The 53,123-nt window shown below is 49.0% G+C and carries 50 protein-coding genes; 13 read left to right on the top strand and 37 right to left on the bottom strand.

What is annotated here, in order from left to right; all coding sequences use genetic code 11:
- Positions 1-535: 535 nt before the first annotated feature.
- Genes cysQ through cysG form a run of 6 tightly spaced genes read right to left on the bottom strand, consistent with a single transcriptional unit; the run spans position 536 to position 7,461 of the window.
- Positions 536-1,279, bottom strand: coding sequence for a 3'(2'),5'-bisphosphate nucleotidase CysQ (gene cysQ, locus C942_RS22505; RefSeq protein WP_036801551.1), 744 nt, complete (start codon positions 1,277-1,279; stop codon positions 536-538).
- Positions 1,280-1,291: 12 nt separating this feature from the next.
- The gene (cysC, locus tag C942_RS22510) at positions 1,292-1,915 is read right to left on the bottom strand and encodes an adenylyl-sulfate kinase (protein ID WP_007470754.1); all 624 of its coding nucleotides are present in this window, start codon (positions 1,913-1,915) and stop codon (positions 1,292-1,294) included.
- 27 nt (positions 1,916-1,942) lie between these two features.
- Positions 1,943-3,682 carry an SLC13 family permease gene (locus C942_RS22515; RefSeq protein ID WP_036801562.1) on the bottom strand — a complete coding sequence of 580 codons (1,740 nt, stop codon included), beginning with the start codon at positions 3,680-3,682 and terminating at the stop codon, positions 1,943-1,945.
- Between the two features lie 4 nt (positions 3,683-3,686).
- Positions 3,687-5,117, bottom strand: a complete 1,431-nt coding sequence (gene cysN, locus C942_RS22520; RefSeq protein WP_007470758.1) for a sulfate adenylyltransferase subunit CysN — start codon at positions 5,115-5,117, stop codon at positions 3,687-3,689.
- 11 nt (positions 5,118-5,128) lie between these two features.
- On the bottom strand, positions 5,129-6,037 hold the full coding sequence (gene cysD / locus C942_RS22525) for a sulfate adenylyltransferase subunit CysD (RefSeq protein ID WP_007470760.1): 909 nt from the start codon (positions 6,035-6,037) through the stop codon (positions 5,129-5,131).
- A gap of 14 nt (positions 6,038-6,051) precedes the next feature.
- A complete protein-coding gene (gene cysG / locus C942_RS22530) occupies positions 6,052-7,461 on the bottom strand; it encodes a siroheme synthase CysG (protein WP_007470762.1) in 1,410 nt (469 codons plus the stop codon).
- 410 nt (positions 7,462-7,871) lie between these two features.
- On the opposite strand from cysG, the gene C942_RS22535 reads away from it, so the two are divergent.
- The 4 genes from C942_RS22535 to C942_RS22550 all read left to right on the top strand — a co-directional run bounded on the left by C942_RS22535 (position 7,872) and on the right by C942_RS22550 (position 11,984).
- Positions 7,872-9,833, top strand: coding sequence for a bifunctional 2',3'-cyclic-nucleotide 2'-phosphodiesterase/3'-nucleotidase (locus C942_RS22535; protein ID WP_007470763.1), 1,962 nt, complete (start codon positions 7,872-7,874; stop codon positions 9,831-9,833).
- Positions 9,834-9,941: 108 nt separating this feature from the next.
- A complete protein-coding gene (locus C942_RS22540; protein ID WP_007470764.1) occupies positions 9,942-10,508 on the top strand; it encodes a Crp/Fnr family transcriptional regulator in 567 nt (188 codons plus the stop codon).
- An 89-nt stretch (positions 10,509-10,597) separates the two neighbouring features.
- Positions 10,598-11,062 (top strand): GNAT family N-acetyltransferase, encoded by a 465-nt coding sequence (locus tag C942_RS22545; RefSeq protein ID WP_007470765.1) that lies wholly within the window; start codon positions 10,598-10,600, stop codon positions 11,060-11,062.
- On the top strand, positions 11,055-11,984 hold the full coding sequence (locus tag C942_RS22550) for a DMT family transporter (RefSeq protein WP_007470766.1): 930 nt from the start codon (positions 11,055-11,057) through the stop codon (positions 11,982-11,984). The genes C942_RS22545 and C942_RS22550 overlap by 8 nt, the downstream gene beginning before the upstream one ends.
- Before the next feature lie 10 nt (positions 11,985-11,994).
- Here C942_RS22550 and C942_RS22555 read toward each other — a convergent pair whose 3' ends face one another.
- On the bottom strand, positions 11,995-12,666 hold the full coding sequence (locus C942_RS22555) for a LysM-like peptidoglycan-binding domain-containing protein (protein ID WP_007470774.1): 672 nt from the start codon (positions 12,664-12,666) through the stop codon (positions 11,995-11,997).
- Positions 12,667-12,791: 125 nt separating this feature from the next.
- On the opposite strand from C942_RS22555, the gene C942_RS22560 reads away from it, so the two are divergent.
- On the top strand, positions 12,792-13,412 hold the full coding sequence (locus C942_RS22560; protein ID WP_007470777.1) for an FKBP-type peptidyl-prolyl cis-trans isomerase: 621 nt from the start codon (positions 12,792-12,794) through the stop codon (positions 13,410-13,412).
- Between the two features lie 175 nt (positions 13,413-13,587).
- Positions 13,588-14,088 (top strand): DUF2780 domain-containing protein, encoded by a 501-nt coding sequence (locus C942_RS22565; protein WP_007470780.1) that lies wholly within the window; start codon positions 13,588-13,590, stop codon positions 14,086-14,088.
- Positions 14,089-14,233: 145 nt separating this feature from the next.
- On the opposite strand, the gene C942_RS22570 is transcribed toward C942_RS22565, so the two are convergent.
- The 8 genes from C942_RS22570 to cyaB all read right to left on the bottom strand — a co-directional run bounded on the left by C942_RS22570 (position 14,234) and on the right by cyaB (position 22,385).
- Positions 14,234-14,995, bottom strand: coding sequence for a phosphoadenylyl-sulfate reductase (locus tag C942_RS22570; RefSeq protein WP_036801554.1), 762 nt, complete (start codon positions 14,993-14,995; stop codon positions 14,234-14,236).
- A complete protein-coding gene (gene cysI, locus C942_RS22575; protein ID WP_007470782.1) occupies positions 14,988-16,679 on the bottom strand; it encodes an assimilatory sulfite reductase (NADPH) hemoprotein subunit in 1,692 nt (563 codons plus the stop codon). Before cysI ends, C942_RS22570 begins: the two co-directional genes overlap by 8 nt.
- Positions 16,679-18,490 carry an assimilatory sulfite reductase (NADPH) flavoprotein subunit gene (locus tag C942_RS22580; protein WP_007470784.1) on the bottom strand — a complete coding sequence of 604 codons (1,812 nt, stop codon included), beginning with the start codon at positions 18,488-18,490 and terminating at the stop codon, positions 16,679-16,681. Before C942_RS22580 ends, cysI begins: the two co-directional genes overlap by 1 nt.
- A 171-nt stretch (positions 18,491-18,661) precedes the next feature.
- The gene (locus tag C942_RS22585) at positions 18,662-18,895 is read right to left on the bottom strand and encodes a hypothetical protein (protein ID WP_007470785.1); all 234 of its coding nucleotides are present in this window, start codon (positions 18,893-18,895) and stop codon (positions 18,662-18,664) included.
- A gap of 117 nt (positions 18,896-19,012) precedes the next feature.
- Entirely contained in the window at positions 19,013-19,651 is a 639-nt protein-coding gene (locus C942_RS22590; protein WP_007470786.1) for a TIGR04219 family outer membrane beta-barrel protein, read from the bottom strand.
- 203 nt (positions 19,652-19,854) lie between these two features.
- On the bottom strand, positions 19,855-20,091 hold the full coding sequence (gene pspG / locus C942_RS22595; RefSeq protein WP_007470787.1) for an envelope stress response protein PspG: 237 nt from the start codon (positions 20,089-20,091) through the stop codon (positions 19,855-19,857).
- A 206-nt stretch (positions 20,092-20,297) separates the two neighbouring features.
- On the bottom strand, positions 20,298-21,338 hold the full coding sequence (gene dusA / locus C942_RS22600) for a tRNA dihydrouridine(20/20a) synthase DusA (protein WP_007470788.1): 1,041 nt from the start codon (positions 21,336-21,338) through the stop codon (positions 20,298-20,300).
- Positions 21,339-21,842: 504 nt separating this feature from the next.
- Positions 21,843-22,385, bottom strand: a complete 543-nt coding sequence (gene cyaB / locus C942_RS22605) for a class IV adenylate cyclase (RefSeq protein ID WP_007470790.1) — start codon at positions 22,383-22,385, stop codon at positions 21,843-21,845.
- Positions 22,386-22,999: 614 nt separating this feature from the next.
- Between cyaB and zur the strand changes: the two genes are divergently transcribed.
- The 3 genes from zur to C942_RS22620 all read left to right on the top strand — a co-directional run bounded on the left by zur (position 23,000) and on the right by C942_RS22620 (position 24,422).
- Positions 23,000-23,449, top strand: coding sequence for a zinc uptake transcriptional repressor Zur (gene zur / locus C942_RS22610; RefSeq protein WP_007470791.1), 450 nt, complete (start codon positions 23,000-23,002; stop codon positions 23,447-23,449).
- A gap of 33 nt (positions 23,450-23,482) precedes the next feature.
- Entirely contained in the window at positions 23,483-23,947 is a 465-nt protein-coding gene (locus tag C942_RS22615; RefSeq protein WP_007470793.1) for a chemotaxis protein CheX, read from the top strand.
- Between the two features lie 265 nt (positions 23,948-24,212).
- Positions 24,213-24,422, top strand: a complete 210-nt coding sequence (locus C942_RS22620; RefSeq protein ID WP_007470794.1) for a cold-shock protein — start codon at positions 24,213-24,215, stop codon at positions 24,420-24,422.
- A gap of 74 nt (positions 24,423-24,496) precedes the next feature.
- On the opposite strand, the gene pgi is transcribed toward C942_RS22620, so the two are convergent.
- Positions 24,497-26,149 (bottom strand): glucose-6-phosphate isomerase, encoded by a 1,653-nt coding sequence (gene pgi / locus C942_RS22625; RefSeq protein WP_007470796.1) that lies wholly within the window; start codon positions 26,147-26,149, stop codon positions 24,497-24,499.
- 280 nt (positions 26,150-26,429) lie between these two features.
- Between pgi and C942_RS22630 the strand changes: the two genes are divergently transcribed.
- Positions 26,430-26,849, top strand: a complete 420-nt coding sequence (locus tag C942_RS22630) for a secondary thiamine-phosphate synthase enzyme YjbQ (RefSeq protein ID WP_007470797.1) — start codon at positions 26,430-26,432, stop codon at positions 26,847-26,849.
- Between the two features lie 122 nt (positions 26,850-26,971).
- Here the strand turns inward: C942_RS22630 and alr are convergent, their stop codons facing one another.
- Positions 26,972-28,051, bottom strand: coding sequence for an alanine racemase (gene alr, locus C942_RS22635; RefSeq protein ID WP_007470799.1), 1,080 nt, complete (start codon positions 28,049-28,051; stop codon positions 26,972-26,974).
- Positions 28,052-28,122: 71 nt separating this feature from the next.
- The gene (locus C942_RS22640) at positions 28,123-29,520 is read right to left on the bottom strand and encodes a replicative DNA helicase (protein ID WP_036801556.1); all 1,398 of its coding nucleotides are present in this window, start codon (positions 29,518-29,520) and stop codon (positions 28,123-28,125) included.
- A 266-nt stretch (positions 29,521-29,786) separates the two neighbouring features.
- On the opposite strand from C942_RS22640, the gene C942_RS22645 reads away from it, so the two are divergent.
- On the top strand, positions 29,787-30,539 hold the full coding sequence (locus C942_RS22645) for a DUF481 domain-containing protein (RefSeq protein WP_007470804.1): 753 nt from the start codon (positions 29,787-29,789) through the stop codon (positions 30,537-30,539).
- 86 nt (positions 30,540-30,625) lie between these two features.
- Here the strand turns inward: C942_RS22645 and rplI are convergent, their stop codons facing one another.
- From rplI to nsrR, 7 genes are all read right to left on the bottom strand, one after another.
- Complete coding sequence (rplI, locus tag C942_RS22650; protein ID WP_007470806.1) at positions 30,626-31,078, bottom strand: 50S ribosomal protein L9; 453 nt, start codon at positions 31,076-31,078, stop codon at positions 30,626-30,628.
- A 37-nt stretch (positions 31,079-31,115) separates the two neighbouring features.
- Positions 31,116-31,343, bottom strand: coding sequence for a 30S ribosomal protein S18 (gene rpsR, locus C942_RS22655; protein ID WP_002539422.1), 228 nt, complete (start codon positions 31,341-31,343; stop codon positions 31,116-31,118).
- 16 nt (positions 31,344-31,359) lie between these two features.
- The gene (gene priB / locus C942_RS22660) at positions 31,360-31,662 is read right to left on the bottom strand and encodes a primosomal replication protein N (RefSeq protein ID WP_007470813.1); all 303 of its coding nucleotides are present in this window, start codon (positions 31,660-31,662) and stop codon (positions 31,360-31,362) included.
- A gap of 6 nt (positions 31,663-31,668) precedes the next feature.
- Entirely contained in the window at positions 31,669-32,058 is a 390-nt protein-coding gene (rpsF, locus tag C942_RS22665) for a 30S ribosomal protein S6 (protein ID WP_007470815.1), read from the bottom strand.
- Between the two features lie 301 nt (positions 32,059-32,359).
- Positions 32,360-33,094, bottom strand: a complete 735-nt coding sequence (rlmB, locus tag C942_RS22670; protein WP_007470817.1) for a 23S rRNA (guanosine(2251)-2'-O)-methyltransferase RlmB — start codon at positions 33,092-33,094, stop codon at positions 32,360-32,362.
- Between the two features lie 3 nt (positions 33,095-33,097).
- Positions 33,098-35,650 carry a ribonuclease R gene (gene rnr / locus C942_RS22675; protein WP_007470818.1) on the bottom strand — a complete coding sequence of 851 codons (2,553 nt, stop codon included), beginning with the start codon at positions 35,648-35,650 and terminating at the stop codon, positions 33,098-33,100.
- 121 nt (positions 35,651-35,771) lie between these two features.
- Positions 35,772-36,206: a nitric oxide-sensing transcriptional repressor NsrR gene (nsrR, locus tag C942_RS22680; protein ID WP_007470820.1), complete on the bottom strand. Its 435-nt coding sequence runs from the start codon at positions 36,204-36,206 to the stop codon at positions 35,772-35,774.
- A 104-nt stretch (positions 36,207-36,310) separates the two neighbouring features.
- On the opposite strand from nsrR, the gene hmpA reads away from it, so the two are divergent.
- Positions 36,311-37,495 carry an NO-inducible flavohemoprotein gene (gene hmpA / locus C942_RS22685; RefSeq protein ID WP_007470822.1) on the top strand — a complete coding sequence of 395 codons (1,185 nt, stop codon included), beginning with the start codon at positions 36,311-36,313 and terminating at the stop codon, positions 37,493-37,495.
- A 107-nt stretch (positions 37,496-37,602) separates the two neighbouring features.
- On the opposite strand, the gene motX is transcribed toward hmpA, so the two are convergent.
- The 12 genes from motX to C942_RS22745 form a co-directional block, all read right to left on the bottom strand.
- A complete protein-coding gene (gene motX / locus C942_RS22690) occupies positions 37,603-38,229 on the bottom strand; it encodes a flagellar protein MotX (protein ID WP_007470823.1) in 627 nt (208 codons plus the stop codon).
- A gap of 236 nt (positions 38,230-38,465) precedes the next feature.
- Complete coding sequence (locus C942_RS22695; RefSeq protein ID WP_007470825.1) at positions 38,466-39,782, bottom strand: adenylosuccinate synthase; 1,317 nt, start codon at positions 39,780-39,782, stop codon at positions 38,466-38,468.
- 122 nt (positions 39,783-39,904) lie between these two features.
- The gene (locus tag C942_RS22700) at positions 39,905-40,099 is read right to left on the bottom strand and encodes a DUF2065 domain-containing protein (RefSeq protein WP_007470829.1); all 195 of its coding nucleotides are present in this window, start codon (positions 40,097-40,099) and stop codon (positions 39,905-39,907) included.
- A 110-nt stretch (positions 40,100-40,209) separates the two neighbouring features.
- A complete protein-coding gene (gene hflC / locus C942_RS22705; protein ID WP_007470831.1) occupies positions 40,210-41,211 on the bottom strand; it encodes a protease modulator HflC in 1,002 nt (333 codons plus the stop codon).
- A gap of 2 nt (positions 41,212-41,213) precedes the next feature.
- The gene (hflK, locus tag C942_RS22710; protein ID WP_007470833.1) at positions 41,214-42,371 is read right to left on the bottom strand and encodes an FtsH protease activity modulator HflK; all 1,158 of its coding nucleotides are present in this window, start codon (positions 42,369-42,371) and stop codon (positions 41,214-41,216) included.
- Between the two features lie 57 nt (positions 42,372-42,428).
- Entirely contained in the window at positions 42,429-43,718 is a 1,290-nt protein-coding gene (gene hflX, locus C942_RS22715) for a ribosome rescue GTPase HflX (RefSeq protein WP_007470835.1), read from the bottom strand.
- A 26-nt stretch (positions 43,719-43,744) separates the two neighbouring features.
- A complete protein-coding gene (gene hfq, locus C942_RS22720) occupies positions 43,745-44,014 on the bottom strand; it encodes an RNA chaperone Hfq (RefSeq protein ID WP_007470837.1) in 270 nt (89 codons plus the stop codon).
- An 86-nt stretch (positions 44,015-44,100) separates the two neighbouring features.
- The gene (gene miaA / locus C942_RS22725) at positions 44,101-45,036 is read right to left on the bottom strand and encodes a tRNA (adenosine(37)-N6)-dimethylallyltransferase MiaA (protein ID WP_007470839.1); all 936 of its coding nucleotides are present in this window, start codon (positions 45,034-45,036) and stop codon (positions 44,101-44,103) included.
- A complete protein-coding gene (mutL, locus tag C942_RS22730; RefSeq protein ID WP_007470841.1) occupies positions 45,033-47,210 on the bottom strand; it encodes a DNA mismatch repair endonuclease MutL in 2,178 nt (725 codons plus the stop codon). The genes miaA and mutL overlap by 4 nt, the downstream gene beginning before the upstream one ends.
- An 18-nt stretch (positions 47,211-47,228) precedes the next feature.
- Complete coding sequence (locus C942_RS22735; RefSeq protein WP_083882396.1) at positions 47,229-48,923, bottom strand: LysM peptidoglycan-binding domain-containing protein; 1,695 nt, start codon at positions 48,921-48,923, stop codon at positions 47,229-47,231.
- Positions 48,924-48,928: 5 nt separating this feature from the next.
- On the bottom strand, positions 48,929-49,393 hold the full coding sequence (gene tsaE / locus C942_RS22740; protein ID WP_007470845.1) for a tRNA (adenosine(37)-N6)-threonylcarbamoyltransferase complex ATPase subunit type 1 TsaE: 465 nt from the start codon (positions 49,391-49,393) through the stop codon (positions 48,929-48,931).
- Between the two features lie 8 nt (positions 49,394-49,401).
- Positions 49,402-50,889 (bottom strand): bifunctional ADP-dependent NAD(P)H-hydrate dehydratase/NAD(P)H-hydrate epimerase, encoded by a 1,488-nt coding sequence (locus tag C942_RS22745; RefSeq protein ID WP_007470847.1) that lies wholly within the window; start codon positions 50,887-50,889, stop codon positions 49,402-49,404.
- Positions 50,890-51,121: 232 nt separating this feature from the next.
- Here C942_RS22745 and queG point away from each other — a divergent pair, with 232 nt between their 5' ends.
- Complete coding sequence (gene queG / locus C942_RS22750; protein ID WP_007470849.1) at positions 51,122-52,255, top strand: tRNA epoxyqueuosine(34) reductase QueG; 1,134 nt, start codon at positions 51,122-51,124, stop codon at positions 52,253-52,255.
- The last annotated feature ends 868 nt before the right edge of the window (positions 52,256-53,123 follow it).

Genomic DNA, 53,123 nt, shown 5'->3' on the forward strand with positions numbered 1-53,123 from the left:
AATTGTTAAAGAACGTTGACTCAACAACTCAGTGTTGGTCAGGGCTGCGTATGTTACGCCCCTTTTCTTTCAAGTCAAGAAGTTTTTTTGAAACTCTCAAAACCGCTTCTGACCTAGCTTCAGCTGAGCAAAATATCAACTTTCAATACTTTCGAGCTCTCAACTAAAGAGGCTGGCCATTTTATTTACTTTAAAAAGCACGTCAAGCCCTTTTTAAAACATATTTTGTTACCAACCTTACAACCAACAAGTTATCCACAACTTACAAATAGCTTACTAAGTACTGGGTTAACCTGTCGATGGAGCGGCATTATAGGGAGAAGGAAAGATAAGACAATCGTTTTTTTTGATTTTTTAACTGATCGATGGCAATTCAGACCAAACCCCTTAAAAACGACAACAAATAAAGCAATTCACACACATGAATTAGCACTTCATATTTATCGCCACAGAAGGTAAGTGTAGTCAAAAAACAAAAAAGCGGATAACCGATAGGGTGATTTGACAAAAAAGGCAGCCTATAGCTGCCTGCTCTTTATGCCACTTCCACGATAAAGTGGGGATTCAGAAGATCCTCCCGGTGATAATTCAATTCATCACCGTTGAACTGATGCACTTTCGCTCCGGCACTTTCTACAATACATTGGCCAGCAGCAGTATCCCACATCATGGTCGGTCCCAAGCGCGGGTAATACTGAGCCCGCCCTTCTGCAACCATACAGAATTTCAGAGATGAACCGACCTCTATCATTTTATGCTCACCCAAGTTTGACAGGTAATCCGCCATATCCGGACTCGGATGAGAACGACTTCCAACGACTATCGGTACTGTAGATAGTCTTGCTTTTATTTGTTCTCGTCCAGCTTTGGTCTGAAGCCAAGCTTTATCACTATCGCCCAGCCATGTTTTTTCCAGTGCAGGAGCATGAACAACCGCCAAGACCGGTTTGCCATTTTCAATTAAGGCGATATTGACGGTGAACTCTCCATTTTTCCGGAGGAACTCTTTGGTGCCATCTAACGGATCCACCAGCCAGAACGTACTCCATTCCTGTCTTTCCGACCATGGGGTATGTGCCGACTCTTCTGTCAGAAGAGGTATTTCAGGAGTAAGCCTAGTAAGCTGCTCAACAATAATGGTATTGGCTGCAAGATCAGCCTCGGTTACCGGACTACTATCCGCTTTCTCTTCAACCTGAATGTTGCCATGATAGCGCTCCATGATCGCAGCTCCTGCTTCAAGCGCTATGTCATAAATTGATTCGAGTAAGTTACTCAACCGTAGCTCCTTTTATTCGCGGATAATCTGACGCTCTTTTAAAGATGCTATACACAGGTCAACCAACTCTGTCACAGACACCTCTCCGGCCGATAGGTGAATCTCCGGTTCTTGAGGTGACTGATATTCAGAATCAATCCCTGTGAATTGCTTAATTTCACCCGCCCGGGCTTTCTTATACAAGCCTTTCGGATCACGCTTCTCACATTCAGTCAGGGGAGTATCAACAAAAACCTCAAGAAACTCCCCTTCAGGCAATAGCTCTCTGACCAACTGCCGCTCCTGACGATATGGCGAAATAAAAGCGCTCAGTACTATCAGGCCAGCATCAGCCATTAACTTAGCAACTTCGCCAATTCGGCGGATATTCTCCCTGCGATCTTCCGTTGAAAACCCCAGATCCCGACATAGCCCGTGCCTGACATTATCACCATCGAGTAAATAAGTGTGATAACCCAGTTCCGCCAAACGAAACTCCAGCGCTCCCGCCACTGTGGACTTACCAGCGCCACTCAAGCCGGTAAACCACATAACACAGGGCTTCTGTTGTTTTTGTCCGGCACGAAAATCTTTATCGATATGATGGCGGTGCCAGACTACATTCTCATCTTTATGTGGCTGTACTGCGGCTGTCATAATTAGCTCCGTAATAAAGGTGTTCTTTTATATAGAAGGGAAAAAGGGGAACAGTTGCGGGATCAAAACCAGCACAACAACTGAATACACAACAGAAACAGGCAAGCCCACACGAAGATAATCCCTTAGCTTGTAGTTCCCGACGCTATAAACCAAAAGGTTCGTCTGATACCCATAAGGCGAAATAAAGCTCGCACTGGCTCCAAATAAAATAGCCATGATAAATGGCATAGGATCTGCGCCGTAACTGAGCGCAAGGCTATAGGCAATAGGAAAAGCGAGCGCAGCCGCTGCATTGTTTGTTACCAACTCAGTCAACACCAGGGTAAGAAGGTAAATGGCAATCAAAGCACCATATATCCCCCAGCTTTCAAACGATGCCATCAGCATATTGCCCATCCGCTCGGACAGACCACTGGATATCATCAACTGAGCCAGTGACAAAGCTGAACCAACAATCACTATGATGTCGACAGGAAACCGGCGCCGGATTTCAGCGAAAGAAATGATCCCAGTAGCCAACAGTACCAGCAGGTATGCGGCAAGCCCGTTGATGATCGGAAAAATATCAAGTAAAGCGGCAGCAATAACGCCCATAAACCCCGCCAGGACGGCAAAGCTCTTACTGCTGTCAAGCCGGGCACTGGAATCCAGACCATTGACCAACACAAACTCACGATTGAGCCGCTGTTTCTTCTCCCTGAAAGTTTTCCCCGGCACCACCACCAAGGTATCGCCGGCATGCAGCTCTATATTGCCAAGACCACCAGCCAAGCGCTCGTGTCCTCGCCGAATGGCAACCACAACCGCATCGAACCGCTCACGAAAACGGGCGCTTTTTAATGTCTTACCGCGGATCCCTGCGGAATGGCTCACTATCAGCTCCAGCATAGACTGGCCGTTCATATGATGCTGACCAAATAAATGCAGCCCGTTAATTTCTTGTAGCGTTGCCACACTGCCGATATCCCCACAAAACAGCAAAGTATCTCCGGCCAGCAAACGGGTATCCGGGCAAACAGGGGCTAATGCCTTGCCGTCTCGGATCACCTCTGCCAAAAAAAGTCGGCGCAAGGCGCGCAGTCCGTTTTCTGCTACGGTTTTACCAGCCAGTGGTGAACCGCCTTCTATTTTTGCTTCCAAAAAGTAAGGCAGATCGTCCTGGGAATGATCGTCATATACAGGCAATAGATAACTCAGCGGGATCAGGATCAGCAAGCCGAACACCAAAACAGCCAGACCAATGGTTGTCGGGGCAAAGAAATCCAGTCCCGGCAATCCGGCATCTTCAACAAAGCTATTGATGATAAGGTTGGTTGATGTACCGATCAGAGTCAGCGTGCCACCAAGAATTGCGGTATAGGAAAGCGGGATCAGCAAGCGGGACGGGGCATGACGCTGATTACGCTTAATCGCCCCAATCAATGACACCACCACCGCCGTATTATTAGTAAAAGAAGATAAAAATGCCGTCGACAATCCAAGCTTGGCAACCACTGTCGACTGGCCGCCTTGTGAAATCTGGCGGCCAACCCAACTGATCAGGCGGGTTTTCTCCAAGGCAACGGAAACAAGGATCAGCAATACCAGAGTTAACAGTGATGAGTTGGTAAAGTTACCGGCCAGAGTCGGCAACGCAATCATCCCGGTCTGAAAACCGACAAACGCCGCCCCGGCAAACAGATATGCCGGCTTGATCCGCGTTGTCAGCAGACAGGTCACAATCACCATTAACATGGCAAGAACTATTCCTTGTTCCCAGTTCATTGCCTTATCCCAGTAACTTACTGATGTCTTTTGCATCCCAGTGCGGGAAGTGCTTTCGTATCAGCGCATTGAGTTCAATTTCAAACGCACTGTGGTTACCATCAAGAGCCGTTTTTTTACCTGTCAGTGCTTCGCGAACCATTCCTGCGCCCACGGTCACATTGCTCAGGCGATCAATCAGAATGAAACCTCCGGTATCGGTGCAATCCTTGTAAGCATCCACGGCTACCGGCTCATTAAGGACAACTTCACACAAACCAATACCATTAAGCGGCAGAATGTCAGTTTTGAAGGTTTCCAGGTTATTGATATCTACCTGATGACGAATTACCTCAACAGACCCAATGGTCTTCTTACCGGCAACTTTAATGTCATACTGACGTCCGGCCTCAAGCGGGGCTTCCGCCATCCAGACAATATCGGCCAGCAAACGGCTGCTCAGCGGCACCTCATCATCTTTCGCCACCAGCGTATCACCACGACTGATATCAATTTCGTCCTGCAAGGTTAATGTCACCGCTTGTCCCGGGAAGGCTTCTTTCAGATCACCGTCAAAAGTCACGATACGTGCTACGGTTGAACTTTTACCTGAAGGTAGAACTTTGACAGCATCTCCAACGCTGACACTGCCGGATGCGACGGTGCCGGCAAAGCCTCGGAAATCCAGATTGGGTCGGTTGACATACTGAACCGGGAAACGGAACAAGCCGCTGCCTTTCTCCTGACCGATTTCAACCGACTCCAGAATGTCCAGTAACGGCTCGCCTTCATACCAAGGCGTATGCTGACTGCGCTCAACTACATTGTCGCCATCCAGGGCCGACAACGGCACCAACTGGATCTCCAGCTCAGCATTCAACTTATCGGCAAAGGCTAAATACTCATCCCGGATCGCCTCAAAGCGAGACTGGTCGAAACCGACTAGGTCCATCTTATTGACGGCCACCACAAAGTGACGGATCCCCAGCAGACTAGCGATGTAAGAATGGCGACGAGTCTGATCCAATACACCTTTACGGGCATCAATCAGAATCACCGCCACATCACAGGTTGATGCACCGGTTGCCATATTTCGGGTGTACTGTTCATGGCCAGGAGTATCAGCAATGATGAATTTGCGTTTTTTGGTAGAGAAATAACGATAAGCGACATCAATAGTGATCCCCTGCTCGCGCTCAGCCTGAAGGCCATCTACCAAAAGTGCCAAATCCGGCTTGTCGCCCGTAGTCCCTACCTTCTGACTATCAGAATGGATAGCAGCCAGCTGATCTTCGTAAATCTGTTGGGAATCATGGAGCAGGCGGCCAATCAAAGTACTTTTGCCATCATCCACCGACCCGCAGGTCAGAAATCTAAGTAGGGATTTGTTCTGATGCTGCTCCAGGTAGGCTTCAATACCCAGCTCCGCCACTTGTTGTTCAATTGCGCTGTTCATTCATCCTCTCCTTAGAAATAACCCTGGCGTTTTTTCAGCTCCATCGACCCGGATTGATCATGGTCTATCGCCCTGCCCTGACGCTCGCTTGATGTTGCCACCAGCATCTCTTCAATAATGCCGGGCAGCGTATCGGCCTGAGATTCAATCGCTCCGGTCAGCGGATAACATCCCAAGGTGCGGAACCGCACACTCTTGTGCTCGATTTTTTCCCCCGGCTGCAACTCCATACGATCGTCATCAACCATGATCAACATGCCATCACGATTGACGACCGGACGTACCTCGGACAAATAAAGCGGAACGATTTCAATCCCTTCCAGGTAGATGTACTGCCAGATGTCCAGCTCGGTCCAGTTAGAAAGCGGAAACACGCGAATGCTTTCACCTTTATTGATCTGGCCGTTGTAGGTTTTCCACAGCTCCGGGCGCTGGTTCTTCGGATCCCAGGTATGGTTCTTGTCACGGAAAGAATAAACACGCTCTTTGGCTCGCGACTTCTCTTCATCACGGCGGGCTCCACCGAAAGCAGCATCAAAGCCGTATTTATTCAGCGCCTGCTTCAGAGACTGGGTTTTCATGATATCGGTATGCTTTGATGAGCCATGTGTGAACGGGTTAATCCCCATCGCCAGCCCTTCCTGGTTTTTGTGCACCAGCAAATCAAAGCCATACTTTTTCGCCGTACGGTCGCGAAACTCAATCATTTCACGGAACTTCCAGTCGGTATCAACATGGAGCAGCGGGAACGGAATTTTGCCCGGGTAGAATGCCTTTCTGGCCAGATGCAGCATCACTGACGAATCTTTGCCGATGGAGTACATCATTACCGGATTATCAAACTCGGCAGCCACTTCACGGATAATATGAATACTCTCCGCTTCCAACTGCTTGAGGTGGGTTAAACGCTTGGGATCCATCTCTCTCTCCATAACTATGCCAGCTTCACAACCGCTGTGTGTTGTGACTGCTGCTCCTGCTTTCCGAACCAATGTAATTTTTCTGATAGATTCACAACCTCACCCACCACAATCAGGGCCGGAGATGCTGCATGTTGAGCTAACTGAGCCAGCTCATGGAGCTGACCTTTCAAAACGTTTTGTGTCTGCTGAGTACCGCGCTCAATGATCGCAACAGGTGTCTCGGGAGCCCGACCATGGGAAATCAACTGCTGCCCGATATAACCGGATTTCATCAGCCCCATATAAATCACCAAAGTTTGCTTACCGCGAGCTAACGTCGACCAGTCAAGCTGGTCGCCATCCGGTTTCTGATGACCGGTAATGAACATCGCCGTCTGGGCATAATCACGATGGGTCAGCGGGATTCCCGCATAAGCAGTGGCTCCGGCCGCAGCAGTAATTCCCGGTACCACTTGAAAAGGGATACCGGCATCAAATAACACTTCCAGTTCCTCACCGCCCCGGCCAAATACAAACGGATCACCGCCTTTAAGGCGAACTACTCGCTTACCCTGTCGTGCGTATTCCACCAGCAAGCGGTTCGTTTCTTCCTGCGGCACACTATGAAATCCGGCTTTCTTTCCGACACACACTTGTTCAGCATCGCGGCGAACCAATTCCATCACCTCATCAGAAACCAGGTAGTCGTACAGCACCACATCGGCCTGCTGCATCAACTGCAACGCCCGCAAAGTCAACAGCCCGGCATCCCCCGGCCCGGCTCCAATCAGGGCCACCTGTCCTTGCGGTTCACTCTTAAGGGACAAAGACTGCAATTCGTGTTCTGCTTCCTGCTCTCGTCCGGCTGCAACCAAATCGGAAAAGCGTCCGTTAAAAGCCTGCTCCCAGAAATGGCGGCGCCCCGAAAGTGTCATGACGGTTTTAGCCAGCCGAGCCCGGAAGCGTCCGGCAATCTCAGCCATTCGTCCGAGGTGCTGCGGCAAAGTAGCTTCAAGCTTCTCGCGTATTAGGCGAGCAAGAACCGGCGCTCGGCCGGAAGAGGAAATAGCAACGATGATCGGCGAGCGATCGACAACAGAAGGGACAATGAAACTGCAACGCTGGGTATCATCAACGACATTAACCATCACCTGACGCTGATTAGCCGACTGATAAACCAGCGCATTAACCGCCTTGCGGTCGGTCGCAGCAATCGCCAGGAAGATACCATCGAGATCAGACGGAGAAAATTCATCAGCAAAGTGAGTCACTTCTCCGCTCTGTACAGCACGCCGGAAATCAGCATTTAGCTCAGGCGCAATCACCCGAACATCTGCTCCCGCCTTTAACAGCATACGGGTTTTTCGCCATGCGACTTCACCGCCGCCGACAACGAGGCAAGGCCGACGTTTCAAGTCTGCAAAAATTGGCAAGTAATCCATTCCAGCGCCCTCAGCTCCTATAACTAAAAGCACTATAGTCGGGCTTGGATATTACCTGAAATTCTATAATTTCATTTTTTATTCCAAAAAGTTTGGAACAGGCATAATTCCGGTGAATACCGACAGATAAAAAGGAGGGAGAAGAGAATTAACCTAAAATTAGCAGTAATTACAGGAAAGTACCGCTTTAATTCATATTTCAGTCAGGCGAATTCAGCCTATGTTATGCCTTTTTTGTATTAGTTCTGCATGATGAATTCGGTGAAACCATAAGCATAGCGAGATGTCATCGACCTTTTTACGCAAAAAATGCGATTCCGAACACAATAAGGTAAATAGCTCACGAAACAACGACATCTTTTTTGATACCTTTAGCACGCTTTTTTCTGTTCTATATCCTGGAGATAACCATGAAACTATCAGCCAAGCCGCTGTCGATTGCAGTTCTTGGTGGCATGCTGGCTATGGCCGGCCCAGCCACAGCAGAAACAATCAAACTGCGAATCCTGGAAACAACCGATATCCATACCAATGTGATGGATTACGACTACTACAAGGATAAGCCAACCCTGAAAACAGGTCTGGTTCGTACGGCCACGCTGGTAAAAAAAGCTCAGGCAGAAGTTATCAACAGCATCCTGGTTGATAACGGTGACTTACTCCAGGGCAGTCCAATGGGCGACTACATGGCCGCGAAGGGGATTAAAAAAGGCGAGGTTCACCCGGTTTATAAAGCCATGAACCAGCTGGACTATGAAGTCGGTAATATCGGTAACCACGAATTTAACTATGGCCTTGAGTTCCTACATAATTCGCTGGCCGGCGCGAAGTTCCCGTATGTAAATGCCAACGTTTATGATCTGAAAACCGGCAAAAACCTGTTCACGCCTTACATCATCAAAACCCATAAGTTCAAAGACACTGATGGTGTCGAGCACGACGTCAAAGTCGGCTACATCGGTTTTGTTCCGCCTCAGATCATGATCTGGGATAAGAAGAACCTTGAAGGCAAGGTAGAAGCAAAAGATATCAAACAAACCGCGGAGAAATTTGTCCCTCAAATGAAAGCGGAAGGGGCTGATATCATCATCGCAATCCCTCACTCAGGCGTAACGGCAGATCCGTACAAAGTACTGGCGGAAAACTCCGTATTCTACCTCACAGAAGTTGAAGGTATTGATGCCATCACTTTCGGCCACTCCCACGCAGTATTCCCGAGCAAAACCTTTGCGAACCTGCCAAAAACAGACATAGAAAAAGGCACCATCAACGGTGTGCCAGCTGTTATGCCTGGTCGCTGGGGTGATCACGTGGGTGTTATCGATTTGGTTCTGGAAAAAGCCGGTGACGACTGGACTGTAGCTGACGCTCAGACTGAAGCCCGTCCTATCTACGACAAATTCAAGAAAGAAGCCTTAGTCGAAGCTGACACTAAGATGGTCGCTGCACTGAAAACAGACCATGAAGCAACCCGCGACTTTGTTAACCAGCCTATCGGTAAAGCCAGTGACGTGATGTACAGCTACCTAGCACTGGTACAGGATGATCCGACAGTTCAAATTGTCAGCCTGGCTCAGAAAGATTATGTCGAGCGCTTTATCCAGGGTGACCCGGATCTGGACGGCACTCCGGTTCTGTCTGCTGCTGCGCCGTTCAAAGCCGGTGGCCGTGGTAACGATCCAGCCAACTTCACCGAAGTTGAGTCCGGTCAGCTGACATTCCGTAATGCAGCCGACCTTTACCTGTACCCGAACACTTTGGTTGCACTGAAAGTAACAGGTAAAGAAGTGAAAGAATGGCTCGAATGCTCTGCCGGTCAGTTCAACCAGATTGATCTGAACAGCACAGCACAACAGGGCCTGATCAACTGGGAAGGCTTCCGCACCTATAACTTCGATGTCATTGACGGCGTTCACTACACAATCGACGTTTCCCAACCGGCCCGTTATGACGGTGACTGTAAGCTAATCAACGACAAAGCAGAGCGAGTTAAAGAGCTGACCTTCAACGGCAAACCTGTTGATCCGGCACAGCCGTTTATCATTGCTACCAACAACTACCGAGCTTACAGCGGTAAATTTGCCGGTACCGGTGAAGCCTTTGTTGCCTTCTCATCACCGGATGAAAACCGTACCGTTGTGGCGGATTACATCAGCCGCATCAGTAAAGAAAAAGGTCAGGTTGTACCAAGTGCTGACAACAACTGGCGTTTTGCTCCACTTAAGAGCGACAAGAAGCTGAATGTGACTTTCGAAACTTCACCAGGCAGCAAGGCTGCGAAGTTTATTAAAGACAAAGGTCAGTACCCAATGGAACAAGTGGCAACAGATAAGGTTGGCTTTGCGGTTTACCGTATCGACCTGCAAAAGTAACCTCTCACCTTTCATCACATTAACAATATAACCACACAATACCGCAGCCTTGGCTGCGGTATTTTTTTGCTATGATGGCGAAATATCCCAACATTGATGATCACCGAGATGAAAGAATCCCTGCACCAATTTCTCAGCCAGCTGGGCGCATCAACAGAAACCGTTGAGCAGGCCGTATCCCAGGCCGAACTGATGGAACTCCCGACCCGCCACGTTCTGCTTAATCAGGGAGAGCCTCCGGCTTACTGCTACTTTCTGCTAGAAGGACTTTGCCACGCCTGCTACCTCACAGCCGAGGGAAAACAGTTCAGTAAGGAATTCTACTGGGATCAGGATGTTATTATCGGCTTTGAAAGCCTGATCAGCGAACAGGCTTCGCCTTACCTGCTGGAAACCCTTTCCGCCAGCCGCCTGCTGGCTCTGCCGTTTAACCTGCTGAAGCAATGGCGGGAAGAAGGCAATCCACTTTACGTCCGCCTGATGGAGCGCCAGTTAATCTTTAAAGAGCAAAAAGAAAGGTTCATGCTGATGCACTCACCGGAAGAACGCTACCAACTGTTCACTGCCAACTTTCCAGAACTTAAAACCCGAATAGCGGATTACCAGATAGCCTCTTATTTAGGGATCACGCCTATCAGCCTCAGCCGGATCAAAAAACGTCTGGAAGAAGAGTAATTATCCGGGGAAATTAACAATGGTTAATGTCAGGGAAAATGACGACAGTTAATCTGCGTTCAATAACTGTTTCAGCCAAGGAGAATACAATGCAGTGGCAATGCCTGCCTTTTGAAGAACTGACGACCCACCAGCTCTATGATTTGATGAAACTCAGGGTTGATGTCTTTGTTGTTGAACAAAACTGCCCTTACCCTGAGCTGGACGATAATGACCGCCGGGCTGGCACTCATCACCTGCTGGGCTACAACAATGATCAGCTTGTGGCCTACCTGAGACTGCTGCCACCGGGCACCACCTATACCAACGTCAGTATCGGGCGGGTCCTTACCGCAGAATCCACACGGGGAACCGGTGCTGGCCATGAACTACTGCGCCTTGGACTAGAACATGCTGAGCGATTATGGCCGGATCACACCATAGACATCGGTGCCCAGTCACACCTCCAGCACTATTACACCCGTTATGGCTTTGAAGCTATCTCAGAGGAGTACCTGGAAGACGGTATTCCCCATGTCGATATGAGGCTGAGCAAAGGGATAGTCTGTGGCTAAGCTCTCGCCTGTCGCCGTCGGTGTCCTTTTCCTGCTGCTGGGCAACCTGTCATCATCACTGTCTGATGTCGCCGTAAAACTGCTCGAAGGCGGGATCAGTGCCTTTCAGTATATGTTCATCCGCCAGTTACTGAGCGTGGTTATCATCCTGCCATTCTGGCTGAAACTGACGCTAGCACAGCGGGCCATCGGCAACACGTCAATCACAATAATACGAGCTCATTTAGTGCTGGCAGGGAGCGGACTGGTCATGGTCGCCCTGACTTGGCTGCCACTGGCGACAGCCAATGCCCTGTTTTATGCCGCACCACTATTGATGTTGCCACTATCGGCATGGTTGCTAAAAGAAAAGCCGGAGCGAACCAAAGTGCTGGCAACCCTGACCGGCTTTTTCGGTGTCCTTGTTGTCCTACGTCCGGAACATTTTCACTGGGCGGCTGTTGCTGCCCTTGGCTGTGCCCTGACTCTAGCCCTTTACAACGTGCTGGTCAGGAAATTACCAGCTCAGCAACCAGTCATCACCACATTGTTCTGGACCGGCGTGTTCTCTCTGCCAATTGCCGCCGCACTAGCAGTTATTTACTGGCAACCGATAACCGTCGATGAAATCATGTTAATTGCCGCCAGCGCCGTGTTTACCCTCGGCTATCATGGCAGCAGTGTCGTCGCTTACCGCCAGGCCGAAACCTGTAAGCTGGGATTAGTGGAATATTCAGGACTGGTATTCGTCACCATCATCGGGATCATCGGGTTTAATGAAGTGCCAGATCTGTTAACCACGATAGGTATTCTGCTGATTATCCTGCCAATGATGCCTTTAGGCAAATTGCGCAGAAATCACCGACCAAACACATCAGTTCCGGCTTCGGCTGACAAACTGACAGACGAAAAAAGGCCGCAAAGCGGCCTTTTCTTATTATAAATATCGGCTTTTATTTGCCTCGGGCAAAACTGCCATCTGAACGGCGGAAGAACAGCACAGGATCACCGCTGCGACTTTCAATCTGCAGCGCATCCAACGAACCATCTGCGGTTTGTTTATAGCGAAGCCACTGACCAGCCTTAATCCGACTTAGCGGTTTGTCTTTTCCCTCAATCGCAGCTACTGCGTAAAGATCGGACAGCGGCAGAGATTTATCGCGGAAGATGTTGGCAAGAGTTTCACCCTGCTTCACCTGATACTGCTGCCACTGCAACTCAACCGACTCCCGGGAAGCTGGAGATACTGGCTGAGGCTCCGGTGATACGGGCTCAGTTCTGGCAACCGGGCGTTTCGGTGATAGCGGCTCAGCACGCTCACCAACTGGAATTTTCGTCGGCTCATTTTCACCGAGGTTAAGCGAAATCTCGCGGCGCTGCGGCTCTCCGCTACTGACCGGTTCTGGAGCTTCACTAACAGGAAGCAGCAGCAAAACAGCGACAACAGGCACCAGTACAGCCAAAGCCCGGCGATGCAGCTTGGGCAAGGCTTGCCACCTTGCTTTCAACGGAGCCAGCCTGGCTTGAAGTTTTTCTTTATAAACATCAAGATTCGCCTTGTTAAGGGAAAGATCAGGAAGCTTAAATTCACTTTTTTTCTTTGAACGGCGTTTGGCCTGTCCCATATACAACACTCCAGAGCATTCTTGCTCACGCTATCAAACGACATCTTGTCACAAAAGTTTACCCATAAGGGTCTAAACTGTTATCCTGCCCACTTAAATTCACTCTAAATTAAAGAGATGACATCATGTCTGACGTTAAACTAGATACAGTTGAAACTAAAGCAAGCTACGGCATCGGCCTGCAAATGGGCCAGCAGCTGGCACAAAGCGGCCTTGAAGGCCTAAACGTTGCTGCGATTGCTAAAGGCATTGCAACTTCACTAACTGGTGAAATGCCAGAAATCGAAGTTGACGAAATCAACAATGCACTACGTGAAATCCACGTTCGCGCAGAAGAAGCTCGTAAAGAGCAGGCTAAGCTTGCAGCAGCTGAAGGCGAAGCATTCCTAAAAGATAACGCACTACGCCCTGAAGTTACAGTAACTGAATCTGGTCTTCAGTACGAAGTTCTTGTTGAAGGTAACGGTGAAATCCCTACTTCAGACAAGCAAGTACGCGTTCACTACCACGGTGAGCTAACAGACGGTACTGTATTCGACAGCTCTGTATCTCGCGGTCAGCCAGCTGAATTCCCTGTAACTGGCGTTATCGCTGGTTGGGTTGAAGCTCTGCAAATGATGCCTGTTGGCTCTAAGTGGAAGCTTTACATTCCTCAAAACCTGGCTTACGGCGAGCGTGGCGCAGGTGCTGCTATTCCTCCATACGCAGCGCTAGTATTCGAAGTTGAACTACTAGACATCCTGTAAGACATCTCAGTCACACAGTATGAACAAAACGGTGCTTTTCCAGCACCGTTTTTTTATCGTACCAGACAAGCGAACCAACTACCTTTCTTGTCAATCTTGTCAATTATTTTCAATTTAATTTGGTACTTAGCCCGCATTCCCCACTACGCTTATAACGTTAACCAAGGAGGATGCAATGACCCCACAGCAGACCATCACTCATCACTTACTTATCTTCGCAGCCCTGCTTAGCTGCCTGATTTTCTCAACCACCAGCTCCGCATTCAGTCTGTCAGATTTATTTGGCGGAGGTGATGACGAAAAAGCCGAAGCCACGACAACGGCAAGTAATCCGCTAACCGAAGCACTCAGCAACCAGCTAGGCGTCACGCCAGAACAGGCAGCTGGCGGTGCCGGCGCCCTATTATCACTGGCATCAAGCCAGCTCAACGGCGACCAGGCAACAGAGCTCAGCAAAATGATCCCGGGAGCCGATGCCCTCAGCGCCGCTATTCCACCGGGCATGAGCGCCCTGCTGACCAATATGGATACCATTAATCAGGTATTTTCAGCTCTGGGGATGGATGCCAGCATGGTTAGCCATTTTATTCCGGTAGTCATGCAGTTCCTGGGGAATCAGGGCGCCAGCTCCGGGCTGATGGACTCACTCGGTGCGATCTGGAATCCGGTAAGCTAGAAAACAGCGGCAGAAGCATAGCGGAAATTCTCCAGCATGCTGTCAGAAGAAGGTAAATTATTGAATAAAAAAAGCCTGAGCAATTAAGGCTGCTCAGGCTTTTGCATCAACCAAGTCTTAGTACAGTACATCACAATAACAAGGTTCAAATCCCGGAACCGTCGTATTCGCCGTCATCCTCATGCAGGCCACATTCTCGCTTAAGACCGAAGAAACGAGTTTCCTCTTCTTTCATACCCGGCTCCCACTTACGAGTCGTATGGGTATCTCCGACTGACAGGTACCCCTGTTCCCACAACGGGTGATACGGCAGATCGTGCTTTGTCAGATACTGATGGATATCTTTGTTATTCCAGTCAATCAACGGCAGGAATTTAAACAGCCCATTCTGAATCGCCAATACCGGCAAGGTCGCCCGCGAATCCGATTGCTCCCGGCGCAGGCCGGAGAACCAAGTTCCGGTATTCAGCTCATCCAAAGCACGTCGCATCGGCTCGACCTTGTTGAGCCGATTGTACTGTTTGAGTCCGTCAACGCCCTGCTCCCACAGCCTGCCAAACCGCGCTTCCTGCCAGGCTGGCGTCTGCTCTGCACTGTACACATGCAGATTCAGCGACAGACGCTCAGTCAGCTCATCGATAAAACGATAAGTCTCCGGGAAAAGGTAACCGGTATCGGTCAGGATCACCGGAATGTCTGGCTTTTCCCGGGTGATCATATGCAGCATCACCGCCGACTGAATGCCAAAGCTTGATGCCAGGGCAAACTCACCATCCAGATTTTCCAGCGCCCAGCGGACCCGATCCTGGGCCGATAATGTTTCCAGTTCAGCATTAATTTCCGCTAGCCGGAGAATTTGTTCAACTTTGCTTTGCTGGCGTAATTCAGCCAATGCGATATCAGGCATAGAAATCCCTCTTAGAAACTAAAACCGGCTCGATGATCCCTGCGCGGATGGTAAAGTCGCCAAAGTCTTCCCCTTCATTCCGCTCTGCCGCCCAGCGGCCGACTAAAGCATCAATCTCTTCCATAATCTGAGCCACAGTAATGTTTTCACGGTACATCTTCGGGATCCGGGTACCGTTTCGGTTACCGCCCAAATGCAGGTTATAACGCCCAGGAGCCTTGCCTACCAGGCCTATCTCTGCCAGCATCGCCCGGCCACAGCCGTTCGGACAGCCAGTAACCCGTAAAATGATATTTTCATCTTTTGCCAGCCCGTGTTTTGCTAACAGCTCTTCAATGTCGGTAACAAAACCAGGCAGGAAACGCTCGGCTTCCGCCATTGCCAGCGGACACGTCGGCAACGAAACACAAGCCATTGAATTTTTGCGCTGCTCACTGACACCATCGTCGATCAGCCCGTGATCACGAGCGATCTTTTCAATCGCCTTTTTGTTTCTGGCAGCCACACCAGCCACAATCAGGTTCTGGTTGGCTGTCATTCGAAAATCACCTTTATGAACTTTGGCGATTTCAGCAACACCGGTTTTAAGTGGCTTATCGGGATAATCCAGCAAGCGACCATTTTCGATGAACAGTGCCAGATGGTGTTTACCATCAATCCCCTCCACCCAGCCGATACGATCACCGCGCTCGGTAAACTCATAAGGACGACTGTCGGCAAACGTAATTCCGGCACGCTTTTCCACTTCCGTCTTGAAGACATCAATACCAACCCGATCCAGGGTGTATTTGGTCTTGGCATTTTTCCTGTTTGAACGGTTACCCCAATCACGCTGGGTAGTGACAACCGCAGCCGCGACATCCAGTGTTTTATCCAGCGGGATAAAACCAAAATCATCAGCCCGGCGCGGATATGTCGACTTGTCACCATGGGTCATGGCCAGACCGCCACCAACCAGGACATTAAAGCCCACCAACTTGCCATCTTCCGCAATAGCCACAAAGTTCAAGTCGTTGGCATGAACGTCGACATCATTTTGCGGCGGGATCACCACTGTGGTTTTGAACTTACGTGGCAGGTAAGTACTGCCCAGTATCGGTTCTTCATCCGTAGTTTCCAGCTTCTCGCCATCAAGCCAAATCTCGGCATAAGCCCGGGTTTTCGGCAACAGGTGCTCACTGATCTTTTTCGCCCACTCATAGGCTTCCTGATGAAGGGTCGACTCTACCGGGTTCGAGGTACAGAGAACATTACGGTTCACATCGCCGGCAGTCGCAATCGAATCAATCCCAATCTGGTTCAATGTCCGGTGCATCAGCTTGATATTTGGCTTCAGTACACCGTGGAACTGGAATGTCTGGCGCGTCGTCAGGCGAATACTGCCATACAGAGTATGTTCATCAGCGAACTTATCAATCGCCAGCCATTGCTTGGGAGTGATGATGCCGCCCGGCATTCGTGCCCGCAGCATCACATTGTGCAGCGGTTCCAGCTTTTGTTTGGCTCGCTCGGCACGAATATCCCGGTCATCCTGCTGATACATGCCATGAAAGCGGATCAGCTGAAAGTTATCGGCAGTAAAACCGCCGGTAATGCGATCATTCAAATCGTCAACAATGGTCCCGCGCAAGAAATTACTTTCGCCTTTCAGGCGTTCGTTATCTGATAATTTTTGCTCGCTCATTAGTACACATCCCTTTGATAACGCTTAGTCTTGCGCAGTTCATTCAAATACTGCTCCGCCTGTTCACGGCTCTGCCTGCCCTGTTGTTCAACGACTGAGATCAGGGCTTCATGGACATCTTTCGCCATCCGGTTGGCATCTCCGCAGACATACAGGTGGGCACCGTCCTGCAGCCACTGCCATACCTGTCCGGCGTGTTCTAAAATCCGGTGCTGGACATAAACCTTCTCGGCCTGGTCCCGGCTGAACGCCACATCCATCTGTGTCAATACGCCATCTTTCAGATACTTCTGCCATTCAACCTGATACAGGAAATCGTAAGTAAAGGTCCGGTCGCCAAATAACAACCAGTTCTTACCCGTGGCATCCCGGTTATCTCGCTCCTGAACAAAGGCGCGGAATGGCGCAATTCCCGTTCCGGGACCTATCATGATCACAGGAGTGTTATCATCAGCCGGAAGCTTGAAGTTATTGTTAGCTTCGACAAAAACTTTCACCTCTCCACCTTCCTCAAGGCGACGGGACAGATACCCGGAAGCTCCGCCCTGTCGGGTTTCATCCCCGGCATCGTATTCCACAACCCCGACGGTCAGGTGTACCTCTTCTCCAACCTCTTCCTGGCTGGAGGCGATGGAATACAGACGTGGTGTTAACCTGCGCAGCAAACCGATAAGCTGCTGTGCCGTCAGCCTGGTTTTCTTCTCTGCCAGTACATCGACTACCTGAGTACTGGCAGCATAACTGCGTAACTTGTCTTTATCAGCCAACAGCTTAGCCAGCTTTTTACTGCCAGACAGATCAGCATAAGCCGTCACCAATTGCGGGTTGGCAAGTGTAATTTCGTATTTACTGATCAGTGCCTGTTTCAGAGAAAAGTTTTCCCCATCAACCTCGACACTCTCCGAGCCATCAAGCCCAGCCCGAATAAGCAGGGCATTAACTAAAGCCGGATCGTTTTCGTACCAGACGCCAAGGGCATCACCCGGTTGGTAACTCAGTCCGGAACCTTCAAGATCAATTTCAATGTGACGAACATCCTTACCTGAACTGCGACCGGTAATTTTCTGATTGGTCAGCAAAGTTGCGGTATACGGATTTTGTTTAGTGTAAACAGACGTCACCTGCTGGGCATGACCAACCGGCAACTGGACTACCTCGGCATCACCAACTGATAAGGTTTCCTGAACCTTTTCCAGTGCCTGATGACGCCACTCAGCCGCCGGCGCATCATAGTCGACATCGCAGTCAAAGCGCGGCAACATTGGCTCGGCCCCTAACTTACTGAGGAAACCATCGAAATCTTTCGCCGTCTGGCAGAAGAACTCATAACTGGAATCTCCCAGCCCTATGACCGCATATTTCAGATTGGGGAGTTTCGGGGCTTTTTTCGACTGCAGGAATTCATGCAGTTCAATAGCATCATCCGGTGCTTCCCCTTCACCATGAGTGGAAGCAACAATGATGACATGGGTTTCTTTGGCGAGGTTTTTACCTTTGTAATCACCGGCAGCAAAGAGTTCAACGGCAACACCGGCTGCATCGGCTTCTTCTTTAAGGGCCTGCGCGACACCTTTGGCATTTCCCGTCTGGGAAGCATAAATAATAGTGAGCTTACCTGCTGGCCGGGCCGCTGCAGCAGGTTGCTGAGCAGGCTGTAACTGACCGACAGGCTGAGTCTGGCTTAAGCCCCAGAAGTATCCGCTGATCCACGCCATCTGCTGTGGCGTTAACTCTGCTGCGGCCTGCTGCAGTTGACTTATCTGCTTATCATTGAGTGGACTGGCTATAGCCGAGAGTTCCTTGAGTAACATGACACGACGATCCCTATACATTGCGTAGTGTTAGATTAGCCACTCAAGGAAATAACTAGAAAGAATAGATAAGAATGCTTTATAACTTTTAGTAAGGTAAAACACAGCCAGCTTTTCCGGCTTAACTAAGGTTAAGCCGGACTATTTTTGCTGAGACCATTTGCTTAGGATTCAGAAAGTATCTGCAATACGTACCTGATGGAAGCCAACTTCAAACGCCCGTTCTGTCGCGGTATCAATATCGTGGTAGCACTTTTCGCTGCCGGAACCGTCGGTCAGCGGAACAAAGCCCCCACGGCGATGCCGAAACTCGACGATCCAGCCATTAGCCTGAATCGAAGGCTCGATAACCGCTTCCACTATCTCGCTGTTGGCATATAAACGCTTCAGTTCAGTTAATGTCATTCGCCCATTTCCTGATAGTTGTATCACTTTTAAAAATGGTACAAAAAACCAAAAACAGGCAACAAAAAAGCCACGCAAAAGCGTGGCTTTTAAAAAAACAGCTGTTAAAGCAAAAGATTAGAAATCAACTTCAACACCGGCAAACCAACCATCCAGCTTCACTTCACCACCAGACTGTTTGATAAAGTCGAAATCGTAATCCATCACACGGTAGCCGCCGCGTAGGTTAAGATCAGCGGCAATCAGTGGAAGTGTCCACTTCACACCCACCTGAGCATCAACAGTACTAGTGCTGTCATAGTTACCGAAGTTCAGATCACCAAATACGGATACCGGCGTCATCGGCAGACCCAACTCTACGTTACCGTATAGATTTGGCTGCCATTCGCTGAAGCTTTCGTTTCCGAATTTACCGGCATTGAATTTCGACATGGTGATACCGATATCGAACGCAACAGCATCGTTATCAAGAATTTCGTAGTACGCTGTGTAGTCAGTCTGACCAAAAGATACATTACCTGCATCAACGTCGCTGTAGCGCAAACGGAAGTTTGGTACCAATGGGATAAAGTGCTCCAGCGCTACATAGTATGACTGGTGAGTATCGCTATCACTGTTGCTAGCATTGTTAACTTTAGCGTCTGCAAACCATGCATCCGCACCTGCCTTCACACCTAACAGCGTTGCTGCCTGCGCCGGAACTGCCGCTGACAAAGCAACCACCGCAGCGACAGCAGAAATTGTCAATTTTTTCATGCCGAGTCTCCGCTCTTATTAGAATTTTCTGATCGCGAAGACTATACCAGATGGCGTACAAAAAAACCGCATTTCCATCTCGAGCTTATTAAGCTCGGCACAAAATCAGCATTAGTTGCCAGAATCCGCTTATACAGGCACAGCATGTCATAACGGACCTGAATACCAGGCTTCAACAATAGTCGATGATGAATAGTCAATGGTTATGGCCGACGACGATAATGGCGACAATGACGCTGCTCGCCTTTTCTGTCTTTATATAACCAGACGGCAACGGCTATCAGGATCAGCCATGGTAACAGCTTGAACATCATGCCGATCATGCCAGCCAGCGCCATGACCACAAAACCAATCAGCACAGCAAACAACATGCCGACAATACTTACCCCGGTAAACACCAGTACAAAGGCAAACGCCAATAAAAACAGGAACTCAATCATCGTCAGACCTCTCTTCGCTTCAGTTTATTTGCTTTAACTTCCTTTCTTTTCCTTAATTGTAATAGCACAAACCGGACCAGACTCACGCCGTTTATCTAACTCCATATTTATCAGCCAGATACAAAAAAAGCGCGACCCATTTACTGTTCGCGCTTTTCTCTTTTAGCTTTTTCCGCCACTTAACATGGCGAAATTAACCACATTGATTACACATCAAGATGGGCAGGAATTTTCGCCATTGCCTGCTCCAGTACTTCAATACCAGAACCCGGCTTGTGGGCGTTTTCACTGATATGACGACGCCACTGGCGGGCACCCGGCATATTCTGGAACAAGCCCAGCATATGACGTGAGATATGATTCAGATAAGTACCTTTTGCCAGCTCACGCTCAATGTATGGGAACATGGCTTCCACCACTTCACGGCGTTTTTTCACCGGCTTGTTGCTTCCAAACAGGCGCTGGTCAAGATCGGCCATCATATACGGATTCTGGTATGCCTCACGGCCAACCATTACGCCATCCAAATGTTCAAGGTGCGCTTCAACTTCTTCCATCGTTTTTACCCCACCATTAATCGCCATGGTCAGGTGTGCAAAATCTTTCTTCAGCTGATAAACACGCGGGTAATCCAGCGGCGGGATCTCTCGGTTTTCTTTCGGACTCAAACCCTGCAACCAGGCTTTACGGGCGTGGATAGTAAAGTCGCTGCAACCGCCTTTTTCGCTTACCGTGCCAATGAAGTCAGTCAGGAACTGGTAAGAATCCTGCTCATCAATACCAATGCGGGTTTTAACGCTGACCGGGATATCCACCACTTCACGCATAGCTGCCACACACTGAGCAACCAGCTCCGCTTCACCCATCAGGCAGGCCCCGAAACGACCGTTCTGAACACGGTCAGACGGGCAACCTACATTCAGGTTCACTTCGTCATAACCTCGTTCTTGCGCCAGTTTGGCACACTGGGCAAGTTCCGCCGGGTTCGAGCCCCCCAGTTGAAGAACCAGGGGATGTTCTTCTTCGTTGTAAGCCAGGTAATCTGCTTTGCCGTGAATAATCGCACCGGTTGTCACCATTTCAGTATACAGCTGCACATGCTCGCTCAACTGACGATGAAAATAGCGGCAATGACGATCCGTCCAGTCGAGCATCGGGGCAACAGAGAAGCGGCATGAAGGGTAATCACCCTTCGCTGTTTGTTCTGTCTGTAGATCGTCGCGGTTGGCAACAGCACTGTTTGGCATCGAAAAAACCTCAATTTAACCCGTTTACCCGTTATCTGAACATCATCATGCCATTCTAATGACACAACCCTTAGCCTCTGTCCGGCAAAAAACCAAACGGAAAACCAGTATTCTTAACGGCTGTTTATATAAAAGAGAGCGGATTCTACCCCATTATGGCTTTGAGCCCAATAGGACCGAATGCTCCCCTTTTGCTGCTTTTCACTAATGCTGGGATAGCAAAAAGAACATCACATTACTTTCAATAAAAGGTGTAATACTCTGTTTTTAAATAATTAAATAAAACAACCACCAAAAACGTACAGCAATATAAGCTTTTGACCATCAATAACCCCAAAACCTGCACATTCGGTCTCAACCATTGAAATTCAATAACTTAACAACAAGCAATTCATTCTACCGTCCAGTCGAAAACCTTTTTTCTGTTTTTTACCCGAAAAGCTGTACAGGGATTTATCTGTTTGCGCCTTCCCCCTTGGCTTAGGCTATTCCAGCTACGACTGTTTATATATGGCCTAACAGAGCACGGTATGAGTTCACTTCCAAAGCATCGCTGCCTAAGCCCAATTTTTCACTCAATTGAAGGCACTGCTCTTTTAGTGGTTCCAAAAACTCAGCTTCATCTGTCATTACTGCAATTTCAACAAAACAGCCCAGTTCACTGACCACATCCAGAGTGACATGAAACTGCTCAAGAAAATAAATACTGCGGGATTTCTCAATCGTAAATGCAGGGTGATAGCCCAGAGTTTCCAGCATGCTACAGGTTTTACTCACCGACTCGACATTAACAGCTTCACATCGATCATTTCCCGGGCCTTTCACAATCCACAGCTTGATCCCGGAAGGCTTCATCACCCGTACACTCATGCTCATTCCTTGCTGAGCCAACTCCTTATCACCACGTTCAAAGTAAATATCCCGCTCACGGTTTTGGTCTACAAACACACAGGCACCCAACGCCTGCAGTGTCGCCAGTACAGATTGGTGCGATTCAACCCGGTACTTGTATTCCACTTCATATTTGCCCACAAAATGCTCACTCATTTCACTCAGTCCTTTGCCTTCATTTCTTTTGCCATTATTAAAACAGACTAAATTGTAAAAACTGGTTAATCAGTTTCTGATTCTGTAACTATGTCACAGCTTAGTGAGCATTAGGCTATAGCAGAAAGAAAGCACTCCATAAGGAGATACACCTCATATAAAACCAATCTTTTAGACATCCATAGGCCAAATACTAATAACATCGGACAGTAAAAATAAGCACAACCACTATCAGAAAAACAAAAATCACATTTAAAACAAAAGATTGAGCAAGACATCAAATTAAAAAAGAGAAACAAACCAGCATTTGGACAACCACAGGCAAAGAACTCAAAGAGCTGTACAAGCAATAAGTATCAATAACTTAGCTATCAAAATATTGGGAGAACTTTAAAGATGGCAGCAAAAAGCTTATAAATACAGATAAAGGTGTACGCACACAAAGATGATGGACGGCATCCTGTTATTACGGTACTACCAAGTAAAATCCAGACTGTTGAGCGTGATCCTACACACGATTTTTCTGAGCTATTTGTCCAGAATTAGTGGAACTAAGATACGTTTGGCACGAGCTATGATAAACTACTGCACTTGTCGCTGTTTTTTGAGGTTATATGGCAAATCAAACGCAACTGCTGAATAAAGCCCAACAGATTTGCGAGCAACGGGGAGTCAGGCTGACACCTCAAAGGCTGAAAGTCCTTGAGTTAATTGTTGAGCATCACAGCTCAATCAGCGCCTACGAGCTGCTGGACTTACTCAGGGAAACCGAGCCGCAAGCAAAGCCACCGACAGTTTACCGGGCTCTCGATTTTCTATTAGCTCAAGGATTTGTTCATAAAGTAGAGTCCACCAACAGCTATATTGCCTGTTGTGTCTTGGGACACGCGGATCACAGTTCCCAGCTGCTTATTTGTGACGAGTGCGGTACAGTCGAAGAGTGCCATGATGACGAACTGGCTAAACTATTACGTCAGAAGGCAGAAAAACACGGCTTCCGGATATCTAACCATGTAGTGGAAAGCCATGGCATTTGCCATAAATGTCAAAACAGTGAGCAATAGTTCCTTAAATTTCAATACAGTCATTATCAGATTATGCGTGCAGAATTCGTAAACCCTTTCCTAGCTTCGCTCCTGAATGTCCTGAAAACAATGGCATCAATGGAGCTGGCTCCGCAAAAACCTCGAGTGAAGCGTGACGAGGTTGCCCGCGGTGATGTATCAGGTCTTATCGGCATGGTTGGCCCACAAACCCGTGGTTCAATGTCGATTACTTTTGATGAAAACCTGGCGTTGGAGATCATGCAGCGCATGCTGGGCGAACGACCGAACGGGATTAATGAAGAAGTCACGGACATGGTGGGGGAAATCACCAATATGGTAACCGGCGGTGCGAAACGCATCCTGGCAGAAAAAGGCTATGATTTTGAAATGGCCACCCCAGCAGTTGTCTCAGGTCGCGGCCACACCATCACTCACAAATGTGAAGGTGCAATTATTATCATGCCGTTTGACTCTAAGTTTGGTAAGGCATTCATCGAAATTTGCTTCGATGGTTAACCCTAACCTCACTCTGTGAATCGCTCCAGTCAGATATTTCTGGCTGGCGATCCCTCTCTTCCCGTCTCCATATTGCTATCACTTTGAAATTTATGTGAAGCAGCCAGAAATCCCAGACAAAAAACTACCACCCCTCATATAATCGATCTAGACTTGGTTATGCTGAATAAGCATCAAGGCTCTTATAGATTGATCGTCAGCACGTTATTTTGCTCAGCCAAGCTGGCGAGCAAGGAAATACTTCATTCAAAGGAAAGATCGTAACATGAACAAACTGACTGGAACCGTAAAATGGTTTAACGATGAAAAAGGCTTTGGCTTCATTTCTGGTGCTGATGGCAAGGATGTATTCGTTCACTACAGTGCAATTCAAGCTCAGGGCCGCCGCACTCTGCACGAAGGTCAGAGCGTTGAATTTATCGTAACAGATGGTCAGAAAGGTCCACAGGCTAGCGAAGTTATTGCGCTGCCTTAATTTGGCTGAGCACCAAAAGTCTCAGAATAAAAAAACGCCGCAAATGCGGCGTTTTTTATATTCAGTACGGCTACTTATTTGCGCCAGTTTTTGAACGCATTGATCAGGCCGTTGGTGGAACTGTCGTGGCTACTGATCTCTTCAGCATTATTCAGCTCTGGCAGGATGTTGTTTGCCAGCTGTTTACCCAGCTCAACACCCCACTGATCGAAGCTGAAGATGTTCCAGATAACGCCCTGAGTGAAGATCTTGTGCTCGTACAGCGCGATCAGAGAACCCAGAACAGAAGGAGTTACCTGCTTAACCAGAATTGAGTTGGTTGGGCGGTTACCTTCAAATACTTTAAACGGAACAAGACCTTTCACTTCATCCAGAGACTTACCTGCTGCAACGAACTCAGCTTCTACCTGCTCTTTAGTCTTACCGAATGCCAATGCTTCAGTCTGAGCGAAGAAGTTCGCCATCAATTTAGGATGGTGATCGCTCAGCGGGTTGTGGCTAAGAGCCGGTGCAATGAAGTCACATGGGATCAGCTTGGTTCCCTGGTGAATCAGCTGGTAGAACGCGTGCTGACCGTTAGTGCCTGGTTCACCCCAGATGATTGGACCAGTCTGGTAGTCAATAGGGTTACCGCCACGGTCTACACACTTACCGTTAGATTCCATGTTGCCCTGCTGGAAGTAAGCCGCAAAACGATGCAGGTACTGGTCGTAAGGCAGGATAGCTTCAGATTCTGCACCGTGGAAGTTGTTGTACCAAATGCCGATCAGCGCAAGAATTACAGGCAGATTTTCAGCCATAGGCGCTTCTGCAAAGTGCTTGTCCATTGCATGGGCACCTTCCAGCAGCTCAACAAAGTTATCGAAGCCAATAGACAGGCTAATTGACAGACCGATAGCAGAGCAAAGAGAGTAACGACCGCCAACCCAGTCCCAGAATTCGAACATGTTGTCAGTATCGATACCGAACTCAGCAACAGCAGAAGCATTAGTAGACAGCGCAGCAAAGTGCTTAGCTACGTGTGCCTGATCCTGTGCTTGAGCCAGGAACCAGTCACGTGCAGAGTGCGCGTTAGTCATCGTTTCCTGGGTAGTGAATGTCTTAGATGCAATCAGGAACAGAGTTGTTTCCGGATTCAGTTTCTTCAGTGTCTCGGCAATATGAGTGCCGTCAACATTCGATACGAAGTGCAGGTTCAGGCGAGTTTTGTACGCAGCCAGCGCTTCAGTCACCATGTAAGGACCAAGGTCAGAACCACCGATACCGATGTTTACAACATCAGTAATTTCCTTACCAGTGTAACCTTTCCATTCACCATCAACGATGCGGGCTGTGAAGTGTTTCATCTTCTCCAGAACCGCATTCACGTTTGGCATTACATCTTCACCGTCAACCATGATCGGTGTGTTGCTGCGGTTACGCAGAGCTGAGTGCAGTACTGCACGGCCTTCAGTCTGGTTGATCTTCTCACCGCTGAACAGATCAGCAATCGCTGCTTTAACTTCTGTTTGCTCTGCCAGATCAAGCAGCTTGCTCATAGTCTCTTCTGTAATCAGGTTCTTTGAGTAATCCAGCAGGATGTCTGAACCGAAATTAGCCGAGAATTTAGCGAAACGCTCGCTGTCTTTTGCAAACAGCTCACTAAGCTGTAGATCCTGTGCCTCTTCAAAATGTGCTGTCAGTGCTTTCCAAGCAGGAGTCTGCGTTGGGTTGATGTTTTTCAACATGGTGAAGTTCCTGATTTTTTAATTTTAATCCATCGGCTTTATCAGACTGATCCTGCCCATGGATCCCCGATATTCTTAAATGTTGTCAATTGTAGCGCAACCTGCTGGCCTGGCTATATTTTTGTAATTTTACGACTTGTGACAAATTATGACGTGAAGATATCCCAAGCTTCATTGAGTCAGGTCACGAAAACCGAGAGTAAATAATAGACGTAAAGCATCTGCATGAATACAGTAATCAACTAAGATTGCAGCAAAACGATAACAAAAGGGCGAACAGATGTGGTTTCAAAAAACGATTCAGCTAAAACCTCGCAGCCGGGGTTTTCATCTGATAACCGATGAAATTGAACAACAAATCCCGGAGCTTCAGCAGTACCAAGTTGGCCTACTTCACTGTTTTATTCAGCACACCTCAGCCAGCCTGACAATTAATGAAAATGCCGATCCGACCGTACGCAGCGACATGGAAGCCCATTTCAACAAATCAGTACCGGAGCGGGCTTCGTATTACCGTCACACTTATGAAGGTGATGATGACATGCCGGCACATATCAAAACCTCAACCCTGGGCAACAGCCTGATGATTCCGATCACACAAGGTCGCCTGGCATTGGGGACTTGGCAGGGGATCTACCTCGGGGAACACAGAGATTTCGGTGGCAGCCGCCGGGTGGTCCTAACGATTCAGGGCGAATAAGCACGCAAACCATACAGCAGATACAAAAAAGCCGCAGCAAACGCTGCGGCTTTCAAAACCTTGGTAGCTATCCAAATCAGATCCACTTATTCAGAGCTACTTGGTCTGGGCTATCCGGCTAATTAACAATAAGCCATGGCAACGCGGGATGTCAGCTTGGTCACCAGCTCATAGGCGATGGTACCGATGTGTTCAGCTACCACTTCTGCCGGCAGGCCTTCGCCCCACAAAATCGCTTCATCGCCGACTTTATCGGTCGCATCCGGTCCCAAATCCACCGTCAGCATGTCCATCGACACTCGGCCAGCCATAGGAACAACACGACCATTAACTAACACTGGTGTGCCGTTTGGTGCTGTACGCGGGTAACCGTCACCGTAACCGATAGCAATCACGCCCACTTTGGTATCGCGCTCACTGGTCCAGATACCACCATAGCCGACTTTCTCGCCTTTCTTAACATCCCTGACGGCAATCAGGCTGGAGGTCAGTGTCATCACCGGCTTCATGCCATAAGAGGCAGCCGAACGCTCTGGCTCTACAAAAGGAGAAACACCGTACATGATGATACCCGGACGGATCCATTCCAGATGGCTGTCAGGCCAGGCCAGAATCCCTCCAGATGCCGCCAGCGAGCGTTCACCGCTACATCCTTCAGTCAGGGACAGGAAGGTATTGATTTGCTGACAGGTCACATCACTTTCAAGCTCATCAGCGCAGCCAAAATGGCTCATGTAACGCAGCGGTTTAGCGACATTTTTACAGGCATGAAGACGCTCGACGAACTCCTGAAACTGTTCAGGGCGAACGCCTAGACGATGCATGCCGGTATCGATTTTCAGCCACACCACCACAGGCCCGTCCAGCTTCGCCTGCTCCAGTGCTTCAAGCTGCTCTATAGAGTGAACCACAGTGTGGATATTGTTGGTCACCAGTACAGGCAAATCCGACGGCGCGTAAAAACCTTCCAATAAAAGCACTGGCTTAACGACACCTTTCGCCCGCAGAGCCAACGCCTCTTCGATGCGGGCAACACCAAAACCATCAACATCAGGCAGGCTTGTAGCCACATGCGCCAGGCCGTGCCCGTAACCGTTAGCCTTCACTACCGCCAGAATTTTGCTGTGTGGTGCCTGTAACCGGATTTGGCTGAGATTGTGAGTCAGCGCTTCCGTGTTGATATAAGCTGTCGCTGCTTTCATTGAAAATCCTATACTCATTTGTTCAAACTGGCGCAATCATCCGTTGCCCCAGTGATAAAGAAAACTGCCGTTTACTCCTCGTCGAAGGCCGGGCCGGCGTAGTTGTCGAAGCGTGAGAACTGCCCCTGGAAGGTCAAACGCACCGAACCGATCGGACCGTTACGCTGCTTACCAATGATGATTTCCGCAATCCCCTTCAAAGCACTGTCTTCGTGGTAAACCTCGTCACGGTAGATGAACATGATCAAGTCGGCATCCTGCTCAATCGCACCGGATTCACGAAGGTCAGAGTTAACCGGGCGTTTATCAGCACGTTGTTCCAGCGATCGGTTAAGCTGCGACAGAGCAACCACAGGCACATTCAGCTCTTTCGCCAGCGCCTTAAGGGAGCGGGAAATTTCGGCAATTTCCAGAGTACGGTTGTCCTGCAGGCCTGGAACACGCATCAGCTGAAGGTAGTCGACCATGATCAAACTTAAGCCACCGTGGTCACGGGCAACCCGGCGAGCACGAGAGCGAACTTCAGTCGGTGTCAAACCTGAACTGTCATCAATGTACATGTTTTTCTTCTCCATCAGGATCCCCATGGTAGAAGAAATACGTGCCCAATCTTCGTCATCCAGCTGACCAGTACGAATCTTGGTCTGGTCAACCCGAGACAAGGACGCCAGCATACGCATCATGATCTGTTCTGAAGGCATCTCCAGCGAAAAGATCAGCACCGGCTTATCCTGCTCCATGGCTGCATTTTCACACAGGTTCATGGCAAAGGTTGTTTTACCCATCGACGGACGCGCTGCCACAATGATCAGATCCGAACCCTGCAGACCTGCGGTTTTCTTGTTCAAGTCGGTAAAACCGGTCGAAACACCAGTCACACCATCCTGAGGGCTCTGATACAACAGCTCGATACGTTCCAGCGTTTTTTCAAGGATATTATCGACATTCTGCGGCCCCTCATTTTCAGAGGTGCGCTGTTCCGCAATGGCGAAAACCTTACTCTCTGCCATATCGAGCAGATCTTCACTGGTGCGGCCCTGCGGGTCATAACCGGCATCAGCAATCTCATTCGCCACACCAATCATGTCGCGGATCAGTGCACGCTCACGGACAATCTCAGCATAGGCCGAAATATTGGCTGCTGACGGGGTGTTTTTGGCCAACTCCGCCAGGTAGGCAAAGCCGCCGACATCTTCCAGCTGATCCGACTGTTCAAGGTGCTCCGACAGAGTGATCAGATCCAATGGCTGACCGTTTTCAAGTAAAACCGAAGCCCCCTCGAAAATCATCCGGTGAGGACGACTATAAAAATCTTTTGCGACGACTTTTTCTGCCACCGTATCCCATTTTTCGTTGTCCAGCATCAGGCCGCCTAGGACGGACTGTTCTGCCTCCAGCGAGTGAGGCGGCATCTTGGCGGCATCCATCTGGGAATCTTTGAATTTATACGGTTTACTTTTCTCTGCCATAGGAATTGCGTGGTTACCGGAAAAAAACTGAGCGGTGCATTATACCTTATTCAAACAGACTCTGAGCACCAATCTCATTAATACATCAAATAATAGTGAGGAAAGAGTCAACATCCCAGTGTCAGGTGAACTCATCAGCATTATGTCGCGAAATCGTGCCAACTGCGCACATGAATACAATTCCTGACCAAACAATGACATTAATAAGGTAAAATCTATGGTTTGCTTCCATATTTACTACTTGCCCGCTATCCAAAGGAGGACTCTTGGCAAGATACCTGATGGTCTTATTGCTACTTGCCAATACTGCCGCCTATGCAGACGACGAGGATGCCCCGACCAAGCCACCCTCACCCTGGACCAGCGAACTGGAGCTTGGTTACCAGTCATTGGGGGGGAACTCCGACTCTGAATCCCTGAATACCCGCGTAGGGCTGACCTATGTAAAGAAGCAGCTGCGTCAAACCGTCGAAGCCAAATACCTGCTGGCAGAAAAAGATGGTGAGGAAGATAAACGTAAAGGCCAGCTTGAGCTGCAGAGTGACCTTAAGGTCAACGAGAAAACCTATGTGCTGGGCAACGCCAATTATATTGATGACAAATACGGACCGTACTTTGCGGACTTCACTCTAGCAACAGGTCTGGGTTACCAGTTGCTGCGATTAGAGACCTTCCAGATGGAAGTCGAACTCGGTCCGGGTTACCGTCACCAGGAACCCAATATCGACGAAATTGATGATGACGACATCATCGTACCGGAAACGGTGGATGAGTTGATCCTCCGTGCTAACACCAAGTTCACCTGGAAACCGTCAAAAAACGTCGAACTCAGCGGCCGTATTACCGGTATTGCCGGCAACAGTAATAGCACCCTGGAAACTCAGATAAACCTGACCAGTGCCGTGACGGAAAATATCGCCATCAAAATCAGTAACACCCAAAAATTAAACAGTTGGGTACCGGAAGGGCTGAAAAAGCGCGATTCCACCATGACCATTAACCTACTTTTCAAAATCTGATCAAGACCGGTCAGATTTCCCCAAACCCCAAACGCAAAAAAGCCAGCCCGAAGGCTGGCTTTTCCACATCTTAACGCTAAAAGCTATTACTCAGCAGCAACAACGTTTAGGTTAAGAGTTGCGAATACGTCAGAGTGCAGCTGGATGCTGATCTCGAATTCGCCAGTCGTGCGCAGAGCGCCTTCTGGTAGACGAACTTCGCTCTTCGCTACTTCAACGCCAGCTGCAGTGATTGCATCAGCGATGTCACGAGTACCGATAGAACCGAATAGTTTACCTTCGTCACCAGCTTTAGAAGCGATAACTACAGCTTCTAGAGCGTTGATTTTCTCAGCGCGTGCTTCAGCAGCAGACAGTTGCTCAGCAACTTTAGCTTCTAGCTCAGCACGACGAGCTTCGAACATCTCAACGTTAGCTTTAGTAGCCATTACTGCCTTACCCTGTGGGATAAGGAAGTTACGTGCATAACCCGCTTTAACGTTAACCTGATCGCCTAGGCCACCCAGGTTACCGATTTTATCAAGTAGAATAACTTGCATTATCTTGTCCTCTTAAACTTAATTAAACCGCTACCGATTACTGATGCTTGTCAGTGTATGGTAGAAGTGCTAGGTAACGAGAACGCTTGATAGCGCGAGCTAGCTGACGCTGGTATTTAGCGCGAGTACCAGTGATACGGCTTGGTACGATTTTACCAGCTTCAGTGATGTAGTTTTTCAGAGTTGCTACGTCTTTGTAGTCAATCTCTTGTACGCCTTCTGCAGTGAAACGGCAGAACTTACGACGACGGAAGAAACGTGCCATGGGCTTATCTCCTGAACTAAATTTTTTCAATGTGGTCAGCATGTAACACTAATTTACCGATACCATTTCGACCGGTTTGGTATGAGACAAAGCCTCCTACCTTAATGTGACTGCCGACAGCTAAATCTTGAGTGAGAACTTGTTGACCTTGCCCGCTAACCACCACGTTGATGTAGCAATACACCTGGCGTGGTAAATCAGCTTCTTGCTGGTAAGAACGATGCTCAAGCACAAAGTGACAATGAGGAATTCCTGCCAGCGACCGGCTTCGTTTGGGTTCTTTGGCGATAACGCCAGACAACTCCAGACGATTGGTCATCCAATATTACTCAGCTGCTTCTTCGCCTTTAGATTGTGCAGGTTCTGCACGCTCTTCACGACGTGGGGCACGCTCTTCTTTAGCCTTCATCATTGGAGATGGCTCAGTGATAGCGCCTTTGGTGCGCATGATCATGTTACGGATCACAGCGTCGTTGAAGCGGAAGTTAGACTCCAGCTCGTCGATTACAGACTGCTCAGCTTCAACGTTCATCAGAACGTAGTGTGCTTTGTGCAGTTTGTTGATTGGGTAAGCCAGTTGACGACGGCCCCAATCTTCTAGACGGTGAATCTGACCACCAGAATCTTTGATTGCACCAGTGTAGCGCTCGATCATGCCAGCAACTTGCTCGCTCTGATCTGGGTGCACCATGAATACGATTTCGTAATGACGCATTGGTTGCTCCTTACGGATTAATCAGCTTCTCTAGTTGGCTCGGTCATCCATGAGAAGCAAGGAACTAAAAAAAGAACCGAGAATTTGGAGGCAGAATAGTACAGAGAATGGGCAATCTAAGCAAGCGAATTTTAAAAAAGAAACAAGGTACGAGACGCCGAAAATGGCAAGCCCTGTGAACATTGCAGCAATTTTACTTACTTAACATTCACAGGGCTGCTTTTCTCGAAACTCGTTACTGACTAACTCGCTTCTTACTTCAGAGAGGCAAAGGCCACAAAGCCACTCACTTCCCTGACTGTTACTGACGCTGACGCACCGCCTCAAACAGGCAGATACCTGTCGCTACCGATACGTTCAAGCTGGATACTGAACCCGCCATCGGAATTTTGATCAAATCATCACAGGTTTCGCGGGTCAGACGGCGCATACCTTCACCTTCTGCTCCCATCACAATCGCCAGCGGGCCGGTCAGCTTGCTGTGGTAGATATCGTGTGTCGCTTCACCCGCAGTGCCGACAACCCACACACCTTGCTCCTGCAGCGCTCGCAGCGTACGAGCCAGGTTAGTGACGCGTACCAATGGCACCACTTCTGCGGCCCCACAAGCTACTTTGCTGGCTGTCGCATTCAGCTGGGCTGAACGATCTTTCGGTACAATCACCGCCACCGCACCCGCAGCGTCGGCATTTCGCAGGCAGGCACCCAGGTTGTGCGGATCTGTTACACCATCCAATACCAGCAGTAACGGATTTTCTTTATCTGCCAGTAAATCTTCCAAATCATTTTCGTTGTACTGCTTACCCGGACGCACTCGGGCGACAATCCCCTGGTGCGAAGCGCCCCTGACTTTGTCATCCAGCGCCTTACGGCCAGCCTGCTGGATAGTGATACCCAACATCTGCAGCTCATTCAGCACTGGCAGCAGACGCTCGTCCTGACGACCTTTCAGGACAAACACTTCAATAAAGCGTGCAGGATCCGACGCCAAAACGGCTTTAACGGCATGAATGCCGAAAATCATGTCATTACTCATTGGTTATTTCTTCTTTGCTGCCCGTTCTTTCTTACCAGCACGTTGCTTCTTCTTACGTGCCTTGGTGGATTTCTTTTTCGGCTTTTGGGTATCTTCTTGTTTGCTACCTTTTTTGCCTTTCGGTGGCTTGTCCCCTTCAATCTGAGGCACTGCACCATCTTTAAGCATCTGGCGTACCGAGCGACGCTCTTTTTTCGCCTTATTCCGGTGCTCCTGCTGAGCTTCGCCTTCTTCAACCCGATAGACTTTCAGGCTCTGACGCTTCAGCCCATCCGCTTTACGCATACGCTGCTTTTTCTCGCGATTCTTAGCTGTTTTACCAGCACCACGCGGCTTGCGGCCACTGCCGACAATATCAAAGTCAATTTGACGATCATTAAGATTAATCGCCGCCACCTTGACCTTCACCGGATCACCTAAGCGATATACCTGACCGGAACTGTCACCGATCAAACGCTGACCGATAGCATCATACTGGTAGTAATCATTTGCCAGGTTCGAAATGTGCACCAGACCATCAATGTTCAGTTCGTTCAGGCGAACAAAAAAACCAAAGCCAGTTACATTGGCAATCACCCCGTCGAACTCATCACCGACGTGATCCTGCATGTACTCACACTTCAGCCAGTCCGCAACATCACGGGTTGCATCGTCAGCACGACGTTCTGTCATCGAGCATTGTTCACCCAGGGAATCCATATCATCGAAGGAGTAATGGTAACCACCCGACGGAGTCCAGCGATCTTTGTTGGTACCTTCCTGTTTCGCTATCAGGTACTTAAGCGCACGGTGCAGGGTCAAATCCGGGTAACGGCGGATTGGTGATGTAAAGTGAGCATACTGCTTCAGGGCCAAACCGAAGTGGCCGATATTGTCAGCCTGGTAAACCGCCTGCTTCATTGAGCGCAGCAGCATGGTCTGGATCAGTTCTTTATCCGGACGATTCTGGATCAGCGTTGCAAGTGCCGCATAGTCTCGCGGAGATGGCTCAAGGCCACCGGACAGCTGCAGGCTCAATTCACCCAGGAAGTCACGGAAACCGGTCAGACGCTCTTCACCTGGGGCATCGTGAACTCGGTATAGAGCCGGTTCTTTGGCTTTTTCGACAAAGCGAGCCGAGGCAATATTGGCCAGGATCATACATTCTTCGATGATCTTGTGCGCATCGTTACGCTCAGCAGGGACGATACGGTCAATTTTGCGGTCAGCGTTAAAAATGAACTGGGTTTCCACTGTTTCAAATTCAATTGCACCACGAAGCTCACGCTCAGCTTTCAGCACCTTATACATACCGTACAGCTCTTCAAGGTGTGGAACCAGCGGCTTATAACGCTCGCGCAGTTCTTCGTCACCTTCAAGCATCTTGCTGACCTTGGTGTAAGTCAGGCGAGCATGTGAATTCATCACCGCTTCGTAGTGCTTATATCCAGACAACTTGCCGCTTTCCGAGATAGTCATCTCACAAACCATACACAGGCGATCTACCTGTGGGTTAAGCGAACACAGGCCATTGGACAGCACTTCCGGCAGCATAGGGATAACCTGTGACGGGAAGTACACAGAGTTACCACGCTTAACGGCTTCATTATCCAGTGCAGAGTCAGGGCGAACGTAATGACTCACGTCAGCGATGGCAACCCACAGGCGCCAGCCGCCGGAGCGCTTGCGTTCACAGTAAACGGCATCATCGAAGTCGCGGGCATCTTCACCATCAATCGTAACCAGCGGCAAATCACGCAGATCGACACGACCTTTTTTGGCCTCTTCCGGTACTTCTTCACCCAGCCCCTGGATCTGCTTTTCGACCTCAGTCGGCCATTCATTTGGAATATCATGGGTACGCAAAGCAATTTCAATTTCCATCCCGGGAGCCATGTTCTCACCCAGAACTTCAACCACTTTACCGATGGCATTGTGCTGACGGGTTGCCCGCTGATGGATCTCAACCACAACCACGTTACCCATACGGGCCCCCATACGCTCATCATTCGGGATCACAATGTCCTGAGCAATGCGGGAATCGTCCGGCACCACGTAGCCAAGGCCATCTTCAATAAAGAAGCGCCCCACAATCTGGCCGGTGTATTGCTGTAGCACACGGACAACTCGGCCTTCGCGACGGCCTCGCTTATCCGTTCCCGCAACTTGGGCTAGGATATAGTCACCGTGGATCACCCCACGCATCTGGTGCGCCGGCAACAGTAAATCTTCCTCTTTGGCATTCGCCCCTTCCGGGCGCAAGAAACCAAAACCATCGCGGTGACCAATAACATGGCCCTTGATCAAATCAAGACGCTCCGGCAGAGCATAACACTGGCGACGGGTGTAAATAAGCTGGCCATCTCGCTCCATCGCACGCAGGCGACGGCGCAGGCCTTCATATTGGTCATCTCCTTCAAGCTTCAGCTCAGCAAATAACTGATCCCGGCTGACAGGAGTACTGAAACCGCGAATTACTTCAAGAAGCATCTCGCGGCTTGGAATTGGGTTTTCATATTTTGATGCTTCGCGATCGCGAAAAGGGTCGACCGGTAAATCGGTAGTACCTTTGGACATAATCAGATCCATATTGGCGAAGATATAACCATAGTATATCCGGGCCATAGGTGAACAGACGGGAGCAAAGTTCAATTTCTTTACTCCACAGAACAACTTAAGAAGTTATTGGTTGGCTCAGTTATGAGGCAGCAGGTTGATCCAGCAAAACCCGAAGCGGTGAGTTATCATCAATCACACTTGCCAGAGTATGTTTGTCCAGTTCAGCTAAAAATGCTGTTCTTGCTGCGTCAAAAATCCCTTTCAACCGGCAAGCCGGGGTGATATGGCAAAACTCCGGACTGCAGTTCACAATCTGCAGCGGCTCGATCGCGCGTACCACATCGCCAATGACAATTTTGTCAGCAGGCATACCTAGACGGATACCGCCATTTTTACCACGCACGGTTTCAACGTAACCCAACTGGCCTAATTTATTGATAATTTTGACCATATGGTTACGTGACACGTTATAAATCTCGGTCACTTTCGAAATACTGGCCAACTCCCCTTCAGGTAACGTTGCCAGGTAAATCAGGGCCCGCAAGCCGTAATCGGTAAAACTTGTCAGTTGCACAATAACTCCTCCTGCCGCCATTTTAATCGCGTTATTGACTAAAAGATACAGATCATATACAAGTTATAAGATGCATTATAAATACAACTATTAATGAGAAAGTAATGATTAGTCAAAATACCATCAATACAATTAAAGCCACTGCTCCGCTGCTGGCACAAACCGGCCCGGCCCTTACCGCCCATTTTTACCAACGTATGTTCAGCCATAATCCTGAGCTGAAAGATATTTTCAACATGAGTAACCAGCGTAACGGCGACCAGCGCGAAGCCTTGTTCAACGCTATTTGTGCTTATGCCAACAACATCGACAATCTTGCCGTGTTATTACCGGCAGTAGAAAAAATCGCGCATAAACATACCAGCTTTATGATCACCGCGGAGCAATATGCCATTGTCGGTCACCACTTGCTGGCTACCATTGATGAATTATTCTCGCCGGAACAGGAGGTTCTGGATGCGTGGGGAGAAGCATACGGCGTGCTGGCCGATATATTCATCCAACGTGAAGAGAGTATCTATCAGGAAAATGAAAAACGGGAAGGCGGATGGCGCGGTACCCGCGAGTTTGAAATTATAGAAAAAACGCAGGAAAGCAATGAGATCACCAGCTTCATTTTCAAGCCGGTTGATAACAAGCCAGTTGCGACATTCAAGCCCGGCCAATATCTCGGGATCTACCTTAAACCGGAAGGATTTGAGTACCAGGAGATCCGCCAGTACAGCCTGTCCGGCGCTCCGTGCCATGACAGCTACCGGATCTCAGTCAAGCGCGAAGAAAACGGCAAAGTTTCCAATTATCTGCACAATAAGCTACAGGTCGGTGACAAAGTCAGGCTAGCCCCGCCTGCCGGCGACTTCTTCCTAGATATAGAACCGACAACACCAGTCGCATTAATCTCCGGTGGTGTCGGCTTAACACCAACCCTGTCGATGCTGGAAAGCCTGACGGCTCACCAAGCTGAAGTCCACTGGTTGCATGCAGCAGAAAACGGTCACCATCACGCCTTCAAAGACCACATCACAAACTTGGCGAAACATCATCAGCACATCAGTGCCACTACCTGGTATCACCAGCCTCAGGACTCCGATCGTCCAGGTGAAGATTACCAACATGCAGGACTGATGGATCTCAAACAACTCACAACCCAGCTGACAATTCCGGACATGCACTACTATTTCTGCGGTCCGATTGGTTTCATGCAATACATTGCCAAGCAGCTCATCGATATGGGAGTGCCCGAATCACATCTACACTATGAGTGCTTCGGCCCGCATAAGGTTCTTTAATACTAAGAAGCAAAATGTGAAAACGAAATATATGCAGTAGAAACGCAAAGAGAGGCCAACTGGCCTCTCTTTTATTGTTCATCTTGTGGTAGCACTAACGCTCATGCCTACCAAAATACGTCCCGTCGCTTTGCCCTGGCAATCACATTGGCCGGCATGCGATTTTCCAGGCCACGACGCAGTTTGGTGATCTTACTGTGCACCGAGCTACTAGCTGTCACCGTGTTGTATAGCCAACGATAGGCATCTTCAAAATCCAACGGACTACCGTAGTTACTGAGCAACAGCTCAGCTAACTGAATGCGAGCATCAACATTGCCCATGGCTGCAGCTTCACGCAGATACGGAATTGCCCGCTCACGATCCTGCTGGACCAGAGTGCCGGTCGCATAATAACGCCCCAGTTGTTCAAGAGCGGCTGGCGAGCCCTGATGAGCTGCCGACTGCATGTAATAAACACCCAGTTCAACATCACGATCAACACAAACGCCCCAGGCCAGCATATCGCCATACAAAAACTGATAAGACGGGGACTCTACCCGCTGTGCCCGTGCTTCAATATCCTGGACCAGCTGACATTCATCAGCCTTTACCCGCTGAAGATGACTATTGGATTCAAACAAACGGATCAGTTCACCATCGGTATAAACAGGTACTGCATCGCCTACATCCTCTAATGCATAAGCGGGTGCCGCTGCCAGCAATGTTAAAAGAAGCAGTTTACGCAGTTTCATGAACTAATCTCAGTTGAACCGTAGTTAACTTATCGGCAAGGGCAAAACAGACTTTAACCTCTTTTACCAAAAAAACGGCAATCTATTGCCGCTTGAATATTTGGCACAGCCAAGCTATTGATACAAATGTTTTTTCAATATTTGGGATCAGTATCTTTACTTGCCTCCCGGCAAAGAGGCATAAAAAAACCAACCCCGGAGGGTTGGTTTTTATCGAACGTCATCAAAGGCGATGATTATTCACCGTATGGGTGAACCTTGATGATAGTTTCGTTACGGTCTGGGCCTGTTGAGATGATGTCAACTGGCACACCAGTTAGCTCTTCGATGCGAGCGATGTAATCTAGTGCCGCTTGCGGAAGCGCATCTAGAGACTTAGCACCGAATGTGTTTTCAGACCAGCCAGGTACGGTTTCGTAGATTGGCTCGATGTTTTCGTAAGCGTCTGCCGCCATTGGAGACACTTCTAGGATTTCGCCATCTTTAGTCTTGTAACCAGTACAGATCTTGATCTCTTCCAGGCCATCTAGTACGTCTAGCTTGGTTAGACAGAAGCCTGAGATAGAGTTGATCTGAATAGCACGACGCATAGCTACTGCATCGAACCAACCAGTACGACGTAGACGACCAGTAGTAGCGCCAAACTCGTTACCTACTTCACCTAGGTGCTTACCAACTGGGTCTTGCTTATCTTGACCATCGTATAGCTCAGTTGGGAATGGGCCTGCACCAACACGTGTGCAGTATGCTTTCGCGATACCCAAGATGTAACCCAGGTGACGAGGACCAAAACCAGAACCTGCAGCAACACCACCAGCAGTAGTGTTAGAAGAAGTTACATACGGGTAAGTACCGTGGTCGATGTCTAGAAGAGTACCTTGCGCACCTTCGAACATGATCTTGTCGCCACGCTGACGCGCGTCATCAAGTTCTTTAGTTACGTCGATAACCATAGAAGTCAGAACATCAGCTTGCGCCATGATGTTTTCCAGAACTTCTTCGTAGCTTACAGGCTCTGCATTGTAGTAGTGCTCAAGCTGGAAGTTGTGGAAAGCCATAACTTCTTTAAGCTTCTCAGCAAATGCTTCTTTGTCGAACAGGTCGCCAACACGCAGGCCACGACGAGCAACTTTATCTTCGTAAGCTGGGCCGATACCACGGCCAGTTGTACCGATCGCTTTCTTACCGCGAGCAACTTCACGAGCCTGGTCTAGAGCGATGTGGTATGGAAGGATTAGCGGACAAGCTTCTGACAGGAACAGGCGTTCACGAACTGGGATACCACGTTCTTCAAGTGGGCCCATTTCTTTCATCAGAGCATCTGGAGAAAGTACAACACCGTTACCGATGATACATTTAACGTTGTCACGCAGGATACCTGATGGGATCAGGTGAAGGACAGTTTTTTCACCGTCAATGACAAGGGTGTGACCAGCGTTGTGGCCACCTTGGTAGCGCACTACATATTTTGCATCTTCGGTCAAAAGATCAACGATCTTACCCTTACCTTCGTCACCCCACTGGGTGCCAAGAACGACTACATTATTTGCCATCTTTCTTCGTCTATCAGTAGTTAAAAAGGGATTCTAGCACCTTAAAGGCCGCGTTGCAGTCATTTTTTAACCATAGGCAGCTTTTCGACTGGTACCGCATCACGATATCGTGCAACCAGAATTTACATACTAGTGTACATCATATAAGCAATCACACTGCCCGCCACCACCAAGCAACCGCCAATGCGCCGCAAAGTGTTGTCATTCTGCTGGCTAAGCTGACTCACCATTTCCCGCCAGCCGCGTGGCGCAAGCAATGGGCCCAAGCCTTCAAAAATCAACACCAGGCCCAATGCCAGCCAAATAGCTTTACTCATTTGTTCTTTCCTTATGCCGGAATCACAGCCCGGTCTCGCGAAAATTATTATATAACGGCAAAAAAAAAGACAAGGCCGAAGCCTTGTCTTTCAATTCAGATAGCTACTGGTTAGTTAGCAACACCGTTAGCATCTTTCATGTACTTGAAGAAGTCACTGTTCGGGTCAACAACCAGAATGTCACTCTTCGACTTGAAGCTATTCTCGTATGCTTTCAATGAACGCAGGAAGTCAAAGAATTCCGGGTTCTTATTGAATGCTGCAGAGTAAATTTCAGCAGACTTCGCATCAGCCGAGCCTCGAAGAACACGAGCTTCACGATCAGCTGCAGCCAGAATCTTAGCGACTTCCAGCTCAGACTGAGCACGAATTACTTCTGCCTTCTCACGGCCTTGCGAACGGTGCTTACGAGCAACTGATTCACGTTCAGCACGCATACGACGGTAGATAGACTCACTGATCTCATCCGGCAGGTTAATTTTCTTCATTCGGAAATCAACTACTGCAACACCCAAGTCTTTAGCCGCACTAATCTGGATATCAGCAAGTACATTATCCATGATTTCGTCGCGCTGGCCTTCAACCTCTTTACGAGGAGCGACTTCTGCAACGATTTCTGTTGCCGGCGCATCGCTTTCATCAGAAGCAACTGCGTTAGCATCGACCTGCTTACCACGATCCGGACCAGACACAATCTGCTTAATTTCACGCGAACCGATTTCAGCACGCAGACTATCAACCACTTTACGTTTCAGCAGAGCCTCAGCTGTAGAAGCATCACCACCACCGGTACTCAGGTAGTACTGGCCGAAGTCTTCGATACGCCACTTCACGTAGGTATCGATGATAACGTCTTTTTTCTCAGCCGTTACGAAACGGTCAGCTTGGTCATCCATAGTCTGGATACGAGCATCAAGCATACGAACACGGTCAAATACCGGCACCTTGAAGTGCAGGCCTGGTTCGTAGATACGTGCAATTTCGGTGTTATCATCTTTCAGAATACGACCGAAACGTACCACGATACCGCGCTCACCTTCCTGAACGACAAACATCGACATCAGCAGGGTAGCAACAAAGATGACAATCACCGGGATCATTAACTTACGCATAATTAATATCTCCCCTGACGACCAGTATCCGGACGTGGTGACGTCGTTACCGGCGCTGTTTCAACTTTTTCCAGCTCAATACCGAACGAACTGCTTGATGTGCTGCTCTTCGGTTGTGCACTGCGCTCCGAAGGGGAGATCAGCTTATCCAAAGGCAGATAAAGCAGGTTGCCGCTAGAGTTAGAGTCAATCATCACTTTGCTGGTATTGCCGTAAACGCGTTCCATCGTTTCCAGGTACAGACGATTGCGTGTTACTTCTTGCGCAGCCAGGTACTGAGGTAGCAGCTTTTCAAACTGAGCCACTTCACCAAGTGCACCGTTAACAACCTTTTCAGAGTAACCCTGAGCTTCTTTCTTCAGACGCTCAGCACGACCGGTTGCCTTCGGCAAGATGTCGTTGCTGTAAGCTTCTGCTTCACGAACAAAACGTTCCTCATCCTCTCGAGCAGCAATCGCATCATCAAATGCATCTTTTACTGCTTCCGGTGGACGTGCTGACTGGAAGTTCACGTCGACAACCAAGATACCCATATCGTACTTCTGGATGATCTTGTCAATTGCTTCCTGTGTGTTAGCACGGATCGTTTGACGGCCCGTTGTCAGAGCTTCGTCCATTGTCGAGTCACCGATCACTGCACGCAGTGCAGAGTCAGTAGCCTGACGCAGGCTATCATCAGCATTCGTTACGCTATACAGGTACTTCTTAGGTTCAGAAACACGGTACTGGACGTCCATCTCAACTTTCAGTACGTTTTCATCTTTCGTCAGCATCAAGCCAGAGCTACGCAGCGAACGGATCGCCTGTACGTTTACAGCTTCCACTTTATCAACGAAAGTTGGTTTCCAGTTCAGACCCGGATCGACAATTTCATAGAACTTACCGAAACGAAGTACAACACCACGTTCCGCTTCGCCAATCGTATAGAAACCCGAAAATGCCCATACAGCTGCAGCAATTACGGCCAACGCCCCCAATCCGACAGCACTGCCGCCAGTCGAAGGTCCTCGCTTATTCCCAAAAATACCACCGAATTTACGACTCAGTTTTGAAAAAACTTCATCGAGATCCGGCGGACCTTGATCACGACCACCGCGATTATTATTCCCCCAAGGGTCTTTATCACGGCCGCCGTTGTTTCCAGGCTCATTCCACGCCATTATAGAACTCCATCAATATGATATGACGACAGTTTTTTTTATTACTCTAGCAGTCCATTAAGCAACGATAAAGTCATCTAACGAAGTACTTTCTCTTTTTTGTAACCGAGACCACTCTGTCATTGGCAGGCGAATATCAATCGTCAGGCTGCCATCAGATTCATATTCTTCGCGCAAGATACATCCAAGCTGATAAAACTTGCTGCGGTAACGACCAATCATATGCGGCGGCAATCGCAGTGTATGCTTCACCATTGTGCCGGACAGGCGTTCAGTGAGGGCTTCAAAAAGCAGGTCGATCCCTAGCCCTTCCATCGCAGAAACCCAGACTCGACGAGGAATGCCATCCTCATCTCGTTCAATTCGAGGTTCCGCATCTTCCAGGTTGTCGATCTTGTTCATCACTACCAGCATCGGCACTTCTGATGCGTCGATCTCTTCCAGCACCTCATTTACCGCATCAATATTTTCACGGAAACGATCATCGCTGGCATCGACCACATGCAGCAGCAAAGTTGCATCCTGCGTTTCTTTCAGTGTGGCTTTAAACGCCGCTACCAAATCATGTGGCAAGTGACGAATGAACCCAACGGTATCCGCCAGAATCGTTGCACCGACATCCGCAACATCGATCTTCCGCAGAGTCGGATCCAAGGTTGCAAACAGCTGATCAGCTGCATATACCCCGGCATCCGTCACCCGGTTAAACAAGGTAGACTTCCCGGCGTTGGTGTAACCCACCAGAGAGATAGTCGGAATTTCAGCCCGATTTCGAGCCCGACGTCCCTGCTCCCGCTGCTTAGACACTTTTTCCAATCGGCGCAATATGGTTTTAATTCGATCCCGCAACAGACGGCGGTCTGTTTCCAACTGAGTTTCACCCGGACCACGCAAGCCAATACCACCTTTCTGTCGTTCAAGGTGGGTCCAACCGCGGATCAATCGAGTAGAAATGTGGCGAAGTTGGGCTAGCTCAACCTGCAGCTTACCTTCGTGGGTTCGTGCGCGCTGGGCAAAGATATCAAGGATCAGACCGGTTCGGTCTAACACCCTACATTTGCAAATGCGCTCCAAGTTACGCTCTTGCGCTGGAGAGAGGGAGTGGTTGAAAATGACAATCTCGGCTTCTTCAGCCCGTACCGCGTCGGCAATTTCCTGTGCTTTACCTTCTCCCACATAATACTTAGGGTGGGGAGTTTTACGACTACCTGTTACCACACGTAGCGTATTCACTCCCGCCGAGGAGACCAGCATTTCAAACTCGCTTAAGTCTTCCCATTCCCCTTCTTGCGTGAAGTTGATATGAACAAGAATCGCCTGCTCACCGGCTTCATAACGGTCAAACAAGCAATCAACTCCTTATTGAAGAACGATTATTCTTCAGTTTTTTCCTGAGAACGCTCAGCAGGAGCCTGACGCTCACCTGCGTGATGGTGGTTAACCGGACGAGCAGGAACCACAGTCGAGATCGCGTGCTTGTATACCATCTGGTTCACAGTGTTCTTCAGTAGGATCACGAACTGATCGAAAGATTCAATCTGGCCTTGTAGCTTAATGCCGTTTACCAGGTAAATAGAGACCGGGATTCTTTCACGACGCAGCGCATTCAAAAACGGGTCTTGTAGAGATTGCCCCTTAGCCATTATTTCTTTTCCTTATTTGTTTGTAGTTGTAGTTAGCAACGAACAAAAATTAAAAATACGCAAAACAGTGAGAGTATACACGCTAATCAAACGTCACATCTAATTGAGTTTGTGACGGTTTGTAACGATGTATCCACATCACTGCTATCCAACCACGTCAAATCTTTCCAGCTGCGAAGCCAGGTAATTTGACGCTTAGCCAATTGACGGGTAGCACAGATTCCGCGAAAAACCGCTTCGTCCAAATTGCAGCTCCCGTCCAAATAATCCCACATCTGTCGATAGCCAACGCAACGGATCGAGGGCAGATCGGGGTGAAGATCACCACGGTCATACAAAGCTCGAACTTCCTGTTCAAAGCCAGCTTCGATCATGTTGTCAAAACGTTGCTCGATTCTCTGATGCAGGACAGCCCTATCCTTGGGTGTAATTGCAAACTGGTGAACCTTATATGGTAAAGATTCACCCTGTGTTTTCGTCAGCTCAGTTAAAGTTTTACCTGAAATACGGAAAACTTCCAATGCCCGAGACAAGCGCTGCGGATCATTGGGATGAATTCGTGCTCCGGATACAGGATCAATACGCACTAACTCGTCATGCAAAGCCTGCCAGCCCTTTTCCTGGGCCTCACGCTCAATCTCTGCCCGGATCGCCGGATCCGCTGCCGGCAGTGGTGACAATCCTTCAAGTAGAGCCTTGAAGTAAAGCATAGTACCACCAACCAACAAAGGAATACGTCCTGCTGCAACTATATCAGCCATTTCTTTCAGTGCATCAGCACGAAAGTCTGCAGCCGAATAACTTTGCGCTGGATCACGAATATCGATAAGACGGTGAGGAGCGAGGGAAAGTTCCTGCTCGTCCGGCTTAGCGGTACCAATATCCATTCCTTTATAGATAAGGGCTGAATCAACACTTATCAACTCTACCGGGAGTTGCTGACGCAATCTTATTGCCAGATCTGTTTTTCCCGATGCGGTCGGTCCCATTAAAAAAATGGCCTGAGGTAGTGGCTTACTCATAAATTAAATGCTTCTATTGCTGCACCGACATCAACCGGACGCAACAAGTTTTGATAATAGTCTTCAAGTGTCTCCCCCCATAACTGCTCCAGCTCAGTCACCAGCTGAATCGCCTGTGACAAACTGAATGCATCGGTTGGGAGCACTAATTGTGATGCTAACCAGTCCAGTAACTTATCCCATCCCTGAACTTCCTGGTCCTCGGCCACCGAAGCCAGGTAACCCAGCAAGGCCGGGATCAGCTGTTGCAGGTTTTGCTGCCGAAGCGGCAGGCAGACCGACATAATAATCAGCCCGTTCCGGCCCTTGGCCTTTAATTGAATACCCAACTGTTTCAGCAGTTGCGCATGTTGTTCGGCACATTCTATCATGCCTGGCTCAACAGGGATCGAATGCGGGATCAACAACGGCTGAGGTTTGAGCCCTTCGCTTGCAGCCAGGCGCAGTTGTCCCTTATTGCGCAGGCGCTGGGCATAGTCCAGTGACAAAACAAACACACCGTCATCACGGCTAAGCAGCAAAAAACGTTGCTCAAACAGACAAAGCGCTTTACCCAGACCAACACCGCAACTCGAATCGATAGCGTTCTGCTTTACCGGCGCAGCAAACGATGGTTTTGCCGGAGCCAGTTCATAACGTTCCGGCATCTGCGGAGTCTGAACCTGTGGCACAACAGAGTCAATCTCATCCATCTGCGGCGTCTGCATTAATTGCTGGTAAGCACTGACTTCTTTTTTAGACGGTGCTTCATTGCCGTAATGTTGGGAATGACGAGGTTGTGATCCGCCAGATCTGACTGCTGATGCGCCACTACCAGCATAATTCTGCCCGGCTGAGCGATTATGACCTGAGTAGTTAGCACCTGAGCTTGAGTGGTTGGCACCTGAATAACGAGATCCGGAGTTATCATCACCCAAGTTATAACTACCCGTTTTCTCACGGCTATCGCTATTACCATCCCGACGGCGTGGAAAATCGGAATTTTCCGAAGTTGGTAACCACTCACTTGGACTGGCTTTATTGGGATAATCCGGTGTCTGTGCCACAGCGGTCATCAAAGGAGACGGCTCAGCAATCTGGTTTTCCGATGCATCATAACCAGCAGGATTTGTTACCACAGAGGCTGCCGCGCTGGCGCGCTGAGCAGGTTGATAAACCTGTTCACCCATATCAAGCTGACTTTGCTGTAGGGCACTTTGCAGCCCCTGCAAAATAAAATCATGAACCAAACGAGCCTGATGGAAACGTACCTCATGTTTGGCCGGGTGAACGTTAACATCAACTTGGTGTGGGTCCACTTCGATAAACAGGACATAAGCCGCGTACTGATCCGGATTCAGGCTGGTTTCATACGCCTGACGTATAGCGTGGTTGATGAGCTTATCTTTCATCATCCGGCCATTAACGTAGCAGTACTGGATGTCATTTTGCGCCCTGGCACCTTGCGGACTGCAAATCCAGCCGGACAGCTTAAGATCGCCATGAGCCAGCTCAACGGCCAGAGCATGGTTAAGGAAATTACTGCCACAAACCGCGGCCAAACGACGCTCTTTTTGTACCTGGGTCTGGGCAGCCCGGTATTGGCGGATCACTTTGCCGTTATGACGCAGGTTGATCGTGACATCAAACCGACTCAGGGCGATTCGCTTGAGCAGCTCATCAATATGGCCAAACTCGGTTTTCTCGGTGCGCAGAAACTTACGCCGGGCCGGAGTGTTGAAAAACAGATCCAGCACTTCCAGTGTTGTACCGACCGGATGCGCAGCCGGTTTCAGCTTCACATCCATGTCGCGCCCTTCGGCATAAGCAGACCAAGCTTCTTCCTGCTCTGCCGTTTTCGACGTCAGCGTCAGGCGGGAAACAGAACTGATACTCGCCAACGCCTCACCGCGAAAACCGAGGCTCATGATTGCTTCCAGATCATCCAGTGTTGAGATCTTCGAAGTGGCATGACGACTCAGGGCCAAGCCCAGTTCATCTTTCGAAATCCCCTTACCGTTATCACGAATGCGAATCGTCCGGCTGCCGCCCTTATCGATATCAATATCGATACGGGTTGCACCAGCATCCAAGCTGTTTTCTACCAGCTCTTTCACTACCGAAGCGGGGCGCTCAACAACTTCACCGGCAGCAATTTGGTTTGCCAGACGGGCTGGCAAAATCTGAATAGGCATAATGCACTTCTAGTCGGATTAACTTCTGGGAATCGTCAGCTTTTGGCCGACCGCCAGGGTATCGGAACGCAGTTTATTGGCCTCGCGAATACTCGCAACACTGGTCCCGTAACGGGATGCAATCTTACCCAGGAATTCGCCACGCTGGACTGTATGCTGGATAGGCTTAAGGTTACGGCCGTTGATCTTAAGTTTCTGGCCCACCGCCAGCTCATCAGAATGCAGCTTGTTCAGGCTTCGGATACTGGCAACCGACACACCATAGTCTACCGCTATTTTGCCAAGATATTCACCACGTTTCACCGTGTGATTCACGGTTTTCACTACAGATTTCGCTGAGCGGGTAGACGCAACTGCCACCCCGCCCGGAATCACCAGTACCTGACCTACTTTCAAGGTATTACTGCGAAGATTATTCGCATGCTTCAGGTTCGACACCGACGTCCCGTATTTGGCGGCAATAATGCTAAGCGACTGGCCCGAAGTGACCTTATGCTTGATGCCATTTTTCCTGGACGCAAACAACGTACCTTCCGGTGGCTTGGCATTAAAGTAACTCAATACCCCTTTATATACTGCATTTGCCAGTTTGCTCTGGTGAGCACGGGAATTCAGCAGGCGCTCTTCCTTCGGGTTAGTAATAAACCCGGTTTCAACTAACAACGACGGGATATCCGGCGATTTTAATACCGCCAGGCTGGCGTGCTCCGGCTTACTCTTGTGCAGTGTAGTGATTTTGCTCAGCTCTTTCAGGACACGAGACGCTACGTCGTAGCCTTCTTTCTGGGAGTGGCTGAACTGTAAGTCCAACACCGCCATGCTGAGGTACTGGTCATCGTGATCCCCGGACAGCACATCGCCGCCACCAAGTAATTCAGACTGCTTCTCATGCTGCTCCAGCCAACGACCAATCTCACTGTTGGCCCGGCGTGTATTGAGCACCCATACCGACGCTCCGCGCGGTTGCGGCTTATGGAAACCATCGGCATGGATAGAAACTAACAGGTGTGCTTTGTACTTACGGGCAATCTCCGAGCGCTTATTGAGATTAACAAAGTAGTCACCACGACGGGTCAGTACCGCTTTCATGCCCGGTGTTGCATCGATTTTCGCTGCAACCTTCCTGGCAATGTCCATGGTGACATTCTTCTCATATTTTTTGCTCGGACCAATAGAACCGGGATCTTCCCCGCCATGGCCGGCATCAACAGCAACCACAATATCGTCCGTGCCATAAGGCAACACGGCTTTCTTGTTTTCTGTCACCGACTTCTTTGGCTTCAGTACCTGCGTCTTTACCAGCTTCTTGCTATGCGGTAAATCCAATACCAAACGGTGGCCGTAGTGGCCATCCGGAGTCGGTGCCAATTTGAAAATAGTCGGGTTCACCCCCGCCTTGGTTTCAAAAACCAGACGGTAAGTGCCCTTTTCTGGAGGACTACTGCTGCGGATCTTTTTTAGCACGGCACTGTCTTTAACCGTGAGCGGCAGCTTCGTCTTCAGCGAAGTTTTCTTAAGATCGACAACCAGTCGATCCGGCTTGGTCAAGGTAAAATAAGAAAATGCAGCTGCATCCTGTACGTCCAGCACAACCCGGGTTTCATCGGGTGCTGGCCAGACACGAATACCCTTCAGCTCGTTGGCCATCACCAATGAACTGAACAATCCTGTCCCTGCTAATAACAAAACATGAAAAAAAGTCCGCGATGACATCCTGATCAACACAACTCCAAACGCTTGATCAAATTTAGACCATATTCATTATTTGCGGTAATCGTCGCTTTGCGCTGATCGCCGCTGTAACGCATTTCAATTTCCAGATCAGGAGCTGGCAACAGCCCTTCACCTTTTTCCGGCCACTCAACCAGGCAGATTGCATCTTCAGTGAAATAATCACGGATCCCCATAAATTCCAGTTCTTCCGGATCAGCCAGTCGATACAGGTCAAAATGGTAAACATGCCACGGCGGCAGCTCGTAAGGTTCAACCAGAGTATAGGTCGGACTTTTTACATTTCCGTTATGGCCCAGAGCACGGATAAAGCCGCGACTGAACGTGGTTTTCCCCGCCCCCAGATCTCCGTGCAGAAAAATGGTTGTTTGTTGCTGACATGCTTGTGCTAATTTCAGGCCAAAGTCTACTGTTGCCTGCTCATCGGCAAGAAGAGTTTCAAATTTTTGCATTGATATCTTTATCTTGGATTTACTAATTGTCGAATATAAGGAAATAGATCGCTGGCCAACACGCCCCGTTCACCCTCTAGGGCGCATAAATCAGCTGCAGTACTGTGGATCCAAACGCCAACTCTAGCGGCTTCGGACAAGGACAGCCCCTGACCGGCTAACGCACCGATAATGCCAGAAAGCACATCCCCCATGCCACCCGTCGCCATGCCCGGGTTGCCTGCCATGCAGAGCCAGTACTGCTGTCCGTCATAGATCAGCGTACCTGCTCCTTTCAGTACAACAACGCCACCGAATTTCTGTTGCAGCGATTGTGCTGCAGCAAAGCGGTCGGCTTCAACCTCTGCTACTGTCGTTCCCAGTAACCGGGCAGCCTCCCCCGGATGCGGCGTTATTATACGATTATTTTTATAGTCTGGTGAAAGGGCTAATAAGTTCAATCCATCCGCATCCACCACCATGGTTTTCTCAGTTGACTCAAAGTGGAACAACAAAGCCTTGCTCCAGTCACTCTGACCAAGCCCGGGGCCAATAACAACCACATCAGCCCAGTCCAGCCGCCGGGTTATTTCGTGGGCCTTATCCTGCCAGCCCTGCGCCATTATCTCAGGTCTAGCCCCGACAATTGACAATACATTGTCAGGTTGAGTAATTACTGCCGTCAGGCCTGCACCACACCGAGCACAGGCTTCCGATGCCAGTCGAATAGCACCAGCCATTCCAAGATCACCACCAACACACAACACTCGACCATGATCACCTTTATGTGCTGTACGAAATCGTGGCGGCAAACAGCGGATCACTTCATCTCGGCTGATCCGCATCACGGCAGGTTTACATTTATCATCAAAAGCGGCTTCAACCCCAAGGCCTGAAAAACAGAGCTGACCGGTATAGTTTGCGGCCTGGCCTGTACATAGACCCTGCTTCATCCCGATGAAAGTAACCGTTACCTCAGCCCGGATCACCGGGCCTAATTCTGCGCCGGTATCAGCACACAAACCGGAAGGAATATCCACCGCCATCACCGGGCAGGCAAATTCATTTATCAACTGAATCAACCCGGCACAGTCGCCTCGAACCCGCCCTTTCAACCCGGTTCCGAGCAACGCATCAACCACGACTTCAGTTGATGGCGGAATAGATGACTGAGGCTGACAAATCTCACCGCCACACGCCAGCCAGGCATCACGGGCCAAAGCCGCGTCTCCGGTCAGTTTACCGGCATCACCCAGTTGCCATAAAGTCACATCCATGCCAGATTCACGAGCCAGACGCGCCACAATATAACCGTCACCACCGTTATTCCCGCCTCCGGAACACACTAACAGCGACTTCACCTCAGGAAATTGCTGCACCAATACGTCAAACACTGCCTGTCCGGCTAGCTCCATTAACTGATACATTTCCAACTGCATGGCTTTTGCAGCCAGTTGCTCTCCCTGACGAACCTGATCGGCCTTATAAAGACGAACTGGTAGCTGTGAAGTCTCCATGAAATACCTCTAATGTTAGTTATAAGCAGACGATGATGACTGCGACAGGGTAAACCAAAGGCATGATGCATAAATATTGCCCAAAACTTCTGCCGGGCACAATATCTCAACGCACCTTAACTGCCTGTCTGAGATCCCGCTTCGCGAAGATCAATAAAAGGATCCGTGAAAGCCATGATGATTGTGGTACACTTCCGCCCCCGATTATTCAGCCATACTGTGAATCAAACCTATGAGCATCGACTACAGCGAGCTAGCCCATAAGATAAAACAATGGGGTAAAGAGCTTGGTTTTCAGCAGTTGGGGATCAGCGACACTGATCTTCAACAGCATGAAGCCCAACTTCAGCGCTGGCTTGATGCAGGCTATCACGGAGACATGGACTGGATGGCTCGCCACGGTATGATGAGAGCCCGCCCGGCAGAGCTACTACCCGGCACTATCCGGGTGATCAGTGTAAGGATGAATTACTTACCGCCGGAGGCCGGCTTTGCCCAAAGCCTCAACAATCCGAATACCGCCTATATCAGCCGCTACTCGCTTGGCCGCGACTATCATAAGTTGATCCGCAACCGCCTTAAGCGTCTTGGTCAATTAATTGAACAGGAAACCGGCCAGTTCGGTTACCGCCCTTTTGTCGATTCGGCTCCAATACTGGAACGACCGCTGGCACAAAAAGCCGGATTAGGTTGGACAGGTAAAAACTCCCTGATACTCAATAAAGAAGCCGGGTCATGGTTTTTTCTTGGTGAACTACTGGTCGATTTACCTTTACCGGTTGATACACCGGCTGACAATCAATGTGGGAAATGTGTGGCCTGCATAACCAGCTGTCCGACCGGTGCCATCATTGAAGAAGGTGTCATTGATGCCAGACGCTGCATATCATACCTAACCATTGAATATGACGGCATTATCCCGGAAGAATTTCGCGAACCAATCGGTAACCGAATATACGGTTGTGATGACTGTCAGCTGGTATGCCCGTTTAACCGCTTCTCAAACATTACCGATGAAGCCGATTACCACTGCAGGGATAGCCTGAACCAACCACCACTGCATGAATTATTCCAATGGACCGAAAAAGAGTTTCTAAAAAAAACTGAAGGCTCTGCAATTCGCCGCATTGGTCATATCCAGTGGTTACGTAACCTGACTATTGCCATGGGCAATGCCCCTTATCAGGACGATATTCTGACCGCCCTACAAGCACGCCTCGGAGAAAATGAGCTACTTGATGTACACCTTCAATGGGCAATCTGTAAGCAAGAGGAAAAGCGCAAAGCAAATGTCATTGACGTTTTGCCTGCCAAAACTAAACGATTAGTGCGAATTGTGGAAAAGGGACTTCCGCGTGACGCATAACATACCCTAAAAAGAATCGACTGCCGAACGGCCTACATCATTACGCCAGCTCAGAAGTACTCCATTTTGTATTCCGCTACAAAATGAGAACGTCATCCTGCTAAGTGGAAAATGTGGAAAACATTTTCATACCAGCCAAATATTAACCTTGTTCAAAATATTAAACACAGCCCTGTGGGTAGCCAATCAAAACAGTTATCCCAAGAAGCACCATATTGATCGCGCTGTATATAAACTATGGATAAAAACAACAAAAGCCATATATATCAAGGCTTTGAGCTGTTGATATTTTTAGTGTAATTATGAGGGATTTAATCGTTTGGCTGCAAGCTGAAGAGTTATTCACACGGCATCGGCACACGTAATCAACCGACTTACCCACAGTTTATGACATGTGGATAAGTCTGTGCACTAACAATTGAATTCATCCAGATAACAGGTGAAAAACCTCAAAAGCAGTCGCTCTTGAACAAAGCATTTAACCTGAATAATGAAGAGAAGATACGATACACAGATCTTTTAAGACCGCCTTTATAGCCGATAAGGCATGGCTTGCAGTATCAACTTGATTAAAGAGCATGTGTCGTCACTTGACACCAATACGCTATGGTATTGGCTACAGAGCACCAAGTTCAGCTAAGACAAAAAAAGCCAGCTTATAAGGCAGACTCAGTGTTAGATGATTGATGTTGTCTTTGAAGCGGCTGCTTCTTACGGTTTCCAGTAGCCTAAGCTATGAAACTTGAGGTAACACACGAAGCTATCGATTGTCGAATAACTCAGGAATGCTACATTAGGACTAATACTTCACAGTAGTAGTTTCACCGTTAACAAACGATGACGGAAGAAATTGGAGCGACACACGAGG

Source organism: Photobacterium marinum, from assembly GCF_000331515.1.
Classification (GTDB): domain Bacteria; phylum Pseudomonadota; class Gammaproteobacteria; order Enterobacterales; family Vibrionaceae; genus Photobacterium; species Photobacterium marinum.

Excerpts from the sequence above, each read along its gene's own strand:
- cysC (WP_007470754.1), bottom strand. The coding sequence starts at position 1,915 with ATGACAGCCGCAGTACAGCCACATAAAGATGAGAATGTAGTCTGGCAC.
- C942_RS22515 (WP_036801562.1), bottom strand. The coding sequence starts at position 3,682 with ATGAACTGGGAACAAGGAATAGTTCTTGCCATGTTAATGGTGATTGTG.
- cysN (WP_007470758.1), bottom strand. The coding sequence starts at position 5,117 with ATGAACAGCGCAATTGAACAACAAGTGGCGGAGCTGGGTATTGAAGCC.
- cysD (WP_007470760.1), bottom strand. The coding sequence starts at position 6,037 with ATGGATCCCAAGCGTTTAACCCACCTCAAGCAGTTGGAAGCGGAGAGT.
- cysG (WP_007470762.1), bottom strand. The coding sequence starts at position 7,461 with ATGGATTACTTGCCAATTTTTGCAGACTTGAAACGTCGGCCTTGCCTC.
- C942_RS22535 (WP_007470763.1), top strand. The coding sequence starts at position 7,872 with ATGAAACTATCAGCCAAGCCGCTGTCGATTGCAGTTCTTGGTGGCATG.
- C942_RS22540 (WP_007470764.1), top strand. The coding sequence starts at position 9,942 with ATGAAAGAATCCCTGCACCAATTTCTCAGCCAGCTGGGCGCATCAACA.
- C942_RS22545 (WP_007470765.1), top strand. The coding sequence starts at position 10,598 with ATGCAGTGGCAATGCCTGCCTTTTGAAGAACTGACGACCCACCAGCTC.
- C942_RS22555 (WP_007470774.1), bottom strand. The coding sequence starts at position 12,666 with ATGGGACAGGCCAAACGCCGTTCAAAGAAAAAAAGTGAATTTAAGCTT.
- C942_RS22560 (WP_007470777.1), top strand. The coding sequence starts at position 12,792 with ATGTCTGACGTTAAACTAGATACAGTTGAAACTAAAGCAAGCTACGGC.
- C942_RS22565 (WP_007470780.1), top strand. The coding sequence starts at position 13,588 with ATGACCCCACAGCAGACCATCACTCATCACTTACTTATCTTCGCAGCC.
- C942_RS22570 (WP_036801554.1), bottom strand. The coding sequence starts at position 14,995 with ATGCCTGATATCGCATTGGCTGAATTACGCCAGCAAAGCAAAGTTGAA.
- cysI (WP_007470782.1), bottom strand. The coding sequence starts at position 16,679 with ATGAGCGAGCAAAAATTATCAGATAACGAACGCCTGAAAGGCGAAAGT.
- C942_RS22580 (WP_007470784.1), bottom strand. The coding sequence starts at position 18,490 with ATGTTACTCAAGGAACTCTCGGCTATAGCCAGTCCACTCAATGATAAG.
- C942_RS22585 (WP_007470785.1), bottom strand. The coding sequence starts at position 18,895 with ATGACATTAACTGAACTGAAGCGTTTATATGCCAACAGCGAGATAGTG.
- C942_RS22590 (WP_007470786.1), bottom strand. The coding sequence starts at position 19,651 with ATGAAAAAATTGACAATTTCTGCTGTCGCTGCGGTGGTTGCTTTGTCA.
- pspG (WP_007470787.1), bottom strand. The coding sequence starts at position 20,091 with ATGATTGAGTTCCTGTTTTTATTGGCGTTTGCCTTTGTACTGGTGTTT.
- dusA (WP_007470788.1), bottom strand. The coding sequence starts at position 21,338 with ATGCCAAACAGTGCTGTTGCCAACCGCGACGATCTACAGACAGAACAA.
- cyaB (WP_007470790.1), bottom strand. The coding sequence starts at position 22,385 with ATGAGTGAGCATTTTGTGGGCAAATATGAAGTGGAATACAAGTACCGG.
- zur (WP_007470791.1), top strand. The coding sequence starts at position 23,000 with ATGGCAAATCAAACGCAACTGCTGAATAAAGCCCAACAGATTTGCGAG.
- C942_RS22615 (WP_007470793.1), top strand. The coding sequence starts at position 23,483 with ATGCGTGCAGAATTCGTAAACCCTTTCCTAGCTTCGCTCCTGAATGTC.
- C942_RS22620 (WP_007470794.1), top strand. The coding sequence starts at position 24,213 with ATGAACAAACTGACTGGAACCGTAAAATGGTTTAACGATGAAAAAGGC.
- pgi (WP_007470796.1), bottom strand. The coding sequence starts at position 26,149 with ATGTTGAAAAACATCAACCCAACGCAGACTCCTGCTTGGAAAGCACTG.
- C942_RS22630 (WP_007470797.1), top strand. The coding sequence starts at position 26,430 with ATGTGGTTTCAAAAAACGATTCAGCTAAAACCTCGCAGCCGGGGTTTT.
- alr (WP_007470799.1), bottom strand. The coding sequence starts at position 28,051 with ATGAAAGCAGCGACAGCTTATATCAACACGGAAGCGCTGACTCACAAT.
- C942_RS22640 (WP_036801556.1), bottom strand. The coding sequence starts at position 29,520 with ATGGCAGAGAAAAGTAAACCGTATAAATTCAAAGATTCCCAGATGGAT.
- rplI (WP_007470806.1), bottom strand. The coding sequence starts at position 31,078 with ATGCAAGTTATTCTACTTGATAAAATCGGTAACCTGGGTGGCCTAGGC.
- rpsR (WP_002539422.1), bottom strand. The coding sequence starts at position 31,343 with ATGGCACGTTTCTTCCGTCGTCGTAAGTTCTGCCGTTTCACTGCAGAA.
- priB (WP_007470813.1), bottom strand. The coding sequence starts at position 31,662 with ATGACCAATCGTCTGGAGTTGTCTGGCGTTATCGCCAAAGAACCCAAA.
- rpsF (WP_007470815.1), bottom strand. The coding sequence starts at position 32,058 with ATGCGTCATTACGAAATCGTATTCATGGTGCACCCAGATCAGAGCGAG.
- rlmB (WP_007470817.1), bottom strand. The coding sequence starts at position 33,094 with ATGAGTAATGACATGATTTTCGGCATTCATGCCGTTAAAGCCGTTTTG.
- rnr (WP_007470818.1), bottom strand. The coding sequence starts at position 35,650 with ATGTCCAAAGGTACTACCGATTTACCGGTCGACCCTTTTCGCGATCGC.
- hmpA (WP_007470822.1), top strand. The coding sequence starts at position 36,311 with ATGATTAGTCAAAATACCATCAATACAATTAAAGCCACTGCTCCGCTG.
- motX (WP_007470823.1), bottom strand. The coding sequence starts at position 38,229 with ATGAAACTGCGTAAACTGCTTCTTTTAACATTGCTGGCAGCGGCACCC.
- C942_RS22695 (WP_007470825.1), bottom strand. The coding sequence starts at position 39,782 with ATGGCAAATAATGTAGTCGTTCTTGGCACCCAGTGGGGTGACGAAGGT.
- C942_RS22700 (WP_007470829.1), bottom strand. The coding sequence starts at position 40,099 with ATGAGTAAAGCTATTTGGCTGGCATTGGGCCTGGTGTTGATTTTTGAA.
- hflC (WP_007470831.1), bottom strand. The coding sequence starts at position 41,211 with ATGCGTAAGTTAATGATCCCGGTGATTGTCATCTTTGTTGCTACCCTG.
- hflK (WP_007470833.1), bottom strand. The coding sequence starts at position 42,371 with ATGGCGTGGAATGAGCCTGGAAACAACGGCGGCCGTGATAAAGACCCT.
- hfq (WP_007470837.1), bottom strand. The coding sequence starts at position 44,014 with ATGGCTAAGGGGCAATCTCTACAAGACCCGTTTTTGAATGCGCTGCGT.
- miaA (WP_007470839.1), bottom strand. The coding sequence starts at position 45,036 with ATGAGTAAGCCACTACCTCAGGCCATTTTTTTAATGGGACCGACCGCA.
- mutL (WP_007470841.1), bottom strand. The coding sequence starts at position 47,210 with ATGCCTATTCAGATTTTGCCAGCCCGTCTGGCAAACCAAATTGCTGCC.
- C942_RS22735 (WP_083882396.1), bottom strand. The coding sequence starts at position 48,923 with ATGTCATCGCGGACTTTTTTTCATGTTTTGTTATTAGCAGGGACAGGA.
- tsaE (WP_007470845.1), bottom strand. The coding sequence starts at position 49,393 with ATGCAAAAATTTGAAACTCTTCTTGCCGATGAGCAGGCAACAGTAGAC.
- C942_RS22745 (WP_007470847.1), bottom strand. The coding sequence starts at position 50,889 with ATGGAGACTTCACAGCTACCAGTTCGTCTTTATAAGGCCGATCAGGTT.
- queG (WP_007470849.1), top strand. The coding sequence starts at position 51,122 with ATGAGCATCGACTACAGCGAGCTAGCCCATAAGATAAAACAATGGGGT.